The sequence below is a fragment of the Vibrio sonorensis genome (assembly GCF_001854765.1).
GTDB lineage: Bacteria > Pseudomonadota > Gammaproteobacteria > Enterobacterales > Vibrionaceae > Vibrio > Vibrio sonorensis.
On the sequence record NZ_LJJE01000119.1, the window covers coordinates 1 to 57671 of the forward strand.

The 57671-nt window shown below is 43.5% G+C and carries 47 protein-coding genes and 6 pseudogenes (1 of these 53 running past the window's edge); 25 read left to right on the forward strand and 28 right to left on the reverse strand.

Features of this window, described 5'->3' with window-relative positions:
- Positions 1-43: 43 nt before the first annotated feature.
- The 5 genes and pseudogenes from BLO31_RS21435 to BLO31_RS21455 all read right to left on the reverse strand — a co-directional run bounded on the left by BLO31_RS21435 (position 44) and on the right by BLO31_RS21455 (position 5030).
- Positions 44-619 (reverse strand): hypothetical protein, encoded by a 576-nt coding sequence (locus tag BLO31_RS21435; protein ID WP_070971739.1) that lies wholly within the window; start codon positions 617-619, stop codon positions 44-46.
- A gap of 136 nt (positions 620-755) precedes the next feature.
- On the reverse strand, positions 756-1070 hold the full coding sequence (locus BLO31_RS21440; protein WP_070971742.1) for a DUF4144 family protein: 315 nt from the start codon (positions 1068-1070) through the stop codon (positions 756-758).
- Between the two features lie 223 nt (positions 1071-1293).
- Positions 1294-2357 (reverse strand): annotated as a pseudogene (locus tag BLO31_RS21445) (glycerate kinase); the annotation flags it as partial.
- A gap of 34 nt (positions 2358-2391) precedes the next feature.
- Complete coding sequence (locus tag BLO31_RS21450) at positions 2392-3744, reverse strand: GntP family permease (protein WP_070971745.1); 1353 nt, start codon at positions 3742-3744, stop codon at positions 2392-2394.
- Positions 3745-3890: 146 nt separating this feature from the next.
- On the reverse strand, positions 3891-5030 hold the full coding sequence (locus tag BLO31_RS21455) for a sugar diacid recognition domain-containing protein (RefSeq protein WP_070971748.1): 1140 nt from the start codon (positions 5028-5030) through the stop codon (positions 3891-3893).
- 385 nt (positions 5031-5415) lie between these two features.
- On the opposite strand from BLO31_RS21455, the gene BLO31_RS21460 reads away from it, so the two are divergent.
- The 3 genes from BLO31_RS21460 to BLO31_RS21470 all read left to right on the forward strand — a co-directional run bounded on the left by BLO31_RS21460 (position 5416) and on the right by BLO31_RS21470 (position 8423).
- On the forward strand, positions 5416-5817 hold the full coding sequence (locus BLO31_RS21460) for an ACT domain-containing protein (RefSeq protein WP_070971752.1): 402 nt from the start codon (positions 5416-5418) through the stop codon (positions 5815-5817).
- A 249-nt stretch (positions 5818-6066) separates the two neighbouring features.
- A complete protein-coding gene (locus BLO31_RS21465) occupies positions 6067-6414 on the forward strand; it encodes a DUF3316 domain-containing protein (RefSeq protein ID WP_084659981.1) in 348 nt (115 codons plus the stop codon).
- Between the two features lie 452 nt (positions 6415-6866).
- Positions 6867-8423, forward strand: coding sequence for a methyl-accepting chemotaxis protein (locus BLO31_RS21470; RefSeq protein ID WP_070971758.1), 1557 nt, complete (start codon positions 6867-6869; stop codon positions 8421-8423).
- 78 nt (positions 8424-8501) lie between these two features.
- Here BLO31_RS21470 and lhgO read toward each other — a convergent pair.
- The 5 genes and pseudogenes from lhgO to BLO31_RS21495 all read right to left on the reverse strand — a co-directional run bounded on the left by lhgO (position 8502) and on the right by BLO31_RS21495 (position 15642).
- Positions 8502-9724: pseudogene (gene lhgO / locus BLO31_RS21475) on the reverse strand (L-2-hydroxyglutarate oxidase).
- 292 nt (positions 9725-10016) lie between these two features.
- Positions 10017-12713 (reverse strand): molybdopterin-dependent oxidoreductase, encoded by a 2697-nt coding sequence (locus BLO31_RS21480; RefSeq protein ID WP_070971761.1) that lies wholly within the window; start codon positions 12711-12713, stop codon positions 10017-10019.
- Between the two features lie 2 nt (positions 12714-12715).
- Complete coding sequence (locus BLO31_RS21485; protein WP_070971763.1) at positions 12716-13315, reverse strand: arsenate reductase (azurin) small subunit; 600 nt, start codon at positions 13313-13315, stop codon at positions 12716-12718.
- The gene (locus BLO31_RS21490; protein ID WP_084659982.1) at positions 13312-14547 is read right to left on the reverse strand and encodes a cytochrome-c peroxidase; all 1236 of its coding nucleotides are present in this window, start codon (positions 14545-14547) and stop codon (positions 13312-13314) included. The genes BLO31_RS21485 and BLO31_RS21490 overlap by 4 nt, the downstream gene beginning before the upstream one ends.
- 9 nt (positions 14548-14556) lie before the next feature.
- The gene (locus BLO31_RS21495; RefSeq protein WP_070971766.1) at positions 14557-15642 is read right to left on the reverse strand and encodes a cytochrome-c peroxidase; all 1086 of its coding nucleotides are present in this window, start codon (positions 15640-15642) and stop codon (positions 14557-14559) included.
- A gap of 357 nt (positions 15643-15999) precedes the next feature.
- Here BLO31_RS21495 and BLO31_RS21500 point away from each other — a divergent pair, with 357 nt between their 5' ends.
- From BLO31_RS21500 to BLO31_RS21515, 5 genes and pseudogenes are all read left to right on the forward strand, one after another.
- Positions 16000-18258: a HEAT repeat domain-containing protein gene (locus BLO31_RS21500; protein ID WP_070971769.1), complete on the forward strand. Its 2259-nt coding sequence runs from the start codon at positions 16000-16002 to the stop codon at positions 18256-18258.
- A 64-nt stretch (positions 18259-18322) separates the two neighbouring features.
- A complete protein-coding gene (locus BLO31_RS24705) occupies positions 18323-19693 on the forward strand; it encodes a PAS domain S-box protein (protein WP_245688544.1) in 1371 nt (456 codons plus the stop codon).
- A gap of 32 nt (positions 19694-19725) precedes the next feature.
- Positions 19726-20844, forward strand: a complete 1119-nt coding sequence (locus BLO31_RS24710; protein WP_245688545.1) for a two-component system sensor histidine kinase NtrB — start codon at positions 19726-19728, stop codon at positions 20842-20844.
- A complete protein-coding gene (locus tag BLO31_RS21510) occupies positions 20834-22174 on the forward strand; it encodes a sigma-54-dependent transcriptional regulator (RefSeq protein ID WP_070971771.1) in 1341 nt (446 codons plus the stop codon). The genes BLO31_RS24710 and BLO31_RS21510 overlap by 11 nt, the downstream gene beginning before the upstream one ends.
- A 266-nt stretch (positions 22175-22440) precedes the next feature.
- Positions 22441-22949 (forward strand): annotated as a pseudogene (locus BLO31_RS21515) (lipocalin family protein).
- Positions 22950-23040: 91 nt separating this feature from the next.
- Here BLO31_RS21515 and BLO31_RS21520 read toward each other — a convergent pair.
- The 6 genes from BLO31_RS21520 to rbsD all read right to left on the reverse strand — a co-directional run bounded on the left by BLO31_RS21520 (position 23041) and on the right by rbsD (position 29008).
- Positions 23041-24051 (reverse strand): substrate-binding domain-containing protein, encoded by a 1011-nt coding sequence (locus BLO31_RS21520; RefSeq protein ID WP_070971774.1) that lies wholly within the window; start codon positions 24049-24051, stop codon positions 23041-23043.
- 23 nt (positions 24052-24074) lie between these two features.
- Positions 24075-25010 carry a ribokinase gene (gene rbsK / locus BLO31_RS21525; protein WP_070971777.1) on the reverse strand — a complete coding sequence of 312 codons (936 nt, stop codon included), beginning with the start codon at positions 25008-25010 and terminating at the stop codon, positions 24075-24077.
- Between the two features lie 129 nt (positions 25011-25139).
- On the reverse strand, positions 25140-26018 hold the full coding sequence (rbsB, locus tag BLO31_RS21530; protein ID WP_070971780.1) for a ribose ABC transporter substrate-binding protein RbsB: 879 nt from the start codon (positions 26016-26018) through the stop codon (positions 25140-25142).
- Between the two features lie 59 nt (positions 26019-26077).
- Entirely contained in the window at positions 26078-27061 is a 984-nt protein-coding gene (gene rbsC / locus BLO31_RS21535) for a ribose ABC transporter permease (protein WP_070971783.1), read from the reverse strand.
- Positions 27058-28566, reverse strand: a complete 1509-nt coding sequence (rbsA, locus tag BLO31_RS21540; protein ID WP_070971786.1) for a ribose ABC transporter ATP-binding protein RbsA — start codon at positions 28564-28566, stop codon at positions 27058-27060. Before rbsA ends, rbsC begins: the two co-directional genes overlap by 4 nt.
- A gap of 22 nt (positions 28567-28588) precedes the next feature.
- The gene (gene rbsD / locus BLO31_RS21545; protein WP_070971789.1) at positions 28589-29008 is read right to left on the reverse strand and encodes a D-ribose pyranase; all 420 of its coding nucleotides are present in this window, start codon (positions 29006-29008) and stop codon (positions 28589-28591) included.
- A gap of 310 nt (positions 29009-29318) precedes the next feature.
- Between rbsD and BLO31_RS23335 the strand changes: the two genes are divergently transcribed.
- Positions 29319-29474, forward strand: a complete 156-nt coding sequence (locus BLO31_RS23335; protein WP_084659983.1) for a DUF3012 domain-containing protein — start codon at positions 29319-29321, stop codon at positions 29472-29474.
- A 79-nt stretch (positions 29475-29553) separates the two neighbouring features.
- Here BLO31_RS23335 and nagE read toward each other — a convergent pair whose 3' ends face one another.
- Positions 29554-31011 carry an N-acetylglucosamine-specific PTS transporter subunit IIBC gene (gene nagE / locus BLO31_RS21550; protein ID WP_070971792.1) on the reverse strand — a complete coding sequence of 486 codons (1458 nt, stop codon included), beginning with the start codon at positions 31009-31011 and terminating at the stop codon, positions 29554-29556.
- A gap of 139 nt (positions 31012-31150) precedes the next feature.
- Between nagE and BLO31_RS21555 the strand changes: the two genes are divergently transcribed.
- Positions 31151-32053 (forward strand): LysR substrate-binding domain-containing protein, encoded by a 903-nt coding sequence (locus tag BLO31_RS21555; RefSeq protein WP_070971795.1) that lies wholly within the window; start codon positions 31151-31153, stop codon positions 32051-32053.
- Positions 32054-32332: 279 nt separating this feature from the next.
- Here the strand turns inward: BLO31_RS21555 and BLO31_RS21560 are convergent, their stop codons facing one another.
- Both BLO31_RS21560 and BLO31_RS21565 read right to left on the reverse strand, forming a co-directional pair.
- Positions 32333-32761: a T6SS immunity protein Tdi1 domain-containing protein gene (locus tag BLO31_RS21560; RefSeq protein ID WP_070971797.1), complete on the reverse strand. Its 429-nt coding sequence runs from the start codon at positions 32759-32761 to the stop codon at positions 32333-32335.
- A gap of 136 nt (positions 32762-32897) precedes the next feature.
- Entirely contained in the window at positions 32898-33533 is a 636-nt protein-coding gene (locus BLO31_RS21565; RefSeq protein WP_070971800.1) for a hypothetical protein, read from the reverse strand.
- A gap of 1502 nt (positions 33534-35035) precedes the next feature.
- Here BLO31_RS21565 and uhpT point away from each other — a divergent pair.
- On the forward strand, positions 35036-36415 hold the full coding sequence (gene uhpT, locus BLO31_RS21570; RefSeq protein WP_070971803.1) for a hexose-6-phosphate:phosphate antiporter: 1380 nt from the start codon (positions 35036-35038) through the stop codon (positions 36413-36415).
- Between the two features lie 313 nt (positions 36416-36728).
- Here uhpT and BLO31_RS21575 read toward each other — a convergent pair whose 3' ends face one another.
- On the reverse strand, positions 36729-37007 hold the full coding sequence (locus tag BLO31_RS21575; protein WP_070971806.1) for a helix-turn-helix domain-containing protein: 279 nt from the start codon (positions 37005-37007) through the stop codon (positions 36729-36731).
- Entirely contained in the window at positions 37000-37290 is a 291-nt protein-coding gene (locus BLO31_RS21580; protein ID WP_070971809.1) for a type II toxin-antitoxin system RelE/ParE family toxin, read from the reverse strand. The genes BLO31_RS21575 and BLO31_RS21580 overlap by 8 nt, the downstream gene beginning before the upstream one ends.
- A 264-nt stretch (positions 37291-37554) precedes the next feature.
- Between BLO31_RS21580 and BLO31_RS21585 the strand changes: the two genes are divergently transcribed.
- Positions 37555-38472 carry a helix-turn-helix domain-containing protein gene (locus tag BLO31_RS21585; RefSeq protein WP_070971812.1) on the forward strand — a complete coding sequence of 306 codons (918 nt, stop codon included), beginning with the start codon at positions 37555-37557 and terminating at the stop codon, positions 38470-38472.
- Positions 38473-38520: 48 nt separating this feature from the next.
- Here the strand turns inward: BLO31_RS21585 and BLO31_RS21590 are convergent, their stop codons facing one another.
- The gene (locus BLO31_RS21590; RefSeq protein WP_070971815.1) at positions 38521-40572 is read right to left on the reverse strand and encodes a TonB-dependent receptor; all 2052 of its coding nucleotides are present in this window, start codon (positions 40570-40572) and stop codon (positions 38521-38523) included.
- 255 nt (positions 40573-40827) lie between these two features.
- Between BLO31_RS21590 and BLO31_RS21595 the strand changes: the two genes are divergently transcribed.
- The 5 genes from BLO31_RS21595 to BLO31_RS21615 all read left to right on the forward strand — a co-directional run bounded on the left by BLO31_RS21595 (position 40828) and on the right by BLO31_RS21615 (position 44938).
- The gene (locus BLO31_RS21595) at positions 40828-41409 is read left to right on the forward strand and encodes an MptD family putative ECF transporter S component (RefSeq protein ID WP_070971818.1); all 582 of its coding nucleotides are present in this window, start codon (positions 40828-40830) and stop codon (positions 41407-41409) included.
- A 31-nt stretch (positions 41410-41440) separates the two neighbouring features.
- A complete protein-coding gene (locus BLO31_RS21600) occupies positions 41441-42187 on the forward strand; it encodes an energy-coupling factor transporter transmembrane component T (RefSeq protein WP_175443269.1) in 747 nt (248 codons plus the stop codon).
- A 2-nt stretch (positions 42188-42189) separates the two neighbouring features.
- Positions 42190-42816: an ABC transporter ATP-binding protein gene (locus BLO31_RS21605; protein WP_070971825.1), complete on the forward strand. Its 627-nt coding sequence runs from the start codon at positions 42190-42192 to the stop codon at positions 42814-42816.
- Positions 42813-43610, forward strand: coding sequence for an ATP-binding cassette domain-containing protein (locus BLO31_RS21610; protein ID WP_070971828.1), 798 nt, complete (start codon positions 42813-42815; stop codon positions 43608-43610). The genes BLO31_RS21605 and BLO31_RS21610 overlap by 4 nt, the downstream gene beginning before the upstream one ends.
- A 779-nt stretch (positions 43611-44389) precedes the next feature.
- On the forward strand, positions 44390-44938 hold the full coding sequence (locus tag BLO31_RS21615) for an MSHA operon transcriptional regulator (protein WP_070971831.1): 549 nt from the start codon (positions 44390-44392) through the stop codon (positions 44936-44938).
- A gap of 40 nt (positions 44939-44978) precedes the next feature.
- Here BLO31_RS21615 and BLO31_RS21620 read toward each other — a convergent pair whose 3' ends face one another.
- Both BLO31_RS21620 and BLO31_RS21625 read right to left on the reverse strand, forming a co-directional pair.
- Positions 44979-45752 carry a substrate-binding periplasmic protein gene (locus BLO31_RS21620; RefSeq protein ID WP_070971834.1) on the reverse strand — a complete coding sequence of 258 codons (774 nt, stop codon included), beginning with the start codon at positions 45750-45752 and terminating at the stop codon, positions 44979-44981.
- A gap of 63 nt (positions 45753-45815) precedes the next feature.
- On the reverse strand, positions 45816-46724 hold the full coding sequence (locus BLO31_RS21625) for a DMT family transporter (RefSeq protein WP_070971837.1): 909 nt from the start codon (positions 46722-46724) through the stop codon (positions 45816-45818).
- Between the two features lie 82 nt (positions 46725-46806).
- Here BLO31_RS21625 and BLO31_RS25275 point away from each other — a divergent pair.
- The 5 genes and pseudogenes from BLO31_RS25275 to BLO31_RS21650 all read left to right on the forward strand — a co-directional run bounded on the left by BLO31_RS25275 (position 46807) and on the right by BLO31_RS21650 (position 50502).
- Positions 46807-48245: pseudogene (locus tag BLO31_RS25275) on the forward strand (aminotransferase-like domain-containing protein).
- 73 nt (positions 48246-48318) lie between these two features.
- Complete coding sequence (locus tag BLO31_RS21635; protein WP_070971840.1) at positions 48319-48855, forward strand: DUF924 family protein; 537 nt, start codon at positions 48319-48321, stop codon at positions 48853-48855.
- 102 nt (positions 48856-48957) lie between these two features.
- Positions 48958-49325, forward strand: a pseudogene (locus BLO31_RS21640) (VOC family protein).
- A 102-nt stretch (positions 49326-49427) separates the two neighbouring features.
- Entirely contained in the window at positions 49428-49682 is a 255-nt protein-coding gene (locus BLO31_RS21645; protein ID WP_070971843.1) for a Rho-binding antiterminator, read from the forward strand.
- Positions 49683-49749: 67 nt separating this feature from the next.
- Positions 49750-50502, forward strand: coding sequence for a substrate-binding periplasmic protein (locus tag BLO31_RS21650; RefSeq protein ID WP_070971846.1), 753 nt, complete (start codon positions 49750-49752; stop codon positions 50500-50502).
- A gap of 52 nt (positions 50503-50554) precedes the next feature.
- On the opposite strand, the gene BLO31_RS21655 is transcribed toward BLO31_RS21650, so the two are convergent.
- Positions 50555-51124 carry an aldolase/citrate lyase/malate synthase family protein gene (locus BLO31_RS21655; protein ID WP_070971849.1) on the reverse strand — a complete coding sequence of 190 codons (570 nt, stop codon included), beginning with the start codon at positions 51122-51124 and terminating at the stop codon, positions 50555-50557.
- Positions 51125-51283: 159 nt separating this feature from the next.
- Here BLO31_RS21655 and BLO31_RS21660 point away from each other — a divergent pair.
- A pseudogene (locus BLO31_RS21660) lies at positions 51284-52821 on the forward strand (DUF3612 domain-containing protein).
- Between the two features lie 277 nt (positions 52822-53098).
- Here BLO31_RS21660 and BLO31_RS21665 read toward each other — a convergent pair.
- Entirely contained in the window at positions 53099-53533 is a 435-nt protein-coding gene (locus BLO31_RS21665; RefSeq protein ID WP_070971855.1) for an Mpo1 family 2-hydroxy fatty acid dioxygenase, read from the reverse strand.
- A gap of 81 nt (positions 53534-53614) precedes the next feature.
- Positions 53615-54979: a diguanylate cyclase gene (locus BLO31_RS21670; protein WP_070971858.1), complete on the reverse strand. Its 1365-nt coding sequence runs from the start codon at positions 54977-54979 to the stop codon at positions 53615-53617.
- A 331-nt stretch (positions 54980-55310) separates the two neighbouring features.
- On the opposite strand from BLO31_RS21670, the gene BLO31_RS21675 reads away from it, so the two are divergent.
- Together BLO31_RS21675 and BLO31_RS21680 are read left to right on the forward strand one after the other, a co-directional pair.
- Positions 55311-55913 (forward strand): alpha-ketoglutarate-dependent dioxygenase AlkB family protein, encoded by a 603-nt coding sequence (locus BLO31_RS21675; RefSeq protein ID WP_070971860.1) that lies wholly within the window; start codon positions 55311-55313, stop codon positions 55911-55913.
- Positions 55914-56026: 113 nt separating this feature from the next.
- Positions 56027-57088: a DUF3541 domain-containing protein gene (locus BLO31_RS21680; protein ID WP_070971863.1), complete on the forward strand. Its 1062-nt coding sequence runs from the start codon at positions 56027-56029 to the stop codon at positions 57086-57088.
- A gap of 64 nt (positions 57089-57152) precedes the next feature.
- On the opposite strand, the gene BLO31_RS21685 is transcribed toward BLO31_RS21680, so the two are convergent.
- Positions 57153-57671 carry the 3' portion of a DMT family transporter gene (locus BLO31_RS21685; RefSeq protein WP_070971866.1) on the reverse strand. It continues 396 nt past the right edge of the window, so the window shows 519 of its 915 coding nt (coding positions 397-915); its start codon lies beyond the right edge, outside the window — the gene reads right to left on this strand; its stop codon occupies positions 57153-57155.

Consider the following 57671-nt stretch of genomic DNA (forward strand, 5'->3'; position numbering starts at 1 on the left):
AGATTTACTCATCATTCCCTTAGGCGAAAAACTCGTCTCGCATCTACTCATTGTTTTTGTTGAATGTGTTGTTGATAGAACGCTGCAATCCTTTTAACGCTTCATCATGCAGACCCGACAGTTTAGCCATTTCTTCTGATCGCATGCTTGCGATCGCACCACTTGCCAGTTTATCGAGGCTGCTAGGTAGCGAATAGACAAAATCTTTTCTGTTCGTGTGTATTGTCAGCTCATCAACACCGCGTAAATAGATTTCTTCTGCTTTTGTATCTATAGCAAGCTCTTTGGTCTGTCCTCTTGTGACTTCAATTGATTGTTCTAACCGTATACTCTGTCGGTGATTAGTGATTTTTGAGTGATAGGAAACGCTAGAGACTAATAACGGCATATGGCCCACATTTTCCATCAAGATAATAAACTCTGTTCCTGTTACTCGATAATCAAACCGCAACTTACCTTTTTTGAAGTTAGCAGTGCGCCTATAAACAAAAACTGCTACTAGTAAGCTTAGTGTTCCGACCAGTAAACCCAAAACTGCTACGAAAAGGCTGAGGTCTTCAGTTAGAGTGGCCAATAGACTATCGATAGCTGCCCCCCAATTAGAAAGAGTTTCTTCCATTATTTATTCCTTTAAAACAAACAGACACGACAGTGGCTTTAGATGATTATATGCTTACAAAACCATTGATTCATAACGAATACTACCAATATAAGGTGTCAAGATAAACTCGTGTTATGTTGAAAGCTAACCTACTTTATAAGGCGATGGCTTTTATTGCGTCTTCGATAGAAGAAAATTGAATTTTAGTAAGGCAAACCTCAGCTTTTGCAAACTCGTGCTCTTGAATTAACTCGGTCACTGATTGCAAAGATAAGTGATTACCCCTAGTTTCAAACCAAAAACCTTGAGAGCTAGAATGAACAACAAAACATTCACCATCGCAGTCAATAAGATAATCCTCTTCACCCCAAATTAGACCATCAAGCTCAGCGGCTAAACTTGCTTGAGTGTTTATATAGATGAGTTCCGGATCACCGTGTAGTTTAAGCATACAGGGCCATTTGATCATTGCTAACCTCGGTGTTATTAATCGGAAAACGGAGCTTCATGCTAGCATTGCTCTAGGAAAATAGGAAAGCCTCCGTGCGGAGGCTTTAAGAGTAGAAAAGAAACCCGATACTAAACCGAGTTTGGAGCACTTAATCTGGCTCGAACCAATAAAGTTATCGGCTGAGTTGCACAACTCTAGCGACATTTTCAGCCAGATCGGCAAGATTAAAATCTGACTCCTGCATGGCTTCTTCCAATGTCATTGCCCTCGGAACCGCTGCAAACACCGCATCAATACCAATGTCATACACCGATTGGTAATCTTGGCCTGTACAACCTGCAAGAGCGATAACTGGTAATCCAAACTGCTTGGCAACCTGAGCCACACCCATAGGGGTTTTGCCGTGAGCAGTTTGAAAATCAATACGCCCTTCTCCAGTGAAAACGATATCCGCGTCTTTTACACTTTCGCGCAGGTTCACCGTATCGAGCACTATTTCAATACCTGGCTTTAGCTGGGCACTGGTATAGCCGAGCAGTGCTGCGCCCATACCACCAGCCGCCCCCGAACCTGCCAAATGAACCACGTCAACACCAGTGGTTGCCTGAGTCAGTTCACCAAACTTGGCAAGGGCACGGTCCAGTAACTTCACGTCTTCCGCTGTTGCACCTTTTTGCGGACCAAAAACAACCGATGAGCCAAGCTCGCCACAAAGTGGGTTGTTCACATCGCTCGCTACCAATATTTCGCAAGACTTCAAACGCTTGTCTAAGCCGCTAATATCAATATGCGCAAGATGCTCTAATCCACCGCCATTTAGTGGTATAGGTTCACCATTTTGGTCTAAAAAACGTGCCCCTAGAGCCGCTAACATACCTACGCCAGCATCGTTAGTGGCACTACCACCTAAACCAATAATTAGACGTTCTATACCTTGATCAAGAGCGTGTCGGATCAGTTCTCCGGTGCCAACACTTGAGGTCAACTTAGGATCCCTTTGTGACGCGGGTACATGGTGTAAACCACTGGCCGCAGCCATTTCGATTACCGCAGTGTGGTTATCTCCCAAAATGCCATAGAACCTTCGACATACTTAAACAGTGGGCCTTTAACCGACACGTCTACTATGCGTCCACCCGTTGCATCGACCAGTGATTGAACGGTACCTTCACCGCCATCGGCAACGGGGACAGAGACAAACTCAGCCTCTTTCCACACTCGGCTTAAGCCGGCTTGGACAGCATCACAAACCTGTTTTGCCGTTAAGCTTTCTTTAAATGAATCTGGGGCGATAACCACTTTCATACCACGTTCCTTTTATATCATTCTTATCGATGGGTTACAGAAGAACCAGACTTAATAGATAAACCAGTGTCATGGCTGTCACGCCTTGAACTAGTGTCGCCATTGTCTGCGCTCGGTATGCCAAGCCAACCTTCATACGGCTGAACTGTGAAACTACCCAGAAGAAACTGTCATTTGCGTGAGAAACTGTCATCGCACCCGCACCGATAGCCATTACAGTTAACACTCTGCCCATTTCTGAATCAAGACCTAACTGGTCTAGCATAGGAGCAACAAGCGCCGACGTTGTTACTAGCGCCACCGTTGAAGAACCTTGTGCCGACTTTAAAGCAGCCGCAACGATAAATGGCATAAAGATACCTACACCAAGAGCGGACAAAGTCATACCTAAATATTCGCCAAGAGGTGTCGCTTTTAATACTGCGCCAAACGCACCACCAGCACCAGTGATAAGTAGTATAGGAGCAGCAGCGGTAATACCTTGGCTAATGCGCTCGCCAAACTCTTCAATCTTGTTGCTGCTCTTTAACAGGCGAACCGATAGGAATAAGCCGATAACTAGTGCAGTCAGTGGCTGACCAAGGAAAGTAAGAATATCAAACAATACACCTTCACCTAGCGGTAAGCTTGGGAACTTGGCGATAGAACCAAAACAGATCAGCAAAATAGGAACAAAGATAGGTGCAAACGCCTGACCTGCTGTTGGTAGTTCGCCGTAAGAAGCTTTTAGCGCCTTCCAATCTTGTTTCACTTCATCGGCGTGCTCTTCACCGTCCGGTTCAACATCAGAAAAGCGGTTAGCCCACAGCATACCCGCAATGGCTGCCACGGCAGCGATAAATACACCAACGCCAATAACTAAGCCAAGGTTTGATTCTAGACCAAGGTTACCCGCAGCGGCGATTGGGCCCGGTGTAGGGGGAACAAAGGTGTGAGTTGCGTACAAGCCCGTTGCTAGCGCAACACTCATTGCAACACTTGAGGTTTTTAACCGTTTTGCTAGAGACTCTTTAAGAGAGTTCAAGATAACAAAACCAGAATCACAGAAAACCGGCACAGAAACGATGTAACCGATAATACTCATAGTTAACGTTGGGAAGCGATCACCGAGTAACTTGATGACCGTATCGGCCATAGTGATGGCTGCACCACTTTTCTCTAAGATCACACCAATAATGGTACCCAGCACAATAACAAGGCCGATATAACCTAAAATGCCACCGAATCCAGAGGCAATAGTTTTCGCTATACTATCTGCGGGTAATCCGTAGGCAAATGCAGCCAAAAAGGCCGCCATAATAAGTGCCAAAAAGGGGTGTAGTTTAAATTTGGTAGTGGCGAGCACAATAAATGCTATCACCGCCAAAAGTATCAGGATTAGACTCATAAAAACTCCATTTATTAGTTGTCTGTTTTTGTTAATCAGACTTAGTAGGGTCGAGCCTATTATCTCTTTCGACTTTGTAATTTCCTTTGGGCAAGGTGACAAATTTCTCTAGCATTTGGTTTACACTTTTGTGCAAACGCACAATTCTAACGGACTTTTGAGATCTGACGCGCAATATAGAGTTCTGTGAGCCCTACAAAGTCTGACGTTGATATTCCCGTAATCTCTGAAATCTTATCCAGTCGATATCTAAGGGTATTTCTATGCACAAACAACAACTTAGAACACTCCGACACCGAACCGTTCGCCTTGAACAGCGCATCGAGAGTCTTAACGAGCTGCCCCGACTTATCTTTCCTCTCCAACTTATCCATCGCATTCATTAATTGTTCACCCTGCCAAAAATCAGCAAGAGGTGACAAAAGTACCGGAAGGCGTAACTCCTCAAACAAATGCTTGTTTCGCTTAGGTTGATGAGCACGCCCTGTTTGCAGCACTTGTTTTGCACTTTGATAAGAACGATGGATTTGCCAAGGAGACTCAAACAACTGCCCCAAAGCAATGTCAAAGCCATCGATTTGGTTCTCACCTAATCGGGCTAGAAGCTTGTCGATGCGCTGGCTCTCGATTTGACTGTCCCACTGCGCGACACTCTGACACGGCTTAAGCACAACTATTTCATTCATCGAGATAATGGCAACCAAGTTATCTCGTTGCGGGTATTCCAACAGATCGACCAGCTTGCGAATACTCTGCAAACTCTTAGGGGTTTCTTGATCTCTAAACTGAATGACGACTGCCACTCGTGGCTGCATAATATCGATAGACAACTTGCCAGCCCAGCTTTCCAACTCTTGGACCGATAGTTCATTGTTTACCCAAGCGGTAATAAATTCCTCTCGGTGTCTCCTATCCCACTGTAGTTTCTCGACCAAATCTGCTTGATCGATGATCATTTCAGCGGTCATTTTTACAAGGTTGGCAAACTCGCGAATATCGTTAGGCTCCCCTGTTATCCCCAATATGCCTACCACCTGTTCATTACTTTGCAACAGCATATTGATACCCGGTTTAACACCTTTAAGGGAACGGCAACTCTCTTCGGTTAGCTCTATCGAGTCTCCGTGTTTGAGAGCCAAAATAGCGCCGTCGTGCACTTGCCCTAAACGTTGGCTTTCACCACTGCCGATAATAATACCCGCATGGTTCATCACGTTGATGTTGTACCCTATGATCGACATGGTACGATCGACTATCTGCTGTGCCAGTTGGTGATCTAATATCACAGGCCTCTCTCCTCATTACGTCGAAAGACAAGCACTGAGTGTTGCCCTTTTTTCTCGGCATTTACCTTGGCTACGCCACAGGTATCTGGCTGACTAATTGACCAAATCAACAATTTAACACCTTGTTTCAAATGGCTTAGCTACAAGTATACATACCACTGATAGAAAAACTGCTCGCCGACTAACATTGTTTAGTAGAGACCGCCTAACAACCCATTGTTCGATTAAAAAACCTTCACACAAGAACGGCTACAGGGTTCTATAATAAAGCTAAGGTTTTCAATATGTCTCAAAGTATTAACTAGGCAGTCAATCACCAATGAATTCAGGTTTTACCTCACCGCTCATCAATAGCGACAGGTAAATTGTTAAATGAGGGATCATTATGGCAGGGCTTACTGAGTTATCAGAAATCATCAAATCTATGTCACCAGAGCTAATGGATGGAGAGTATGTCTTTTGTTCAGTGCAAGGAACCATCAGTCAGTATACGCACCTCAATCCTATAGCCACCTTTCGAGAATCAGAAGGTTTAACGCTTTTAGTTCGAAAACCCGCTGCAGAACACGCCCATTTGGAGTTTGAAAGCAGTTATCGTCAAATTACTCTCAATGTCCATTCTAGTTTGGACTCGGTAGGGCTCACTGCGGCGGTTGCTGGAGCATTAGCGGAAAAGGGCATCAGTGCCAACGTCATTGCAGCGTATTACCACGATCATATATTTGTGTCTTCCGACGACGCGCAAATCGCACTGGATACTCTTCACGCGCTCGCGCAGGGAAAATAGAAAGTCGACATATTTATCTATCTCGGTCGTCATGTAAAAAATTAACCACATAACAACCCAATAATAATGCAACGCAAACCGGGTGCTGACATAGCACCCAGTTTGTCGACTTTTCTGATATTTGTCCGCATTAGTATCAGACTAGTGTCTATTTCTCATCTAAACCCTAGGATTAATCTTACATAAGTCCAATGAAGCTTTACCAATAAGCCATTAAGTTAGAAATGTAAGTTAAACGCAAAGGAGCACATGATGAAAAAACTGACATTACTAATTGCATCAACGATTTTACTTTCGACAGCCGCAACCGCTTCTACTTTCTCAACGCATTCGGAGCGAACATTCGACACGGATAAATACGCCTCTCAATCACAGGCGATGGACGCTGCCAAAAATCTAATGACAGAATTAAGCCAAATGAACAACGCGCAACTCAAGCATCGACTCTCTATTTCAGATAACATCGACTACCCAAGTCTGAAAATTGATAACATGGATGTCGAGCTCCACAAATTTACCAACTTTGAAGGAAAAACAAGTTACAGCGCAACCGTAGGTGTGGCTTACCAATATACTCACCACGAGAGTAATAGCTAAATAACCTAAACTGATTCTCAACCAACAGATAAGATTTAAATAGACGACGGATGCAATGGCATTCGTTGTTTTCACGTCTGTAGAAACCACTCTTACCCACTTCGCAAAAAAAGAAAACTGCTCATCTAATTATTATTAGCGGCGTGAATACTCCACATAATTTGGTGCGAAATTTGATTCAATCCCGAGCGATTTTTCACAAAAAATTAGATGAAACACTCTAGTTAATTTATCGAACAACAAGACTATAAAATGCATTTCACCTCAACTAATCAATGTAACAACAATCATTTTGTGCCAAAAATGAACCTTCTGTAAGCAAATTGAAACAAGGATTGTATTAAAATAATTCAAAGTATATACAAAGACTTAAAACTATTACTTTAACAATAAAAGATAAACGTCTTACCTACGCTTTTACCCAGCTCAATAATTTCAACAATGAGGACGTTATGAGAGTTAACCAGCCCGTAACACAAAAAGAAGTGACTTATCCGCCGAAGTACAACTTGCTGTCGGTGACTAAACCAAGTAGTCACATAACTTATGCTAGTAAAGAGTTTTGTGAAGTTGCTGGATATACGCTAGAAGAGCTCGTCGATCAACCACACAATATCGTTCGCCATCCCGATATGCCGTCTGCGGCATTTGAAGATATGTGGAAACACTTAAGAGAAGGGAAATCTTGGATGGGAATGGTCAAAAACCGCTGTAAGAACGGTGATCATTACTGGGTCGATGCCTTTGCAACACCAATCCAAGAAGACGGTAAAGCGACAGAATATCAATCCGTTAGGCTATGTCCTAGCCGAGAACATGTCGAAAATGCCGAAGCGCTCTACACTCAGCTTCGCGAAGGAAAAACCCCACTGAAGCTCAAGCTGCCCCGTACTCGATTATGGCAACGACAATCTGCCCTTCTCATACTTAGCGGGTTGGTTTCTGGTTTGGCCGATTTCTTTTTATCCGGCTCCGGCGTTCCACTATTTGCACTACTGGCTATTTTTGCGACTTATTTTTCTACGCGACGCCTCGAAGCACTCTCTTCAGATGCTCGCGACGTATTTAACAATCCACTGGCTGAGTTGGTGTACAACAAAAACGTCGATGATATTTCCGAAATACAACTCGCACTTAAGATGCGACAATCCGAAATTAATGCGGTAGTCGGTCGTATTCAAGACTCGAATGAAAAAGTTGCTCACGCCGCTCAATCTTCATCGGATAACTGTGATACCACGGCGTCAAACCTTGTCAATCAAACCTCCGAAACAGAACAAGTCGCGGCAGCAGTCAATGAAATGCACTCAACGGCAAATGAAATTGCGCAAAATGCGCAAGGAGCATCTGAAGCCACAGACCACGCCAACCACGCCGCAGAGGAAGGAAAGCAATCGGTTGAAGACACGATCAACGCAATTAACATGTTGTCGGTTCAATTGAACGACGCTTATCAAATCGTTCAAGAGCTAGCGGAACACGGCAGTGCTATCAGCCAAGTGACGACGGTAATTCAAGGCGTCGCAGAGCAAACTAACCTGCTGGCACTTAATGCGGCAATCGAAGCAGCACGGGCGGGAGAACAAGGTCGTGGTTTTGCAGTTGTTGCCGACGAAGTTCGTCAATTAGCGCAACGAAGTCAAGAGTCGACTCAAGAAATTCAGACCATTATAAATTTGATTCAGACCAGCAGCGAAAAAGCCGTTACCGCCATGGATGACGGTACTCGACTATCGGGAGTTTGTGTTGAAAGTGCAACCAAATCCGGTGAGAAGCTCGACGTCCTACAAGGTGAAGTGACAGGTATTTCAGATAGAAACAACCAAATCGCTGCCGCAGTCGAAGAGATGGCTAGAGTAACCGAAGAGATGAACTCAAGCATACAGTCCATCAGTGAAGTGTGTGCCGCTACCAACATTCTCGCCAGTGACACTCGAGACGAATGCCAGACCTTAGTTAACAACCTCAATGCACAAGGTAAACTGGTTAGCCAGTTTAGACGCCTTTAACACAAAGCTAGGTTTGAAGCGGTAACATCGCAGATAACAAAAAACGTCTGGGACCTACTAGACGTTTTTTTATCTCAGTTAAAGGGACGAAACCTTGAGTTTGGCCACTTTATTGCAAATATACTCGCCTATAGGGATAGCAGAGGTTGCAGCGGGAGAAGGTGCATTGCAAACATGTAGAGTTCTCGCGCTTTCAGAAAACAAAAAGTCATGAACAAGCGTGCCATCGCGCATGACCGCTTGCGCTCGTATTCCGGCCGGATAGGCTTTTAAATCCGTACTGGAGATATCCGGGCAATACTTTTGAACTCGCTTCAAATACCCTTTTTTCCACCATGAGTCGCGCAACTCCTGAATACCCGTCATCAGATGTTTACTTGTCACTCGCCAGAAACCTGAAAAACTGAGCATTTGCAGTGAGTCTTTTATACTGAAATTAACTCTTGAGTACCCTTCCCTTTTCCAACCTTGCACCGCATTTGGGCCGACGGTTATCGATCCGTCTACCATTCTCGTTAAATGCACCCCAAGAAATGGTAACTCGGGATCAGGGATAGGATAAATCAGGTGAGAAACGTAGTCGTGAAAACGTTCATCGAGGCGATAATACTCACCGCGGTATGGCACTATTTGGAAATCGGTCGGGATCTTAAGCATCTTGGTCATGCGATCTGCCATTAGACCACAGCAAGTGATCACAAAATCACAGTTAAGCTGCATGGTTTGTCCGTCACTAACGCAAGTGAGTTGTACCTCTTCGGCGTGCTCTTCCATTGCGGTTACCCTTGTACGCAGGCTAATTTGACCACCATGACTAACAAACTCTTCCACCATTTTTAACGTCACTTTGCGATAGTCAACAATAGAGGTGGACTTAACATAGATCGCCCCAAGCCCAGTCACGTTAGGCTCGCGTTCCTTTAACTGTTCTTGAGTGAGAAGCTCGACTTCAATCTCATTATCTAGGCAGCGTTCGTATAAGTTCTCCATACGAGCCATTTCATCTAAGGAGGTTGCCACCAACAACTTGCCACAGTTTTCTACTTCAATACCGTGTTGCTCACAAAAGGTGACCGTTTGCTCGGCACCTCGTTTGCAGAAATCAGCTTTTAAACTGCCCGGCTGATAATATACACCCGCGTGAATCACACCGCTGTTGTGCCAGTTTGGTGATTGGCGAACTCGGCCTCTTTTTCAATAAGCAGGATCTGTTTGTCTGGATGGCGTTGCATTAGCTGCCATGCAGTGGATGCACCAACAATTCCACCACCAATGATCACAAAGTCATAATTGGCTTTCATACCGCTCCTTTCCCTGAGTAACGTCCCTGTTATCGATAGGATTGTAACCTAATCATTACATTAATTTTGCGTGCTTCACCACAGGGAAAACAGACCAGCAAACGGTATATTAAGTGCAATTTGCAGCAAAGATTTCAACCGCCCTGTTTTAAGATCTGCCGTTAATACTGAGATCACTATCAATTTTAAGACCATTGTGCTTTACCATTGCTAATACCTATTCAATTTCGTATCGATATCCTCCGAAAACCAATAAAAAAACGGTAGGCCAACCACCTACCGTTTCGGGAAACTAGACAATGTTTCTTGGGGCAAAAGAAAATGCCCTAAACTCTCGCTTGTATTTAGATTCGCCAATTTTCTTAATTTTGGCGACTCCCATCTTGAAGTTATAGTTACCTGATATTTGATCAACGACTCTAGTTGTCAAAGAGTTCGAAGGCTGACGCATATCGATCATATTGGCATACAAGCAACCCTTTTTAACCGCTGGTGTCACGATGGCAACGGCAGTAACTGCTGCTTTATCTAATTTGATATGGCCATTTTCCATCAACTCACTAAACTGAAAGTCATCGCTGTGGACACCAAGAATAGTATCCTTAAAGTTCGCCACTCGATCTGAATACATCATCACTTGGTCACCAGACTCAATTCCGCGCTCACTAGCATCATCAGGGTGAATTTCAACCCAGTTTTCCGGCCATCGCTGGATAACATAAGCACGCCTCTCTACATCGTCGAACCCTGATTGCCAAATTTCATTGATACGTCCATTTGAAAACCAAAGTTCCTCGTCTTTTGGTTGTAACCATTCATAGAAGTCACTAAACAGATCCCATGGATGTTTTTGCAGGTTAACTTTGCCAGTTTGGCTATTGAATGCAATCAACTGTTTTTTCAACACGTTACTACCTTGAGGCCCATGTTCAAGCCCTTTTTCCAACAAGGTTTCTTGTGACATCTCGGTGTCGTGCAAGCGCTTAGTTCCTACTAACTTTTTCGTATCGTAGTTATAAAACACGGGGCCCTGAATACCATCAGTTCCAAACTCTTTAAGCTTATCGTGAAGTGTTTTTCCTTCGGCATGCGCCGCTACTTTGATCATGTGGAAATCTTTTCGGCTACCACGGCTAAATCTGGACGCTTCTTCAGCAACGTCGTTTGACTCATCCCAATCAAACCCATCAAATCCAAATCGGCGAGCTAGCTGAGCGATGATCCACCAGTCTGGCTTTGCTTGACCCGGTGCGTCAGAAAACTTTTGGTATAATCTGAGGCGCCTTTCGCCATTCGCTCTCATAAAGTCAACTTCCCCCCATGTCGCGGCAGGAAAAACAATATCAGCAAACTTAGCACCTATGGGATCACGCAAGTAAATATCCTGATTTATAACCACCATACCTCCTGAGTCTGCACGAAGTTTGAGTGTATCGATAATTTCCTGCTTGTCATAAGAATAAACTTGATGAGGGTTAGCAGTCGTCAGTTCCCAAAACTTCTTTTGTAACCCTTGGCTACCACACATTGCTTGAATCCAAGTTGTGCCAATTACATGTGCCAGTCTTGTATGCCCAGAATAAAGATACCGGTCTGTATCAATTGAACGTCGTCGACGTCCTGGTACCTTTTCGGGTGACTTATTCCTTGGTAACTTCCCACCAGCCTGACCTCCTCGTTGGTGTCCACCAAATCGCCCAATGACTCTCCCTTCACGCCCTCCGGTACCAATCACAGTAGCGAGAGAAGATATGGCATTGGTATTACCTGTATTGTTTGACCAATAGAAGCCTTTTTCTATACCAATAGAGGATTTAGGTCGCTTACCATCTATAGGTTTCGCTAACATTTCTGCAGCTTGATATATCTTTTCCACCTCAATACCCGCTAATTTGGCAGCATATTTGGGGTCGTACTCCTTTTGAGCCATGTTCCAAGATTTATAATCTTCAAAACCTTTAGTCTGAAACTTACCCCACGTTGTACGCCACTGCCATGGAGTATTACGTGTACCCTGGCCAAATCCTGAGCTAGATTCCCACTGGTTGTTAACCCACTGATTGATCCACTCATCGTCTTGCCACTCGTTCTCCAGAATGACCCGAATAATAGCGCCAACCACTAAGTTGTCTGAGCCAGGATTAAGATCAATATGCAAACCACCGTGTTTCTTAAGCCAAGCGATTCCAGCAGTTTCACGAGGATTGAGGATTACAGTTTTCATTCCTCTTTGAACCGCGGGCATTATGTATTGGGTAAAAATGATGGTTTTGGTTTCGTATGGGTCGGTGCCACAAATCATTAGTGTGTCAGCCGCTCCCCAATCCTCGTAACTTGGCCCGAAATTATCAAACCCCGCATCTCTAAAACCCGGTGTCGATGTCACATCAGAGGGGGTGTCGTGAAAAGTGAAGTTTGCAGTATTGATATGTCGCAGAGCGTATTTGGTAATTGCATACGTATTTTCAATGTACTGATATGAATATGTTTTTACTCCATAGGCATTCGCGCCATGTTGGTCAATGATATGTTTACCAACTTCTGCCGCGATGTCTAAAGCAAACTCCCATGATACTGGTTGAAGAGTACCGCCAATTCTGACTAGAGGCTGAGTTAACCTATCTCTTGTTCCTGTGGCAGGGTTATAAAGCTTTTGAGCAAGCAAACCTCCTCTCACCGATGAGTCACCTGTTTTGTTAACAGCTTTAGTGTCTTTATCTGGTACCACAACAATATTGTGTGGCTTGCCATTGTGCATAATCACATTGTGTTGGGCAGGCGCTACCCATGATTGCATAGGCGCACTAGGAAAATTGATACCAAAAGCATTTTCGTCAGCCTTTAAACCACCGTTCGCCTGTTCTAGCGGCCATCTATATACTTTGTAACCGCAGGCCACGACACAATAGTCACACGCAGTGGTGATCACATCTGCACTTTTGGGAGGTAATGGCGCGTTGTCTTGTGGAATGTAAAAGTTACTAGTCATATTTAGGCCTCCTGGTTTGAAATCAAATTATCAGTTCGGCCAAATAACAGCCCCATTACACCTACTGCGTATATATCGTCACCTTCAACTTCCAACAGTATCTGCGGTAGACTTTCATAGGCTTGCCCAGAAACAATGATCCCGTGACGCCTTAGGTCAAATGTAGATAAGTGAAACGGACACTGACCCAAGACTCTATGTTCGTCGATAGCCTTGTATGCATTGTTCATCGGTCCGCCTTGATGTGTACACATCACGGAAAAACCCACCACATCTTGTTCTGAACCGACACCACCACCGGCGGGTACTCCCATCTTGATCAAAATAGCTTGAGTGTTTGCACCCTCATCGGGGTAAGTAAAATATTTGGGTTCGTTAGCAACCAGTTCACTGAGTTTTCCGATTAACTTACGGGGATAACCAACGATTCTTGCTTGAGTTTGTTTGGCTAGTGCAGTACCAGGAAAAAGAGTAAAAGTTGCGACACTGGCAGTGCCCGCCGCTGCACCGCTATACAGCAAAAAGTCACGTCGTGACATCATGCATTTACGATGTTCACCCTTGTCTTTTTTGTGATTACGACGACCTTTGGTAAGTTTCATTTTTTCACCTCCACCAGCTGTTTTTCTGTAAAGAGAGGCTGATACTCTGGTAACTTTGGATATTCCATAGTGATCCGCTTTCCTGAAAAGGCATCGATAAATGCCAATAAATCCTGCTTTTCTTGATTACTAAGACCCAAAGGCTGAATCAATGGACTTTTTGATTGGATAAAATCAGTTGTTCTTCCATCTTGAGTCACACCCCCTCGGTCATAGAAATCAACGACATCAGACAATGTGGCGACCGTTCCATTGTGCATATAAGGGGCGGTGTACTTGGTATAACGAATACTTGGCGTACGAAATTTACCAAGCATGTCTTTGCGTTTTCCTCGGAAATAGACTCCAGGATCCGCTTTTGTTTCTCGATACATCTTTTCGTTGGAACCCTTGGCATAAAGTTCATAACGAAACGTAATTTGAGCTAAAGGATCAGTTTCCCACCTTTTATTGGTTGGAACACCAATGTTGTAGTTCTTTTGATCTGATGCCAGTGGGCCATTGTGGCAAGCAATACAGCGCGCTTTTCCTTCAAAAAGCGTTTTTCCTCTAATTTGCGCTTTGCTTAGCGCTGTCTCATCTCCTTTTAGATAGTTATCTAATGGCGTATCTTTTTGCACCAAAGTACGCTCAAAAGCAGCGATTGCCTTCCAAGCGTTACTAACTTTCGGGAAGTTATCTCCGAAAACCTTGTTAAATTGATCGACGTACTCGGGAACCAAGGCTAATCTAGATTCCATTAAATCATCTTCTCCATTACCCGCGACTCCACCTTTGGCAGCACTTTTAGCTTGTGCTTCCAAGGAGTTAGATGAACCCGCCCAAAACAGCTTCTCATAATAGGCCGAGTTGATAATGGTTTGGCTGTTTCTCCAGTGAACCGTACCTGGGTACCCCAACGAAAGATCAGCCGGAAAGTCCCACCCCAGAGCAGGGTTGTGGCAGGCAGAGCAAGGAGTAGAAGTGTCACCCCCCAACCTTCCGTCAAAAAAGAGTAACTTTCCAAGCTCGACTTTTTCCGGTGTAGTGGGATTATCTGGAGGTGTCGGCACATCGCCTAAAGGAGCCAATGCAGGGTACTGCAATCCATCGAGCAGTATGGGCTTTAAATCAACTCCCACGTCTCTCCCCGCTATATGCTCCACACTCTGTGATTGATTGGCGTGGGTAGAAAAGCTCTGTAACATCGCCATAACTGCCAGCAGCGGCAAAGTGATGGTAAATCTGTTCATACTATCCTCCTAATTCTTCGAAGTACGCCAATCTTTAATTAACTGGTAGGTATACCCACCTTCTGTCCAGACATGCTTTTCAGTAGTAAGTGGTTCGCCAGAAAGGGAGTTGAGGAAAGCGACTAATTCCGCTTGCTCTTGAGTATTTAGATTAAGTGGCCTAATCCTCTCGTCTTTGTTGCTATCTGGCCACCCGCCTTGATTGTAGAACTCAACCACTTCTTCCAGTGTTTGCATCAACCCGTTGTGCATGTAAGGCGCGGTATACTTAAGCTCTCGCAATGTAGGAGTAAAAAACTTGCCAAGGTCTGAACCATCTGCTTTATGCGTCTGTACATGAGCACCAACATCTCGCTTTAAACCCATGTAGTTTTCATTTCCCATAAACATGTTGAAAGCAATAAACGTTTGGTGACGCAAGGGATCAAGGAAGATATCTACGTTCTCAGGAACACCAGTATTGTGTGATAAGCCATCGCTTAAAAGAGGGCCGTGATGACATTCTGAACAACCCGCTTTGCCAGTAAAAAGCGCTAAGCCTTTTTTGCCTTGTTGGCTGAGTTCACCTTTATCAAAGGGCGACGAAGAGGAGGTCAACGTTTTTAGGTATTCTGGAATAGCGTTGCGAACGCCACCATTGGAAGGTTCGCCATAACCCGCGGCTTTAAACATTTCGACATATACTGGGTCTTGTTTAAGACGCTCTTGCATTAACCGCATGTCCATGTTCATCAACCAATCTTCGGTTATATTTTCTCGCGTAACATCGTTGAGATTCGTTCCGATGCGACCATCGTGAAACCAAACCTTTTTATAGACTGTATTTATAAGCGTAGGGACATTGCGAAACCCTTTACTTCCGGTGTAAGCCGGCCCCATTGCCTCAGGGTTCGCGTACCCGTATTCTGGTTGATGGCATGATGCACACGAAAGTGTGCTATTACCTGACAATCGACTATCAAAAAACAACCGTTTTCCCAGTTCTGCTTTAGCGTTATCGACTTTGATATCTTGAAGCTGACCAAATAACTCCGTCTTGCTCCAGACACCAAAAGAAACCGCCATTCCAGCAGCAAGGACCAACATATTTTTCATTGTTATACTCCTTTGCTTCCAGCTTTAACCTATTGAAAAGCTGATTGCTTTTAACAGATTTTGTTATCGCTAGAAGGGTCAGAGCATAATTTGTTCCATACTTTCTTTTTTAAATTTTTCCTTTTCTTTCATTATGTTAAAAACAATCTAATAAACTACCAGCGCAATCAATTAAACGTATCGTTTAAACGTTTAACAACTAATTGAACGATACGTTTAATTGCTATCTCACCTTCATTTAAAACTGTACAAAAATACACGTAAGTTATTGTAAATATTAGGCCACAACTCAAAATTGGTTCGGGCATAGAAACTGCTTTCTATCTAATAGTTCACGTTAGTACAAGGTAAGTTCTTATGTCATTCGACCTCCAAACTTCGTCTACAGTAGACTCAAAACTCGCTCAGGCGAAACAGTTACTCATTAAGAATCTAGAAACGGGAAATGAGGCTCAGCAATGCGCAAGTGCAAGAGCTTTAGCGATCGGGAGCGTCACTGAAGGAATCAATGCTCTTAACCAAGGACTGCAGCATTCCGACCCCGATGTGATCGTTCACTGTGCAAATGCTTTGCACTGCTTGAAGTCGGGCGATATAGACGCATTGAGTTTAGTTGTAACCCAACACCCTGAAGGAGATTGTCGGCTGGCAGCGGCAAAAGCTTTACAAACTTATTCTGAACAAAATCAGGTGACTGCTCTGTATAGAAAACTTGCGACAAGAAATCTAGGCGACTGCGCACAAAACTTTCACACGGATTGGGATGACGGGTGGGATCTTCAGTTGCTGTCAGTAAAGACCTTAGTAGCGCGAAGAGACCATAAAAATGTTCATCTTTTCAAGCAATTGCTCTCCCAAGACCCCGAACCGGAATTGGAAACACTTCTCTATCTAGGCATAGTTCACTTTGATAGCCAATATCTGATTTCGAAACTTGATGGAAGCTCATTGTCGTCGACACGTCGTATACTAAATGCTTTGCCAAAAGCATCATCTAGAGACGCTCGAGTCACTTTGTTCAAACATCTCAGTCATTGTGATGCGAAATGCCGATCGCTCGCCATCGAAGGTTTATCAAAGCTATCCGCCAAAGAATACCTATGGGATGTTATTCACTGCTTAACCGACCCAGATACACTTGTCAGAAAGTCAGCCCAAACCGCCATTAAAAAACTTGACTACAAGGATAAGCTCGATGACAAAAGGTTGCTTTCATATATGGAGAAAGTCCCTTCCAAAGCTCAATGTCAATTGTTAAGTATGATTGATATATCGAACATCAGCGAACAGGATTTGCACTGTTTGATTGACCAATATGCGTACACAAACCCAGAGCTGCTCACTGCTTCACCTGCCCTATTGGCTAAACTGCAAAGTTCAAAAGCACTCAAAAAACGTTTAGTGCAATGCTACCAACACCACCTTTCACAAAAGCCCCTAGACAATATTCTTCATTCAAACCTCATCCGGTCTCTTAAGTATTTTGACAACCATACAATTTGGTCTTTTCCTTACTTAGAAAGTCGAATCAACGGCTATAAGCAAACTGAAAACACTTATGCGTTTTCATCACAGGTTAGGCAAGCCTGTTTTAGTGTTTTGTCTCTCTGCAAGGACACACGAGCATATCGGGTTGTCCGCACTTCTCTGCTTGGAATCAACACCTATGGCGAGATCATAACTTCGACTTCAGAGCAAACAGACCAAAAAATTATTGATGACCACCGCGTTCCTGAGGTCATCGTTTCCAGTCATTCTCAAGCCTCTACGCTAGATGCTATTCGGCAAACTAACCAACTAGACATAATTGTCAAACAGCACGAGCACTCTGACCAACGATATACAATTGAATCTATGGTAGATAAACTGGATCCGGGCTACAGCGAATACAGCCAGTTGGTCAAAGACAACTTTTTGGCCGCAGAAGGTTTGGAGTTAAATCGCAAAAAAATCGTTACTTTGCCACAAACCAAAAACCAAATATTAGCTATTCGGGCCCTCGCAGACGCAAATACAGATGATGTCATTGATTTGTTACTTGAAACAGCGTCGTTTTGCGATCGTGAAACCTTGTGCGAGATTCTAATAGTAAGCACACAACAGAGGGGGCACCACACCTCATTTCTTTCAGTCGTTGATCAATGTTTGAAAACCGAAGAACGAGAGCTTTGTATAGAAGCATTGCGTTATCTGACAAAGGTTCCCAGTAGCTTTGCCATTCCACGAATCACTAAGGCCATCCATCATCCCGAAGAATCAGTAAAACTCAGTGCTCTTTACTCTTTGACCTCACATCTAGATGGTATTAATCACAACAGCAAAATGATTGAAATAATCATTGAACTCATCCGTTCGGGTCAGGGAAGTGTCCGTAAACTGGCACTTCAGCTCACTTTTGAACTTGGAGTTTGGAGCCAGCACTTCGATCTAATCATAGAAGTTCTGTTATCAGATCCAGAGTGCCTGATTGTAGGTCAAAAGTATGCGGAAACTATGTACGAAAAAGCATTGCACCATATAACTGAGTACTTCGATCAATTGACGGAAGATAAGCAACTTAGAGCGGTAGCCTTACTTGGCGTTGTCATCGCTAGTAGAAAACAAAAAATAGTCTGACAGTTGATCCTATGAGAGCTAATCGCGATCCAATTAAACGTGGTCGCGTCGCAAAGGAAAGACAATGCTATACAGCAAAACAAACTGCACACCATGCAGAGAGGCCTATAAACCAAAGCAACTAATTGCTGAGTGGTTACTATGGGTGGTACCTGCCTATAGTGCAATGCTGATCATATTAAGTGGCCACTATTTGCTAAGTATGGACAACGAGAAGCAGTATGCGCTTCACAATGAAAGAGTTATCGTGACTCTAATTGAAGAGATTTTGGGAGACACGCTTGTTCAAATGTCTGCTGATTCCAAAAATCTCACCTATGTCGTTGCTACTTCTATCGCAAAAAACAGCCACCCGTTCCCAGAGTTAAAAGACTACTTTGTTCAACTGAGCACAAACAATCATAGCTACGACCAGATCCGATTTTTAGACAACAAAGGACAAGAGCAACTAAGGGTAAACAACCAAGAGGGACATGTCACTTCTGTACCTATGAGCGAACTGCAAAACAAAGCCCATCGGTACTATTGGAAACACACTATGAGCTTAAAGCAGGGAGAGGTCTATATTTCTCCGCTTGATTTCAATATTGAAAGAAAGGAAGTTCAACACCCACTTAACCCGACGATTCGGGTCGGAGCGCCTGTCTTTGGCATTGATGGCAAAAAGATTGGAGTCATAATCCTCAATTACAAAGGCAATTTACTGATTAATAAACTCATAACCATTGCCCCTAGTTTTAGTAATCACCTTTATTTATACAACCCTCAAGGTATTGCCGTAATACACCCCAACAAAGGTAAGGGGTCTCATTTTGCAGTGAAAGATAAACCATCACTTCCCAGTGAAGTTTTCAACTGGATTCAATCGCAAAAGCTAGGACAATATCAGCTTGGTAACAGCTACTATACCTTCTCAAAAGTTACCGCTCCCAATGAAGGAAATTGGACAATTGTCTCACAGTTTCCCACAGAGCGTTTTTCACTTTCGAGGCAAGCATTTTACCGTAACTATCTCGCCCTCTACTTAATTTTAATCATCGTAATCACTACCGCTTGCTTTATTTTTAGCCGCTTTCGGCTCCAAGCAAGGCAACTTAAAAGCCAGCAGAAGTATGAGCTACAGTTTCGTCAAACTTTAGAGAATGTCCAACTTGCTGCTGTTACCATTGATAATCAAGGAACAGTCACCTTTTGCAACGACTACTTCTTAAAAATGGTAGGTTTTAAAAATAGCGATGTTATAGGACATAGATGGGTAGAAAAGTTCATTCCCAGGGAACTGAAAGAACAAGCCACAAGGCTCTCAACCAAGCCTTATTACAACAAAATCATCAACCACATAGCGAAAGCGTCGTCCAAGCTAAGAATGGTGAAATCAGACTTGTATCTTGGACATCTACCTTCTCTCAAAACAACGATAATCAAGCACTGTTAACACTTTTGGGGGAAGATGTCACTGAACAAAAGATGGCTCAAGATAAACTTAAACGCTTAAGTCACGCCGTAGAGAGTAGTCAAAACTCCGTGATGATTACAGATTTGAAAGGCGATATTATTTACGTAAACCCTGTCTTTTGTGAGCTCAGTGGATACAGTGTTTCCGAAGTAGTTGGAAGAAACCCCAAATTTCTACAATCCGGACAGACCACACAAAATGCATACCATGGCCTTTGGACCACTCTAGTGTCTGGGCAAGAATGGCGAGGAGAGTTTCTCAACAAACGGAAGGACGGCTCACTGTTTTGGGAACGCGCACATATATCTCCTGTCAAAGATGTCAACGGTCAATCACTTTATTACGTCGCCGTTAAGCAAGATATTACTGAAGAAAAACGTCTCGCAAGTGAAGTAGAGCGACAAACACAGCAACGCTTGCTTCATGAAAAATTAGCAACGGTAGGAAAAGTGGTCAACATGATTGCTCACGATCTTCGCAATCCACTTAGCTCTATTAAGGTAGGACTCCAAATCCATGCAAGAAACACCAAAGATGAAATGTTTGATATCGCTTTGGAACAAGTCCGCTATATGGAAGCAATACTCGGCGATCTATCAGCATACTCAAAACCAGAAATATGCAAGCCTGAATGGTTAGATATTAAAAAGCTTTTTGAATCTGTTCTAGCAGGAACACAACGCATGGCCTCTGACCATCGAGTTCAATTGCAAACCAAAATCCAAGATAAACTGCCCACCCTCTATGTAGACCCAGTGAAGATAAGACAAGCGTTTCAAAACATAGTTGTCAACGCGATTCAAGCAACACAATCGGAAAATTGTTCGACAAGAGTCGTCAAAATTCAGTGTCAGAGTATCCGCTCAGACAATCAAGCTGAATTAAGGCTAACGGTAGAAAACAACGGCCAGCAATTGAAAGCAGATTTGACAGACAAAGCATTTGAGCCTTTCTTTACCACCAAAGCAAAGGGAACTGGCCTCGGTCTCGCGATCGTTAAGCAAGTGGTAGATAACCACAACGGTACTATTACTATCGCTCCGTCAAAACTAGGGACCCTAGTCACCATTTGCATACCCTTTACAAACAAAGTCCCTCAGTCAAAAAAGCGAGTAGCTTATGTCATCTAAGAAACTACTAATCGTTGATGATGACACTGCAATTTGCCGAACCTTGCAGATTCACTATCAATCAAACAACTTTACTGCTCAAGTTGCACATTGTGTCAAACACGGTGTTGAAATTGCTCGTAACTTTCAACCTGACATCGTCATTTTGGACATCCGAATGGAAGGAGTATCAGGTATTGATGGAATCAAAGAGTTTAAGCGAGAGTGTGAAAAGTGCAGAGTCATTATGATTACGGCCTTTCACGATATGGACAGTACCATTGCAGCAATGCAAGAAGGTGCCGATGAATATGTTCACAAACCCATTGATATTGATGAATTAGACCAAGCCGTTATCCGAGCGATAAACTACCAATCTTCAAGTTGCAAAGAAGCTCTCTCGATTCCCGACACCTACGGACACTCAATGGTCGGTTCCTCACATGCGATGAAAGAGATCTATAAAACCATTGGCCTTGTAGCGCGAACGAACGCTTCTGTCATGATTACGGGGGAATCAGGAACGGGCAAAGAAATGGTAGCGCGAGCAATACACAATGCAGGTCAAGCCAAGAAGGCGCCCTTTGTCGCCTTAAACTGTGCTGCATTGGTGGAAAACCTTTTGGAGTCCGAAATGTTTGGGCATAAAAAAGGCGCTTTTACCGGAGCTGTATTCGACCAGCAAGGGAAGTTCTCACTTGCTCAAGATGGCACCTTATTTCTCGACGAAGTCGGCGAACTGTCGCTGCAAATTCAAGCGAAATTATTGAGGGTGCTACAAGAAAAAGAATATGTTCCTTTAGGGGGAAAACAACCATTAAAAACCAATGCGCGAATCATATGCGCTACTAACATAGATTTTGAGCACGCAATTAAAACCAAGAGTTTCAGGGAAGACCTTTTCTACCGCCTCCAAGTGATCAGGATCCATATCCCTCCATTAAGAGAAAGGCCAGAAGATTTGCAAGACTTAATACCCGCATTACTGGCTAGGGCAAACAAAGAACTCGGAACTAAGGTCCGGCAGGTCTCGATAGAAGCCATGATGCTGCTCTGTAATCATCACTGGAAAGGTAACGTTAGAGAACTAGAAAACACACTAACCAAAGCTGTTGCACTTTCTCCAGGAGATATACTTACTGAAAACCTATTCTTGGAACTCAAAGCACCAACAACGTCTCATCACGCATTAAGTCCAAATCCTAAGTTATCCTTGAGGGAGATCGAGTATCAATATGTAGAAAGCGTGCTGCACAACGTAGGCGGACACAAAGGCAAAGCTTGTGAAATACTACAAATAAGCCGTCCTCGTTTGCAAAGGATCCTTGAACCCAAAGAAAACAGAGAATAATAGAGTCTCATAAACTAACACCAACCTATGGAACCAGACGCACAAAATCGGCGTGGTTGCACGTTACCCAGAACACCAAGCAATGATAGTCGTACTTAGTAATGAGTCAGGATTTGAGGCATGGACTCTTAAAGAGCGAATCGCTAGCATTGTGCTAAGTCCAAACGATTAAGCCTTTTTGCATTCGCAAGGGATCGTTTCCTCAATTTCTACGTATAACCTTCTGTTATTGTGGAATTATTTCTTAATCAATAAGGAGACAGACATTGAAAGCACTGGTTTTAACACTAACGGCAATGGTATTGAGTGGCTGTCTGGGTATGCCGGATAAGGTTTCTCCCGTCTCTTCATTTGATGGCGAAAAATACATGGGAAAATGGTACGAAGTGGCTCGTATTGACAACCGTTTTGAAGAAGGGTTATCTAAGGTCACTGCCGAGTATAGCCTTGATGATTCGGGGAAAGTCACGGTGATTAACCGCGGTTTTTCTGAAGCTGAAAACGAGTGGAGCCAAGCAGAAGGCAAAGCTACTTTGTCGAGTCTGACGATATTGCTTACTTGAAAGTATCGTTTTTCGGCCCGTTTTACGGCTCCTACGTAGTATTTGAACTAGAAGAGAACTATCAATACTCCTTTGTCTCCGGTGCAGATACGGATTACCTGTGGCTGCTCTCTAGAACTCCAAGTGTTTCCGAGCAAGTAAAACTGGATTTTCTGGCCAAATCTAAAGCTAAGGGATTTGACACCAGCCGAGTGATTTGGGTAAAGCAGTAGTCTAAAACTTCATCATTGCTGAATACATAAAAGGCGACTGATTATGTCGCCTTTTTATCTCGCTTTTCTTTTGATTCAGAAGAATATCGGGCTACCGCTCTGGATGTTCCGATACGCTTTTTCTCTCAACCAAGGTTGGCTCCAATTGAACCAGTACCGATTCGTTAGACTCTTTTTCAATTTTGCTTAATAAGGTTTTAACGGCTGCTTGACCCAAACGGTATTTGGGTTGGTGGATAGTCGTCAGCGCTGGCGTCATAAACTTAGAAATATGGATGTCATCGTACCCAATCACGGATAGCTCTGAAGGAATACTTACCCCTTTCTCGGTTGCAGCATTGATAACTCCCATTGCCATCATATCGTTACAAACGAATATGGCACTCGGAAGCGGTCCCTTAGCATACATAGTATTAAAAGCGTGATAACCGCCGTCCGCTTCGAAATCCGATTCAACAATCCAGTTGGCGTTAAAATCCAACTCAGATTCAATCATCGCTTTTTTAAACCCTTCGTATCGCATTTGCGCTTGATGGCGAATCAATGGACCTGTAATACAACCTATATCTCGGTGGCCTTGCTCAATCAGATAGTTAGTCGCCATATACCCCCCGCGAAGAGAGTTGTCTTGGATCTTATCACTGGTGAACAACATTGGTCCCCAGTCCATAACCACCACTGGAATATCTGGGTACTTATCAAAGATTTCTAGCTTTTCACCTTCGAGAGAAGAGCACATAAGAATCAAACCATCGACGCGCTTTTGAAGCAAGGTATCTATCGACGCTCGCATTCGGTCGTGATCACCTTCCGTATTACAAAGAATTAGGTTGTAGCCCTCTTGGTAACAGCTGCGCTCAACCCCTTTTACCACCTCACCAAAAAACGGGTTAGTCGACGTTGTTACTAACATCCCCAGAGTGCGTGTTCGATTCATCTTCAAGCTACGAGCAAGAGCGGAAGGCGTATAGTTTAGCTCTTGCGCTGCCTTGTTTACACGATCCGAAATTTCCTCGCTCACGTAGCGAGATTGGTTGATCACATGGCTAACCGTAGAAGTTGAGACTCCGGCAAGTTTTGCTATGTCTTTCATGGTCGCCATGTATTATCTCCCTTACTGGCTTTTTAAAGCGCTGTCTCTTTTTGCTGCTCGGCCAAAAAGGCATTCACTTCATCTCTCCTTGGAATGGAAGTTTGTGCCCCAAATCGCGTTACCGATAACGCTGCCGCTGCATGAGCAAAGCGAATCGCTGATTTTAAAGGTAAGTCTTCTAATAAGCCAGTCACTAGCGCGCCATTAAAGGTGTCGCCAGCCGCAGTCGTATCGGTCGCATCTACTTTAAATCCAGCCACCAGCTCTCCGCGCCCTTTTTCACTTAACCATACCCCTTTCGCACCAAGAGTAATCATGACAATGTTTACTCCCTTACCATGCAGGCGATCCGCTGCTTGTTGGGCGCTGATATCATCCGTCACTTCTATACCCGTCAGCACTTCGGCTTCTGTTTCATTAGGGGTTATCATTTCAAGGCCTTTGAGCAAATCATCAGACAATGGTTTTGCTGGTGCAGGGTTTAAAACGACTTTTGTATTGGCGGCTTTCGCTCTGGCCGCCGCCAGTTCAATTCCGTCCATTGGTGTTTCTAACTGCATCAGAAGATAATCCGCATTTTCGATACGCGTTAAATGTGATTCCACCACGGTAGCGGTTAGGTTGGCGTTGGCTTCTGCAGAAATACAAATGCTGTTCTCGCCACTTTCAGCCACTTGAATCATGGCGATACCCGTTGGGCAGTTTGGCTGCATCATCACTGCAGAAGTATCGATACCATCCAGTTTAAAGTTCTCGCGACTGTTAATTCCAAAAGCGTCGTCACCCACACATGCGATAAACCCTGTATCTGCTTGTAAACGCGCCGCAGCAACGGCTTGGTTGGCGCCTTTACCGCCAGAAATCACCTGATAATCGTGACCGTGAAGTGTTTCGCCCGGTCTTGGAAATGAGGGAACCTTAAGAACATGGTCTGCATTAACACTACCTAGCACCATTAACTTATTCATTGATATGTCCTCGCCTATCAAGGCTTATAGAAAGATGAACAGGAGTAAAACGTTTGAACACTCGGATGCGTTCACAGGTTTTACCCCTTCCTAGCCAAGGGATAAACTTCGCTAGGAAGGAGAAGACGATTATTTAGAGATAATCTTTAGTGGTACTGGAATGTAAGCATCAACTTGTTGCTCTTTAAGTACTTTGTCAGCCGTTTGGATGCCTAGTGCACCGATCATGTCTGGCTGTTGAGCCACGGTTGCCGCTAGTTTGCCACGGTTAACCGCTGCGATGCCGTCATCTGTGCCATCAAAGCCTACGATCATTACGTCTTTACCAGAGGCTTGAACCGCTCTTAGTGCACCGAGTGCCATTTCATCGTTTTGAGCAAATACTGCTTGAACGTCTGGGTTAGCCGCAAGTAGGTTTTCCATTACGTTTAGACCTTTTGTACGGTCAAAGTCTGCTGGTTGGCTTGCTAGCAACTCTAGCTTGCTGCCGTTTACGGCATTCATAAAACCTTCTCCGCGCTCACGAGCTGCCGACGTACCAGCGATACCTTCAAGTTGGATCACCTTAGCTTTCTCACCCACTTTTTCTACAATGAAATGTCCTGCCATTTCACCACCAACCACATTATCTGATGCGATGTGGCTAACCACCTCTCCGCGAGATGCGCCGCGGTCAAGAGTCAGCACTGGGATGTTTGAACGGTTGGCAATGCGAATCGCATTAGATACCGCATCTGAATCCGTTGGGTTAATTAGAATCGCTTTTACGCCGCGAATGGTTAGGTCTTCAACGTTTGATAGCTCTTTACTAGGATCGTTTTGTGAATCGAGCACGATTAGGTCATAACCCAGCTCTTTTGCTTTCGCTTCTGCACCATCTTTCATTGTCACAAAGAAAGGGTTGTTCAAGGTAGATAGTACGATTGCCATCGTATCCTGCGCCTGTGCTGAAACAGAAACAGTGGTAGATAAAACGGCAGCAGAAATAAGTGTTGCTAATTTTTTCATCATTATAGTCCTTTGTATGTAGGGTAGCCGGACACCCGCCCAGCTGGTGTTATTGGGGGTTATTTGTTTTTGTTGTCTACCATGACGGCCAGCAAAATTACTGTCGCTTTAGCAATCATTTGGTAGTAAGAGGAAACATCGAGTAAGTTGAGAGCATTGTTGAGGAAACCAATTATCAGCGCCCCGATCAAGGTGCCCATAATTCGGCCTTTGCCGCCCATTAGGCTAGTACCGCCGAGCACGACCGCTGCAATCGCATCTAGTTCGTATCCCATACCCGCTGTTGGCTGAGCCGATGACAGTCGTGAAGTAACAATCAAGCCAGCTAAAGCCGCGAGCAGACCACAAATGGCATAGACTCCAATTTTTACTTTGTCTACATCGATACCAGATAGCTTTGTTGCTGATTCGTTTCCGCCGAGCGCGTATATGTAACGGCCAAATCGAGTGTGGTTAAGCAGATACCAAGCGGCAGCAAATACCATGACCATCAGCCATACTGGAACGGGAATACCCAGCGCGTAGCCCGTGCCAAACCATGCAAACGCGTCTGCGGTGTCCGTAAAGCCGGTAGAAATAGGTCGGCCATCGGTATAGACCATAGTGACGCCGCGTAGCAAAGTCATGGTCACCAGAGTAGCTATAAATGCCTGCACCTTGCCTTTGGCAATTATGATTCCGCTGATAGCGCCTAGTGCTGCACCGGCAAATAGCGCTGTTGGTACGGCAATAAGAACAGGCACTTCTAGGGCGATCATGCTGGCTGCTATCGCACCACATAGTGCGAGTACGGAACCAACACTAAGATCAATGCCCGCCGTTAAGATGACCAAGGTCATACCGACTGCGATAATCGCGTTAACTGAGGTTTGGCGCAGAATGTTTAGAATGTTGTCGACAGTAAAAAAGTTCGGGTTTAAAAACGAAACAACAACAATCAAGAAGAGTAAGGCTATCAGCGACTTTTGCTCAATTAGCCACTCTTTGCTAAACCACTTCTTTTCGTTTGTTTGATTGGATTTTGTCATAGCATCGGTACTCATGCTGCTTCCTCATTGACATGTTTGCCTACTGCACACGCCAGTAGTTTTTCTTGATCGGCGTCTTTGGCGTCGAATTCGCCACTGATACGGCCTTCATGCATTACTAAAATTCGGTCACTCATTCCCAGTACTTCGGGCATTTCAGATGAGACCAAGATGATACTCATGCCTTCTGCTTTAAACTGGTTGATCAATTGATAAATTTCTTTCTTTGCCCCTACGTCCACACCGCGAGTCGGCTCGTCAAGGATCAAAACTTTTGGTTTAGTCATCAGGCCTTTGGCAATGGCAACTTTTTGCTGATTACCACCTGAAAGGTTGCCAATGATCTGCTCTCTCGTTGGAGTTTTTATATTGAAGAGTCGAATGAAGTCTTCCACCGCTGTCACTTCATCGCCGTGTTGAATCTGCACACCTTTACTCAACTGGTTAAGTGCGCTTAACGACATGTTCTCTTTAACTGATAGACCAAGCACCAGTCCATCGCCTTTTCGGTCTTCCGAAATATAAGCAATGCCGTTGGCTAAGCCGTCCTGTGGACTAGCCGGATTTATAGTTCTGTTGTCGAGATTAATCACGCCCTTTTCGCTAGGCAGCGCTCCGTAAATGATTTTCATCAACTCTGTACGACCTGCGCCCATCAAACCTGAAATGCCTAAGATCTCACCGCGCTTTAAGGTGAAGTTAACATCGTGCACGCCAGAGCCGGTAAGGCCAACAACCTCTAAACATGTGTCGCCGTGTTGAACATCGATCCTTGGATACTGTTCTTCTAGTTTACGGCCAACCATTTTTTCGATTAAGCCGTCTTCATCGATCTCTTCGACTTGGCATTCGCCTATAAATTTTCCATCGCGCAATACAGTGACATCATCACAAATTTCAAAAATCTCTTTGAGTCGGTGCGAGATATAAACAATGCCGCAACCCTGCTCTCTCAGCTCTCGAATTACATTAAACAGGGATTCGGTTTCCGTATCTGTAAGTGCATCCGTTGGCTCATCCATGATGATAACCTTGGATTCAAACGACAGCGCTTTTGCAATCTCGACCATCTGCTGTTCACCGAGACTTAACTCGCCAAGCAGTTTTTTAGAACTGTGCATTACATTAAGCCGTTTCAGAAGTGCATCCGCTTTTTGATACATCTCTTGCCAAAGAACGCGCCCAAACGCACCGGTAATTTCTCGGCCAAGAAAGATGTTTTCTGCAATCGTCAATTCAGGGATCAAGTTCAGCTCTTGGTGAATAATACTGATACCCGCTTGCTGCGACTCTCTTGGCCCACTGAAGTGCGCGGGATTCCCGTGGTAATGAATGGTTCCAGCGTCGGCAGTGTAAATGCCCGTCAATACCTTCATTAAGGTTGACTTACCAGCGCCATTTTCCCCCATCAAAGCCATAACTCGTCCGGGATAAACATTAAGCGACGCTTTATCCAAGGCTTTCACACCCGGAAAAGCCTTGTCTATTTCGCTAATGTTAAGTACAGCTTCTGTTGTCATACTAATCTCCCCACTAGATGGGTTAAAAAACCACGCCAGACAATAAAATTACGTTCGCGTAAGGTGTACATTCACCTGTTCTGATCACAGCCTTACTGCTTGCCGTTCTCTGTTTAAACGCTTCATGACTGATATAGGTGATTGGAATTTCTTTTCCAGTTTCTTCGCGTTCTTTTTCAAGGCGTGCAAGCAGTAACTGGTGCAGCTCTGGGCTAACTGATTGAAACTCTTCTGCCAAAACCACGCCTTCTATTTGCGCTTCCTTTAGCCACACATCCACCGTTTGTATAAAACTGGGTACACCGTGAGTAAGTGCAAGATCTATTCGATCAACACCAGTGGGCACAGGTAATCCAGAGTCACAAATCGTCACTTCATCGGTGTGACCTAACGTTGCAGCCAGATAAGACATTTCGGGTTGAAGTAAGGTACTTTTTTTCATTTTTAGAGCCTTCAGAAAATCACGTTAAGAATCCATGCGCGTTTGTAGTTGTACAAAAAACACTCATCGAAACGTTTCGATGAAATGATAAAACGAAAAATGAGTTTGGCGAGTAGGTAGGAAATAGACTGTGATTAAGATCGGTAAAGCCTGACAACCAGCATAGCAAATAAAGACTGCGATCACATTAATCCGAGAAATGATTGAGAAAGCTAATATTAAGCACTTCCACTCACTACAAAAATGTTAGCCTCAAGAATAACACGTCATTCCGTAACAGAATTTTGTTAGAACTCGATGGGATTTGAATATGAAAAAACTCGCGTTGTTATCGCTTATCAGCTTTGTGCTTATCGGTTGTACAGAAGTGGGCAGTGAGGCGTGGTGTGAAGACATGAAAGAGACGCCAAAAGGCGAATGGACGTTAGACGACACCAAGGGCTTTGCTAAGCACTGTATCTTGTAAAACAGAAGTGCAGAGATACTGACTAGGCATCACGCACTTCTAGGGGGATGGTGGCGCAGGTGAATACGCCACCAAAATTTTATCTCGCCATGGCCAACTTCATCTGTTCTGCCACTTTGTCTACGGTACCCAAACCGATAATAACCTGAATGCCTTGTTTTCCAACGGGTACTACTCCAACCGCGCCCAGTTGCATTATTCGACCTTCATCTACCTTTGAAGTATCTGCAACGGTGAGTCGCAATCTAGTAATACAGTTGTCTATTTCTAACAGGTTCTCCTTGCCACCCAGAGCTTTGATATAGTCGAGAGTGATTTCCCCAACATTTTCATTACTAATTTTAGTGTTTTGTGTTTCACCTCGACCTGGTGTTTTCAAGTTGAATTTTACAATCACAAATCGGAACACCGCATAGTAGATAACAAAGAAAACCAGCCCTTGTGCAATCAGCATATACCATTGTGTCGCCAGTGGGTTTTGGCTCGACAGCACCATGTCTACAAAGCCTGCGGAGAAACCGAACCCTGCCATCCACTCCATTGAAGCGGCGATGTAAAGTGAAATGCCCGTTAGTACAGCGTGTAGTAAGTACAGCAAGGGCGCTAAGAACATAAAGCTAAACTCTAACGGTTCGGTAATACCCGTGAAGAAAGAAGCCATCGCCGCCGCCAACATAATCGAGAAAACTTTGTCGCGGTTCGCTTTGTCTGCGCAGTGGTACATTGCAAGAGCAGCACCCGGAAGGCCGAACATCATAATTGGGAAGAAACCAGCTTGGTACATACCCGTTTTACCCGGAATACCCGTACCATTCGCGATAGACTGCGCACCACCTAAGAAGTTAGGAATATCATTAATGCCCACAACATCAAACCAAAATACCGGATATAAAGCATGGTGCATACCAATAGTAAGCGTTAACCGATTGAAAAATCCAAACAGACCAGCCCCCAACGCTCCCATCGACTCTAGCTTAGTACCAAAGATGATTAATGCATCGTAGATCATTGGCCATATGTAAAGCAGCACAAATGCCAACCCCATGCCTGCAATTGACGTTAAAATCGGAACAAGGCGTTTACCACTAAAGAATGCCAACGCTTTTGGCAACTCAACACTTGAATAGCGATTGTAGATTTCTGCCGAAATGATGCCGACAACGATACCTATAAATTGATTGCTTATCTTGCCAAATGCCGCTGGAACTTCGCCACTATCAACCCCTATTAGTTGCGCAACGCTAGCCGGAGAAAGCAAAGTTGTGATCACCATAAAACAGATAAAGCCCGCCAATGCTGCCGAACCATTTTTGTCTTTGCTCAACCCGAATGCGACACCAACGGCGAAAAGAATCGCCATATTATCGATAATTGCGCCGCCCGATTTTATTAAGAATGCGGCTAGCACACTTTCTGCGCCCCAGCCCACGGGATCCAACCAGTAGCCTATCCCCATTAAAATTGCTGCGGCGGGAAGTGTTGCCACTGGCACCATTAGCGCCTTGCCCACTTTCTGCATGTAACCCAATACGTTCATATATTCACCAATATGTTGTTTGCTTTTTTGTTCTCTGGAAATACAAGAGATTGGCTCAATTTGACTCCGTTATGGATGTGCAAACAAACGAATTAGCTGGTAGGATAAATTAAAATTTTTAATCCATAAGACCCAACACATGAATAAACAACAGCTACTAAGAAATCTGCATACCTTCAGTGTTGCGGCCAAATCACTCAGTTTTACCCATACCGCTAACAAGTTGCATCTAACCCAAGGCGCGGTCAGCCATCGCATTAAAGTCTTAGAACAAGAGTTAGGGTTCAACTTGTTTATTCGCGGAACTCGGCAGTTAACGCTAACCAAAGAAGGAGAGAAGTTTAAAAGCACCTTAGATGATTCTTTAAGCGCTATCTTTGGCCAAATTGAAGAAATAAAAACCGGAGAGCTTCACGGCGAGATCAGCATAGGAGCTTCAACTAGCTTTGCCAATGGCTGGTTGGTGCCAAAGCTTAAGGACTTTAAAGAGCAGTATCCAAACTTTAACCTCAATATTTTGGTTAAAGAAAATGAAACTGACTTTTACGGCCCTAATCGAACGCTGCTAAACAACCTAGACATAGTCATTTGCTACGGTGGCGAGCACTATCCCGATATGAAAGCCACTCCCCTTCTAAAACAACAATTTATTCCAGTCTGTTCCCCAGATTACGCCGAAAAATTCAGCCTATTCGAAGATGGATATGCAGCATTAAAGCAGGTTAATTTTCTTCATTCGTTGGAATCCAACGCGTGGCAACGCTGGATAAAATATATGGATCTTGATGTCGATCTGTTTAAACAGTTTTATTGCGTCGGGATCCGAGGTTTAGATGTCACGGCAGCGAAACACTCGTTGGGATTGGCATTAGGTCGCTCATACCTTGTAGAACCACTTCTAGAAAGCGGAGAGCTAGTTTCTCCCTTCCCTTCTATGCCAAGTAGCAAGTTGCACTCCATAGTTGTACCTCTCGGCACTGAGAAAAGAGCAAAGATACAGATATTTACTAACTGGTTATTAGGGCAAATGAAAGATGGTTAAAAGTGGTGGCGTTAGTGCATGAATTACATTAAATAGCGGCCTTCCACAAAGTCTACCACATTGGATCACCTTCTCTTATCTCAGTTCCTACTGACACCAAACCCCTAAGGTTTTGTTTTTATTAGCAGTAACTTTAGAAGTAACTGTCCTTTCTATCGTTTTTTATCTATATGGAATTTCTTGTTTCTGTTGGCAAGAGAGAATTCTGTCGACCGATGAGCTGGTTCTAGGAAGAGGGACGTAAATCGGATGAGTAACTATTAAGGGTGTTAACAATTTTTAAGTCAACTGTAACTCACCGATGATAGACAAAAATGTTACTAAATCACCTTTTGAGTAATTTTCAACTTCATAATTACCGCCTAAAAAAGGATACGGTTGAGGTATATATACCTGTCCTTCCGCAAGCTCTCCAATAGAGTCTCGTAAAACATCAACTTTACTCTCACGTAATACATCTTCTCTGATTATTTCATGTGTTAGACAATCACTCTTAAATGAATTTATTCCAAAAAACTGCATTTCACTTAACTCAGGAGGCATAACATAAAGTATAGCCAACTGTTTATTTACACTATTCATCAAAAACAGGTCTCCAAAGAAGCTATACCCTAATACCAGATCATAGGCTCCTGATTGACTTGCCCATATACCCAGCTCTGACACTGGCTCTGGTACGCTAAACACAACATAGTATTTATGTTTCATAATCTCAGTACTCTACCAAAGATGAAATATTTCGATTCGAACTAGTACTTATTTTCCGTAATAGAAGGAGTTGAAAGGACAGATGCTCCTTAGTTACAGATGAGTGGCGTTTTATAAAAATATTAGTTTCTAGATTTTATAGCTTAATCACGATACTCTCGGTACCTTCATACGGCCCCGACAGTTTAGGATATGATTTAATCTTTTTAATCGAATCCAAGTCACCAACGCCTCTCAATGCGCAAAAACCTGTGCACCTAGGGTTTTCTTCCTCTCCATATAGAGAAAGGAACCTATAAACAAAAGTACGTAAAACTTCTTTATCTTCGTTATCAATCTCCATTAAAGGGGGGAATGATAACAGTCGATTTACTGCGCTAACTAGCTTTAAAGATAACAAATAACTGATCTCTGGCTTATTGATTAGATTGCCAAACAACTCAATTATTCCTTTAATGGTTTCTTTATTTTTTATGACTCCTAGCAAGGCAAGGACAAATTCTGACGTAGAAAGGTATTCACCTGTTTCTGAACAAACATACCTTTTAAGCCCATCGTATCCTTCCTCCAAGTACGCCACAACTACAGTGGCCCAGGTAGCTAGAGGCACTTTGTTTGAGGTTTTAGCCGCAACAACATCGTCCCATTGATAATCATCAATGGCTTGTTTTAAAAAAGGAATTGCATCTGTATTCTTAGCAACCGCTAAGTCCACTAAATCTTCAACCTCAAGTAAATGGTTTTCAGCTTTTAGTTTTAATTCATCAAACACGGTTATTCTCGCCTATCAAGTTCTGATTTCGAAGTCACGAACTATTGTACACTTAGTATCGCGATATTTAATAAAACTACCACCTCTTTCTTTAGTGCGCTCTTACTTAATCTTTTAAAGTTGTTTTTCTTATAAAACTAGCTGTTTCAAATTCCTAGGCGTGCCCTTCATTTTTCTTCCTTAACAATTATACGGAGCTTGATATTGATCTGTTTAAACAGTTTTATTGCGTCGGGATCCGAGGTTTAGATGTCACGGCAGCAAAACACTCGTTAGGATTGGCATTAGGTCGCTCATACCTTGTAGAACCACTTCTAGAAAGCGGAGAGCTAGTTTCTCCCTTCCCTTCTATGCCGAGTAGCAAGTTGCACTCCATAGTTGTACCTGTCGGCACTGAGAAAAGAGCAAAGATACAGATATTTACTAACTGGTTATTAGGGCAAATGAAAGATGGTTAGATTTACAATAAGCTGTTTAACTCGCACTAAGGAAATAACTATCTAAAAGGCATATTTTATTATCCACAATTTAACTTGATAAGTTTAATTTAATAACTTACAACAAATCAAATACTTTAAATCAATTACCAACTTAGCATTGTTAACTCGTAAAACTGCAACTCTGCTTACTCATCAATACCTATGAAAGTCTTACTAATTTGATAAAAATTATTTATTCACAACATTAATAAAAAGCACTACTAGTTAACATTAACACAACCATTCAACAAATCACTGCCAAGTCTATCATCACCACTAAAAACCAGTAAATGCGTAATGAACTGTCATATGAACCTTAGTTGTTAAATATTAGACTATTTCTTATGTAATTTAAGATTACTTCGTATAGATATCTGAAAAAAGCTTTCCAATAATTTATTCAGACCGTTGCTATTTTAGGAAAGTATCATGTTAAAGATGCTCAAACAGATACGTCAGCCTTCATCATGTTTACATATTGAACAACCGAAGAAGGTGAAGTTCAAGTTACCCGTACAAAGCTATCTATTTGTATTAAATAACTATTTCACCATGTACTTCGTTATTAGACACTTAAACGTCGCCCAAACAATATGGTTCCGACATTTGGACGTTTCAAGACAGCGTTACGGATGATTGGCATTGGCTTATCTATCCATTATACCACCAATAAAAATTATTATCTTGATGGGTTGTACATAAATAGCTTGCTGCTCATCACCATTGTCATTTCGGAAATTACATGGTTTTTGGGTTTAAACATAGACAAATAATAAATTGTTCAATTAATAATTCATAACCATTAGCTATAAATTCAATAAGATTAAAAATAGCCAAACAATCTTTAAGTAGGAAATACTCTTATATCAGTGTAAGAAAACTCTGAAAATAGGAATTAGACATTAAGATAACGATCACATTAAGATGAAATAATATTAATAAAAGTAAATATTATTTACTTGTTATTACAACGTAAGTGTTAGCCTCTGAATTAACACGTCATTACTCTTTTGAGGAAATATCATGTTAAAAATGCTCAAACAGGTGCGTCGCCCTACGATAGATGTACCCGTTGAAGAAAGAAAAAAAATGTGGTTTAAGCCTTTTATGCAATCTTATTTGGTTGTATTTATCGGCTATTTAACCATGTACTTAATCCGTAAAAACTTCAATGTCGCTCAGAACGATATGGTTTCGACATATGGTCTGTCTATGACAGAGTTGGGGATGATTGGCCTTGGCTTCTCTATTACTTATGGCATAGGTAAAACCCTAGTTTCCTATTATGCCGATGGTAAAAACACTAAGCAGTTTCTGCCGTTTATGCTTATTTTATCGGCCATTTGTATGATTGGCTTTGGTGTCAGTATGGGCGCATCAAGCACTAGCTTATTTTTGATGATTGCCTTTTATGGCCTGAGTGGCTTTTTTCAAAGTACTGGCGGGCCTTCAAGCTATTCCACGATAACAAAATGGACACCGCGTAATAAACGGGGTTCTTATTTAGGTATGTGGAATATGTCACACAACGTTGGCGGTGCCGCTGCCGCTGGTGTGGCTTTGTTTGGGGCCAATGTCTTTTTTGACGGGCACGTACTCGGTATGTTTATTTTCCCATCAATTGTCGCTTTGATCGTCGGTTTTATAGGCCTTCGCTATGGCAACGACTCACCAGAAGCTTATGGTCTTGGTACTGCGGAAGAACTGTTTGGGGAGGAAACAAGCGAAGAAGACATGATTGCAGAAGAAGCGCAGATGACAAAGCGTGAAATCTTTATGGAATACATACTGAAAAACAAAGTCATCTGGCTGTTGTGCTTTGCCAACATCTTTCTCTACATAGTGCGAATCGGCATTGATCAATGGTCTACCGTATATGCCTATCAAGAATTGGGATTCTCAAAAGAAGCGGCGATTTCTGGCTTCACTCTATTTGAAGTCGGTGCCCTCGTCGGCACCTTGATGTGGGGGTATCTGTCAGATTTAGCTAACGGTCGACGCGCCCTCGTGGCTTGCGTTTCTCTATTACTTATCGTTTTTGCTTTAGAGTTTTATCAGCACGCGACTAGCGAGTTTATGTACCTTGGCTCTTTGTTTGTCTTAGGCTTCTTAGTGTTCGGTCCTCAATTGCTGATTGGTGTTGCCGCTGTTGGATTTGTTCCTAAAAAAGCCATCAGCGTGGCGGATGGTATTAAAGGCACCTTTGCCTATTTGATAGGTGATAGTTTCGCCAAACTCGGCCTTGGCATGATCGCGGATGGTACACCAATATTTGGGTTAACAGGCTGGAAAGGAACCTTTGTCGCTCTCGACACTGCGGCTGTTGTTTGCATGGGATTGTTGGTATTTGTTGCAATCGCAGAAGAGAAAAAAATACGGCGAGACGCCAAAGACGTATCCTAGTTGATTAACTGAGAATAGTCGGTGAGCTTTTCTCGTCGGCGATAGTTTTTCATTGACCGTTAAGCACACCAATTCGAAAAAGAATCTCTGCTAAATCAATACTAATCACGTTCTAATTTTTATGGTCACTCCGTTAGATTGTTAGCTATAACTTCAATCCTCGCACATCGCGAAAGACGAGCGGGGTGATCATCACTTCATCTATTTCAAACGGCTCTACCCCTAAGGGATCAATAGGTGCAATAGGTGTGTGTCCTTTCAACATCCTATTGAAGCGTCTGCCCTTTCAGTTTTTTTACTTCTTTGATAAAACTTAAGCGTGTCGAAAACTAAGATCGAGCTGACAACCACAGGCCTTAGCGTACTTCATCAGAGTTTTGACTGTCGGATTCCCAGTGCCTTTCTCTAATCTGGAAATGTTGGCCTCTTTTGTCCCCATTCGTTCTGCGACCTGTTGCTGAGTCAGTCCCGCCGATTCGCGCATAGAGAGCAATATGTGGATGAAGTTAAACTCTTCCTCTAGTGCGTCGTATTCTGCTTTAACTTCAGGGTTAGTAAGTGCTTTTTGTTTTAGAGACTTCAAGTTATTCATTTTTAACCTCTTTCATTCTATCTTTGGCAATTTTCAAGTCTTTCTTAGGTGTCTTTTGACTCTTTTTAATGAAGACATGAAGTACCTTAATCTGTTTGCCGTCTAGGTAACAGAACAGTCCACGGCCAATTCCTTCTCTCGCTTTAGCTCGGATTTCGAACAGCCCATCACCCATTGATTTAGTGTGTGGTTCGCCGAGATTTGCTCCGTGTAGTTCCATCAGTTCAAGCATCTTTAACACTCTGGCTTGGGCTTTAGGTAGTGAGTCTAAAACAGCGTCAATGGAGCCATCGTAATTTCAAAGTTCAACTCACCTTTGTGTACTTGTACTCAAAGAAACTTTCTGTGGTTATTCTTACGTATAAAACCTTTATTTTTCAATGGCTAATCTAAAAAAAACCACTGCGGCACCACATAAATGATAACTATTATCATTTACAGCAATTATTGAGCAGGTTAATATTACGCCGTTTTTTTGTGGTTGCTTGTGCGAAGTTACAGCGATTTAATTTTTGATTTTGCCCAACTGGGGAAAGGAATAGTCGAAATGAAGGTTGATCAAAAGGAAGAAAGTTCTGTTCACAATCAAAGTGAGATGAGCAACTTTGTCGAGCTTCAATCGGGCATGACTGTCGGTCTGTTTTCCCGCGCAGACATGGAGCAAATGGATATACAATCTCCATTGCCCAGTAACAAAGATTACATTCACCTAAACCACTTTATCAAAGGGCATTTTAATGCTGTCGTGAAGGACAAAAACCTCAACTGCGACAGCGGTTATATTAATATGGGTTTTTCCGACGGCGAGCTATTCCACGTTCAAGACAACGACGACTTTTGTAATCTGGAAATTATGGTGCGCCCAGAGGTTCTACAATCCTTAGCTGGAGAAGAATTAACTGGCATTGATTTCGATAAAGAGATGGCATTTTTTATCCGCCAAGGACGCGCTAACCAACAAGCTAACTCTGCAGTAAGCCGCGTCATTTCTTTGATGAATCAGCGGGACAAACACCCGTTATTACTGCATTCGGCCGTTCTCGATTACTTGTACTGGCATTTGCAAGCGCTAAAGCCTGCTCAGTCCAAAGCTTTTCTTTCTACCCGAGAAAAACGTCAATTAGCGATAGCTAAAGACTGCCTGTTATCCGACCTGAGTTCTGCTCCTACCATCGCCGAACTCGCGCAGTTGGTCGGGGTCAATCAATGCAAACTCAAGAAAGGGTTCAAAGAGTTATTTGGTACGAGTGTTTATGCCTGTTTTCAGGAAGAACGCATGAAAAAAGCCATGCACCTGTTAAAGAAAAACAACGTCACGGAAACTGCTGTCGCTTTGGGATATAGCAATATCAGTCATTTTAGTAATGCATTCCGTAAACAGTATGGATTACTCCCAAACGATGCCCGTCGCGAACTAATGTACGACCACAAACTTAACCAGCACGAACTGGGCATCTATTCTTAGTTACATAATGAAAAAGCGCCGATGAGTCTTCACTCACCGGCGTAAGATTTAGAAGTTGAGTTTCGCTTTCACTCCAACAAATCTCGGCTCTCCCGCAGCTTTCGCTGAGTTGAACATCGCTGTTGAATACTCTTCATCCGTCAAGTTTCGACCATATAAGTAAACCGTCCAATCATAGGTTCGGTAACCTATCTGCGCGTTTACAATTGCATAGCCATCTTCTTTATATGTGTTCGCTTCATTCATGTATTGCGCACCAAAGAATGATACATCTGCGCCAACAAACACGCCTTCCTCCAGTCCATAACTGGTGCCTAGTGATACGGTGTAATCGTTTGTTGTCGGCAGCTTGTTTCCTGTGTAATCGCCACTTGCGCCGTTGGCGAAGTTGTCAAACTCATATTCAAACAGGTAGGCTGCATTCATAAACACTGACACCCCGCGAGCAGGACTCGCCAATAGCTCTAGTTCAACACCACTCGTATGCGCTTCTGCGGCGTTTTGCTTTAGATAAAAACCCTGAAAATCCGGATGTGGTACGTCAACTTGTATATCGGTCCAGTCTATATAGTAGAGTGCGGTATTTAGCTCTACACTATTGGTAACGCGTTGCTTGTGGCCAACCTCGTAGGTGATGCTGTACTCTGGGTCGACAGCATTGCTTACCAACTCTGCATCGACCATTACGTTGTTGTAATCTCCCGCTTTGTAACCGCGAGATACAGACAAATAACTATGACGGCTATCGGTAGGCTTCCAGCTTAGAGAAGCAGAGGGAAGTACTGCAAACCAATCATCATCAAAGCTCTTGTCGCTTGTTGGCATCCCCATATTGTTGCTGTTTTTCCAATCTAGGGATTTTTTGTCATAGTCCAGTCGCAATCTACCAGTTAGTTCAAAATTACCTACCGGATAGATAACCTGACCAAACAACGCCGCATTAAAGGTGTCTATGGTGCTGTTTTGGGACATTTTAACCCCGACTGGCATCATCCACATTCCGGCATCGTTTCCACCGTGCACACGAGTGGCGGTGTCTAACTCCTCTTTCATAAGAAAAGCACCTACCAACCAATCCATACCGCTGTTTGCAACGCCGTGCAGACGTAACTCTTCGGAGAAGGATTTTGTCTTTTCATCGAAATACGCGTGCTGAATATCCGCTTGGCTAAAATCCCAATCGTGTAAAAAGTCATAGCTGGAGTCGCTATAACTGCTGATCGACTTCACCGTTGAGCCAGAACTGAGTTCTTTTTCAACCGTGAAAATTCCTGTAACAAGGTCTCCTGTGTTGTAACCCGGTTTGTTGTTCTTGGTGTTTAAGCCGCCATCGACGGTAAAGTTATCAAAACCGCTATCAAAGGAATCTGCGATAAGGTCAAAAGCGATTTTTAGTTCATCGGTATTGTGAATATCAAACTTAGCGTGCAGAGAGTACTCTTCGTTGTCGTTGGTATCGTCTCGATTGAGCGTCGTGTTGTCAAAATACCCATCACTAGAACGGTACTGAGCAGCGATTCGCGCAGCACTGTTTTCCCCAAGTTCTCCGCCAACGGCGGCTTCGATTTCATAACTATTAAAACTGCCATAATCGGCTTGAACATAGTTGTCATAGCCATCCATAGGACGACGCGTATCGACTTTGATCAAACCTGCAAGGGTGTTTCGTCCATATAAAGCACCTTGTCCACCCTTAATTACTTCTATTTGTGCGGTGTCTAACAATATATTTGGGTCAACATAAGGAATAGTTACCCCATCAATATTAATATTGTAAATCTTGTTCATCGTGGTATTTCCCCCAATACCTCGATAGACAAAATATGCCGTATGGTTATCTGCTCTCAAATAGTTCATTCCGGGGGTAAGCTGCGCAATATCTGTCGTTTTTTTAATATTGAGCTTCTCTAAATCGTCTTCTGTATAAATACTTAGCGACGCGGGAATGTCTTGCTTATCCTGTTCAATCTTTTGAGCAGAAACGACAACAACCTTCAACACGTTATCTGTCGCTTCTGTTGACGCCACTGCATAAGGCGTTGTTAGTAATAAACTAAATGGAATCGCGTGCGCTAGTCCTATCTTGCGTATGTCGGTCACTTTTTAATCCTTTTAAACAGTACCATTGGTCCTGTATCACTACTTTCTAAACGAAAAATCTTCGCTCACAAATTTTCCAACACACAAATAGATGGCGACTACCCCAAAAAGGATGCCATTACCCCTTTCGGTACTATTATTTACAGATTTAACAAATAGGCTTCTATTTAAACATGGAAATAAATACACTTCAGAACCAGAAAAATAATGATTTAAGTCGACAAGAGTTCGTCATTAATAAATCAAGGACTACATATGAACTTCAATTTAAGAGCCAAAGATCTTAGTACTGTTGCTATCTATTCAGTGTTGTTTTTTGTACTGATGATCGTCATTGGCTTTTTGGGATTTATTCCAATATTTATTCCTCTTCTTGCAGCGCTTGCTCCCCTCTTTGGTGGATTGATTTTTATGCTGTTTCTCACCCGTGTTAACCAGTTTGGTATGGTTTCGTTACTAGGCTTGGTCAATGGATTACTGATGTTCGTAGCCGGAATGGGTTATTGGGTGGTTTTGACCGGTGCTTTTTTCGGTTTACTGGCCGATCTCTTATTAAAAGGTAGTAACTATCAAAACCTGAAAGCAGGCGTGATTGGCCATGCGTTGTTTAGTTTGTGGGTGGTGGGAAACTTTTTGCCTTTTTACCTTTCCAGACAAAGCTACTTCGCCATGATTTCAGAGGGTTACGGCCAAGAATACGCCAATGCATTGGCGAAAATTATGCCTTACTGGTTGCTTCCTATCTTAGCCCTAGCCTCCATTGTTTGTGGTTACATCGGTGCCAAAATCGGAGCTACCTTACTCAACAAACAGTTAGCCCGTGCTGGCATTGTATAGGCTATCGATTGAGCAGAGGTTAAAGCAAAAAGTGCAACATACTCAAACAAGCGAGTTAGCGAGAACACCTAAATATAGAAAAAGTCACGTTGACCCAAGAAGCAAACTGCTACTTTTACTTAGCGTGAGTATTATTTTAGTCGGTGGTATGAGTGGTAGTAGGCTAGCCAATCACGCATATTTACTACTCGCTTCGCTCCCCTTAGCCGTACTAATTGTCGAAGGCTATTGGAAAAGCGGATTGATAATGGCCTCTCTTTTTGCATTTTTCGTTTGGGTCGCTATTAGTGTGGTTCCATCTCTGGAGGGAAACCACCAGATCGCCGTAATGGGTATGGTCGCATTTTGCACCCGTATATTGCCCGCCGCCGCTAGCTTTAGCCTGCTGATGACCATACCAGTTTCTGAACTCGTTTCCGCCCTTTACCGACTGCGACTACCTCCCGCGCTAATTACCGTATTCGTCATCGTTTTTCGCTTTTTCCCTACCGTAATAAACGAAATGGTCGCCATCGAACAGAGCGTTAGGATGAGAGGACTCACCTTGGGAAACGGCAGTATTAAAACGGCCATTTTATCAAGATTATTACCTTTTCTTAGTAACACGTTACGCATTGGAGACGAACTATCGGCCGCTGCAATCAGCAGAGGTTTGGGGGCTAAACAATATCGAACCCACTATTATCAAACCCATTTTTCATGGCTAGATTTCCCTATTTTACTCGTGATTAGCATTAATGTTCTGTTGGCGTTAGTTTCAGTGGGGGAGGTGCAGTAAGCATGATCAGATTTGAAGATTTTTCTTTTCGTTATTCCGAGCACCTTGAAGGTCACGCGACCTTACTTAACGTTAACCTAACCATTGATAAAGGCCAATGTGTGCTCCTAACTGGTGGGTCAGGTTCAGGAAAAAGCACCTTGATACGCGCGATAAACGGTCTCGTTCCTAACTATTATGAAGGTGAAGTGAGTGGAAAGATCTATATCGATGGCAATAACATTTCTACCATTGAAGAAAAAACACTATATAGAAAAGTTGCTACCGTCTATCAAAATCCACGCAGCCAATTTTTTACCGACAAGGTTGGCAGTGAACTGGTATTCAGCGCCGAAAACTTTGCACTTGACGTTAACGTGATAGGGACACTTCTCGACCGCACCTTGGTTCACTTTAACTTGGTTCAGCGTGAAAATGAAAAACTAGAACACCTATCAAGCGGTGAAAAGCAGCGCGTTGCTTGTGCTTCGGCAAGTTTGATTCAGCCAGAGCTTATATTGCTCGATGAGCCTAGTGCCAATCTAGATGCCAAAACCGCACGCATCCTTGCCCAAGCCATTGCATTGTGGAAACAGCAAGGTATGACGATTGTGATTGCAGAACACCGCAACACTTACCTTGAAGCTTGATAGATAAGCGCCTTCACCTTGACAATGGACATGTGGTAGAACAGAACACCGGAGATCTTGTTTCCAATCACTCTGTGGTATTGAACGCTGCGCGAAACAAAGCCCAGCAGACTTCAGACCAACAATGGATTATCAACGCCCAGACACCTCCGTTTTTTAAGCGCTCCAACAGCAACAATGACTATCGCATTGCCAAAAACGCCATTGTCGCGGTTGTCGGTGAAAATGGCGCGGGTAAAAGTAGCTTTTTCCGCCAACTATGCGGCTTAGGTAAAGGGCAACGCCAATTGGCCGACAACCAAGGGAAGCTAAGTCGAAGAGCACTTCGTCGCCGCTGTTTTTATGTCGATCAAGACGTCAACCGCCAACTTCTATGTGACTCCGTACTAGAAGAAGTCATGCTCAATATGCCAAGCTCTGACAAATCCCGCGCCATATCGATTTTAAACGAGCTAGATTTGGCACATCTTATTCAGGCGCATCCCCTTTCTATTTCTGGGGGCCAAAAACAGCGACTGGCCTTAGCCACTGCTGTCGCAGCAAATAGAGAATTTACGGTTTTAGACGAGCCCACCAGCGGATTAGACAACAACAACGTCCTTAGAGTCATTGAGCAAATAACTCATCTTAAAAAGCGCGGAAGCACGGTTGTGATTATTAGCCATGACCCTCAATTCCTACTCGCTTGTTGCGATCTGGTTGTTCATATCCAAAAACGCAGCATTGAAGAGATGTATCAACTAGACGATGCTGGCAAACAAAGATTGCGTAGATTTATGCAACTTGGCGACTAGTAGGATGAAATTCCACGCTTTTGACGGGGCGCTAGCAGCGGTTAACAAAAGCTTGTCTGGTTATTCATACGCCATAAATAGAGAAATTCTTTAGTTAAATACTCGATAGGGTCATTCTGGTTAGGTGTTTTCCTCTATAGCTTGCAATTTAGTGCGCGCATAAACAGTGTGACTTTGATATCGATTTTTAGCGTTCACCATCCATTTTTTAGCCAAAAGAATGTGACAAAAATCTAATTGATAGGCCTAAATAACTTTCAATGGGTCCATTTTCCCTACGAATTACCGTTATATTCAGCAAAGTTAATATTAATTATCATTTCCAGACAGTAACAAAGTGTGAATATTATTAATAAACATCTTTTCAATGAAACAAAATATAATTTTGCTAAATATCCTCAAGGAAAAAGATCCTATTTTTGTGACATTGCTGGATAAAAACAGCGATAAAACCTGACATAGCCTTGGCTAAGACATTGGTAAGAAGATTTTGTATTTTATTTAAATTCAATGAGTTAAACAAAAATCAAGTCTTCAAAACTCGCTTATTGCGATTTTTACCGTACTTTGACTAAATTAAACTGGCGGGAGAGAAACTAATTCACTACAATTAGCTCGTACAAACTTCCTATTTCAAGCATCTGGCCAACATTTATAAACTTTTGTTGGAGATAAGTGTGTAAATGAATATTCTTGTACCTATTTCATTTAAATTCGGAATTTGTGGATAATTATCCTTTTTCCTTAATTAATCTACCCAATTTAATTAGTGTAAGTCGATGGACCAAGACAAGTTTACCAACGTTTATCGTTTGCCTACGGCAATCCAAATCCGTATTGGAAAATGGCAGCAGACATTTAGAGGAACCTCAGATCTCGTGCTCCATGAAGCATTGACTGTTCGCAACAAACGTTTTAAGCGAGCAGATTTTTTTCCTACGGGCTGGACAGTCAAACTATTTGACAACGAAGACATCTCAATCACGCATCACGGCAAGTATATTCAAACTGCCCTTCGTACCATGATAGACCGCAAGGTGTCTTACAAGCGCGTCTACTTATCTCGCCTGCCTTTAGAGCAAGCAGAACCCAGTTTAGAAAAATTTAAGCAAGAGTGGATTCAAAAACACAACCGAGTTGCTAGAAAGTACAATCAAATTAAGAAAAAGCAGCTCATGCGTTTTGCCAATGAAGAGTTGGAAACCATCTACCCTTCTATTCCAAAGTGCGAGTTCGATGTGCAGTTGTGGAATAAACTGGTGGTGTCAGAGCTTGGCTCACCAAAAAAATTCGACAACCCGTATTTCGTCAAGAAAGCAGTGTTCTAAACAACGTGAAACGGTTGCTTAATGCAGCCGTTTTTATCACTTAGCGATACTTGTTCATAATGGATTGATAGACGGTTTCCCCGCTGTCTAGACGCTCTGATTTAATCAAATCAATTCCGTGCTGAAGTTTGTCCAACAGCGATTGGGGAACGTTTAGGTTAAAAGCAAAATAGACGTGTCCTTCAGTCAGTACATACACTGGCTCAAAGGTATCGCCTTCAACCGCCACTTGGCTCGCCCACCAATACGCTGCATTCTCATCATAAGCCAACAGATCAATACGCTTTTTCTTTAGCTGCTCTGCCAACGTCGTGACGTACGAAGCTTCCTGCATCGCATTTCTGGGGATCCCTAACTCAAGTAATGACTGTTCTCCAATGTCATCGCGAATAACACCGATAATATAATTCGCCATATCTAATGGGTCATTAATTACAATGTTGTCTTCTTTGCGCGCCAATACGACCACCTTAATATCACTAATTGGCCCCACCCAATTAAACAGTTTTTCTCGGTGATCTGTCCGAGTGGTAGCAAATAGCACCCCTTGGTCGTCGGTGAGTGTAGAGCGATATCCCCTCGCCCAAGGTCCCAGTTTTATCTTGGTTACCTCCACTGGTTCTCCAACTCGTCTTGACGCTTCTTGAAGTATGTCCACGGCATAACCGACCAACTCCCCTCGCTGAATAAAGTTAGATGGCGGGTATTCCTCGGTGTAATAGTTCAACTCACTTAATTGAGTCGGCTCTGCCCTAGAAGTGACCGAGACAAAAAGTAATATTGCCAGCACTACACAACGACCTATCGCCTTCATAAACTGCCCCTATCAACAAGGTTATTATTTAAATTTAGCTTAAATAGGACGAGTTGGAAGAAATCAAGAAAGTGTTTTAACCCTTGAGTTAGATTTAGAAAAAGCCGACCACTTGGGTGCTTTTACGACCAGATAAACTGAGTATGCCGCCAACAAGAACCCGACAAATGCCAGCAGATCTATAGTTTCGTCAAAGACCAGCCAAGCTTGAATCGCTGTTGTCGGCGGCACTAAGTAAAAAACCGAAGCCACTTTTGACGATGCACCTTTTTCAACCATGTACAAAAGCAATAAGATCGCAAAGCAGGATAAGACCACAACCAGCCATCCAAGAACCGCTAAAAACTCCCAAGTCCAGATAACTTGCATTGTCTCTGTCGCGAAAGCGATTGGCGCAAGCATTACCCCAGCAGCGAAGTACTGAACTAGAGCACTAGAGAGTAAATCTGCCCCTTGGCAATAACGCTTTTGATAGAGCGTGCCTACAGTAATACCCAGTAAAGAAGCGATACACAAGCTAATGGCCGCCCATTTAAACTCTTCCGTCTGCCACTGAGTCTTGCCCATTAGGACAAGTGCAATAGCAGCAAATCCCAATACGAGCCCAATCCATTGAGACAAGCTAAAACGCTCTTTGGCAACACCTATTAAGACAAGGGCGGTTAAAATGGGCTGAAATCCTACGATCAGCGAACTCAAGCCCGCTGGCATACCAAATCGAATTGCGGTAAAGACTCCACCCAGATAGAAACCGTGGATCAGTAATCCAACGACGAAGGCGTGGACAAAAGACATTCCGGTGGGAACTTTGCGTTTAAAGGCCAGCACCAAAAAGTAAAAAAGAATCACGTTGCACACCATGCGGATACTCAGCAAGGTTGCGGGTTCTGCGTATTGCAAGCCAATTTTGGCACCTACAAATCCCGAAGCCCACAAAAGCACAAATACAAAGGGGATCAACTTAAGAAGCATGATTATTCCTTGTTATCACTGAGAGTCGTGTTACTTTAAGAGGGCACACTTAGGATAAAAAGGCACAAAATCATTATTTTTAATGGGTACAGAAATGCAAACCGAAAGCAAATATCTGCAAGTCGAAGGGCACATAAAAGGAGCGATAAGCGACGGTATTTATCAAACTGACGATAAAATCCCCTCGATTCGTCAGCTCTGTGCTGAGCTTGGCGTGGCCAAAAACACTGTAATTCGCGCTTATCAGGAGCTTGAGGCTCAAGGTTTTCTCTACTCTGTTAAAAAGTCTGGCTACAGGGTTAGCCCGGTACCAGCTCCAGAAGAGACACCCCAAAAACCTCAAGCGGTGGATATGTTGTCAGTGGCAAAAGAGATTCTTACTCATGACGAAACAAAAGAGTGGCTGCCAGTTGGCTCTGCTCACCCCTTTACCGACGTCCCTGCCATACGCTCCCTATATGCTGAGATAGGTCGACAAGCCAGAAAGCAAACTTACCTACCAAGCCAGTATGAACTCCCCCCGGCAACGGAGCCCTGATAAAACACATCGTCAGAATAGGACAGGAAGACGGTATTCAGGCCAAATCGTCCGATATTGCAATTACGCAAGGGGCACAGCAAGGGATCAGCTTGGCACTAAGAGCTCTCACCGTTGCGGGTCAAGTTGTCGCCGTAGAATCACCCTGTTACTTTAGCACCTTGTTGCTGATTGAGTCTCTTGGGTTAAAGGTCATAGAAGTGCCAAGTTGTGTTCGAAACGGTATCGACCCAGAAGCACTCAAAACCATTCTCGATACATGGTCTGTCTCCGCCATTGTTGTTACGCCTAACTTTACCAACCCAACCGGCTCTAGAATGCCCCTTAAAAGGCGAAAGCGCTTGCTAGAGGTTTCCGGTGATACACCGATTATCGAGGACGACGTTTTTCACGAATTTAGTTATGAAGAGAAAATCCCCAGCTTAAAAGCGCTCGATGATAGCGATCGGGTTATCTACGTAAACTCTTTTTCAAAGTCTTTAGATTCTCGCTTAAGACTTGGCTGGATCTTATCGGGGCGTTACCAGCCGGAAATAGAAAAAGCGCTCATTTGCGACAACATGGGTAGCCCAGGGTTAATTCAATCGGCATTAACAGAGTTTCTTTCCACGGGGAAATATCGCCAGCACATCGGAAAAATGTCTCGATATTATCAAACCGCGACTCGCAAATTTTGTCATCGTCTTACACTTGTTCTCGATCAACACTCAAGCTTAAGGGGGCGTTATCACCTTTCTCAACCCTTGGGCTCCTTTCTTGTTTGGTTAACCTTACCCAGGGGTTTCGATAGCCTCGCTCTATATCGGGCCTGTAAAGAAGAGAAAATTGGCCTGCTTCCCGGGACGCTGTTTGGAACTAAAAATCAATTTAAACACTGCGTCAGATTCAGTTGCTCACGATTCAACGACGACGAGCAAGCTCTACTGGCAATGAAAACCCTTGGCCAGTTGATTGATCAGCAAACCCGAACCATAAACACATAGGTGTACCAATAAAATATGGCTGGATTTTGCATTTACCCCTACTATGTCTAAAAAAAACAACAAGGTGCTCAACATGCAACAAGACGTTATCGACTTCTGGTTTTCAACCTTAACCCCTAAAGATTGGTTCACGGTTAACCCTGAGCTAGATAAAACCATTACTGCAAAGTTCGGCTCACTACTCAAACAAGCGGCTCAATGCGAACTCTTTGCATGGCGTGGGACGCCAGAAGGTAGACTGGCGGAAATCATTGTTCTCGACCAGTTTTCGCGCAACATTCACCGAAATACACCTTTAGCTTTTGCTCAAGATCCTTTAGCTCTAGCGCTTGCCCAACAAGCAATTGATGCTGGAGATGATATGAGATTGCCAGCAGAAAAAAGAGCGTTTGCGTATTTGCCGTTTATGCACAGTGAATCCAAGCTCATTCACGAGCAAGCGGTTACTTTATTCAGCCAACAAGGCATGGAAAACAACTTGGAGTTTGAACACAAGCACAAGGTAATTATCGATAGGTTTGCCCGTTATCCACACCGAAATGCAGTTTTAAACAGGCAAAGCACAGAAGAAGAGTTGGCATTTTTGCAGCAACCCAATTCGAGCTTCTAAACACCGTCTATACTGATATTTCTGCCTTTAAACTAGGAGTGTGGTTTGATTGAGATTGCAGGTATTGATCATATCGTTCTAAGAACCGATAAGCTGGAAGCGATGCAACGCTTTTACTGTGACATTTTAGGTTGTCAGATAGAGCGCGATCAGATGGATAAATACGGTCTACTCCAGCTTAGGGCAGGAAGTGCACTAATTGATTTAGTGACCTAGAAGGGACGTTAGGAAAAAGAGCGGGCGGTGTGCCAGATGGAAAGCACATTAATCTAGAGCACTTTTGCCTGCAAATTGAACCTGTTAGTGAGTCTTCACTATTGGCTTATTTAGTAGAGCAACACATCCCGCACGAGGCATTTGCTCTTAGATATGGAGCACAGGGATACAGTCGGTCGGTGTATATTGAGGACCCACAAGGGAACATAGTTGAGCTCAAGCCACGCAAGCACGAAGAAGACCCATCAATTTGATGCGAACCTGTTGTAACCCGTACCCGATGGACACATAATGATGGCGATAAAACTCAAGACAAAAGCGCTTTGAATAGCGTTTATTTGTTCCGGAGACCATATATGATCAGTTGTAGCCAATATGATTACATCGAACTGGCCTGCGTTTTTCACATTCAAGTGCGCATCACCACAGAGAATGGGAGCGTGTTCGAAGGTATCGCGTTAGATACCGGATACAACAAGCAAAAGAAAGAGTGTTTGATTTTGCAAACGAATGGCCAAGAAGCTTGGTTCGAAACTGACACCTTAACTGAAATGCAAGCCCTAACCCCTAACCCACATTTTACTCTTGTCAGCTTTCAACAAATCACATGAGTTCAGCGTTACGTTATTGTTTTATCGCACTATACTTGGAGAGTGTATATTCAGTCTGGAGAAGCCAATGAAACATTTGATTGGTGCCGCACTGTTATTGTCATCGACAACCGCTGCTGTGGCCGATGAAAAGATTGAGGTTTGCGGTGACGCTATTGATTGGCCTCCATACACCTATCTGACCCGCGACGGTGTGAGAGGAGTCGATGCAGATATCCTCGATCACATTCTTGGCAAAAATGATATCTCCTACAAGTTGTCGGTGACAGCTTGGAGCCGGTGCCTTAGAGATGCAGCTATAGGGAACACTTATCAAATGGCCGTCAGTGCCACTCATAGTGCTCACCGAGCCAGTCAGTTTATCTACACCGATTGGTACTACGAAGTAACACCTTTTTATCTCTACTCAAAAAAGACGTTTCCCGGCGGTTTGAACATCAAATCTATTGACGATCTGAAAGGCTACAAGGTCTGCGGCATCCACGGCTATAACTACTCTGACTTCGGTTTGGAAAACATCGACCAAAACAGTGTTGAAGTTTCCGAAGCACTCAATGAAGTGAGACTAAATCGATGCGATGTCTTCTTAAGCTGGAAAGAGATATTGCTCGGCTTAGGTCTGGTTACCGAAAATGATTTTCACCGTTATGCCGTCATTGCTGCCCCGGTCCCTAATATGGATAGACACAAGTTCTACTTTTTGATTTCTCGCGCTTATCCTCAGGCCCAAGCCCTCAAAACGCTGATTGACCGAGAAATTCAGCAGTTAAAAGAGAGTGGCAAGCTTCAACGCATTATCAATAAATACTTAAAGCGATAAAAAAATCCCGGCATCATTGCCGGGAAAATTCAGTTCAGAGTTTGTTTTCTGCTTAGCAGGTGTAGCAAGGTTCCAAGGTGTAATCTTCACCGTTTTTGGCCGTATACTCTTTTGATTCGCTACAAGCTTGCGGCTTACCGTTTTGATCACCTTTAACCAAGCTAATCCAGTGGCGCATAGCAGAGTTATCCGTTTCGGTCATAGGGAACTTTGTACAGGTTTCTAGCTGTATGTCTTTAATTTCCACCAGCTCAATGCTGCCTGTTCCCTTGTGTTCACCAAAGCTGATTTCTACGTGGCTCCCCGTACCATCTCTCAATAGAAGAGACTCTGGATCTTCTTTTTCACCCGCATAGGCAACGAAGTGTTTTGGATGCTCAAGCCCGCTGTGCCCCCCGTCTTTGAAATACGCCATGATATGGCGGTAATCAACCACATAAGCGGTCACATCCTGATGAGAGCCATGCTCTAGTGGAAACAGTCTATCGAGCAGTTGTTTTGCTCTCATCTGTTTTTCAGTCTGTTGATGGCAGCTAATCGTTTCGACAGCGAAAACTGCTTCAGCGATAACAGATTTATCTTTTTGTTTAATATCAGTTTTATCGAATGTTAGCATATTCATAGTCGTTCCCTCATCAATCACACATACACTTCGAACTGAAGCAAAGTTTCAAAATTGCGTACTGTTACGTTAAAAATTTGTGACTTTGCTTACTTGGAAGATTAGCGAATTATTGACTACAATTTCACAACAAAAATTTTACAATGTGAATTTTACAAAATGTCGCTGTCGAAAAGTTTAATCCGCCAATCCCATTTTTTGGTACAAAGATAAGAAACCTGAGAAAACGCAACCATTTAACGATGGAAGATCTCTCAGCTCGGTGTATTCGTGTCAATCCCGAATACGCTCCGTCAGTTTCCTACCTTTCCATGATTGAACGTGGAAAGCGTGTACCCAGTATTGATATGCTGGAAGTCATTGCCGAAGTTTTCCAAAAAGATCCCCACTGGTTTCTAGACGATGAACCAGAAAAGGCAGACATCACCCCAGATAAAGGCAATCGCGGTGGCATTAAAGGAATGGCGCTAGAGCCAAGTTTTTTATTTTCCAACGATATTTTGCAAATCGCCATCCCCGAAATGCTATCGCAAACAGGGATCACTGGACGACAGTTCGCTCACTTATTGATACGCGCCCACCAAGAGAGTCATCAAAATCATTTTCCCGACCTTGAAAGAGCCGCAGAAGAAGTGGGGTTAAAACGCCTTAACCTTTCCGTTGAAGACTTAATGGACATTGCGCGCAGTATGGGCTTGACCATTCGATGGGTAAAACGTTCACCGCAAGAAGTCGTCGACGAGCTTGGTATAAGCGCCAAACAAGTAGTGACATCCTTCTTTGAGCCTCCGGGAAGCATCTATCTCAATGAAGTACTTAAAAAGTACCCTACCCGCCTTAAATACGATTTGGCGGTTTACATCGGCCATTGTGTTCTACACAGCAAAGAAGGATTGCAAAGTGTTTTGTCCATCGGGCATACCAACAGTTGGGAGAGCGATAGCAACCCCTCGTCCGAACTGAATTCGCGAGACATTTTGCAAGCGTGGAGAGATTTTGAATCCAGTTTCTTTGCCGGCGCTTTATTGTGTCCTAAAGTTCCTTTCAGGCAGCTACTCGATAGAAGCGGTTATGAAATAGACGTCCATCTTAAAGCAGGGGTTTCACCTTCAGTCGCTATGCGCCGTATGACAGTCGTTTCGCCCTATCCCCATTGGCACTACTTCGATGCATATGGACAAAACAAATTAAAAGCCGTCTATCGCGGAAACGGTATCCCACTCCCGTGGGGGAACATGAGACAAGTCAACGACCCCTGTCAGCATTGGGCGGTATTCAGACGCCTTTCTGAACCTCAAGCAGACAGTAGCGCTCAGATTTCAATCCTTAACGTCGGTGACGAGCCACGTATCTATTGCTGCGAATCAATGAACATTACTGACCCTGCCGGTAACAATCGCGTACTATGCGCAGGGATAGATCTCAACCCAGCCATCGACGCACAAGGCGGAGATGCCATTCAAATCGCAACAGAGCTGCAAAGCCTGTGTGTAAACAGAGGTGGTTCAGCGGCCATTCCTCATCATATTCAAAAAGAATTTACCACTATCGCTCGTATTCTGAATATTAACTGGATAGAAAGGGGACTCATGTCTGAAGCGCGAGTCATTTGCTCCAGAGGTGCAAACTGCCCTCGTCAGCCAAGTTGCTACCAAAACTGCGAAGACGCCCCACAAGCACTTTCATTGACAAAATAGCCTAGAGTAGAAAGAAAAAAAGCCAATCACAATTGGGTGATTGGCTATATATAAGTGTGAACAAATTAGGTTCACTAACAACGTCAGTTGGCTAGGTGACCCTCGGCTTAATAAGGGTCAATTATATTAATGCAGTTAGCGTGCCAACTTTGAATCTATCTAAAAAAGGGCCAAATTGCTTATTTTATGTCCTGTTTCATGAAAACACCGTGCATAACCAAAATGCAAAACGCAAAACGAAAGCAAATTGCGAATATTAGAATTGCAGTTTGCAAATTTACTTTTCTCTAAATACCCAAATTGGCCCAATCAGAAGAAAGGCGAGATCTTCCAACAAGGATGGGTGGCGACCTTCGATTTTGTGTCCAATAAACTGTAACCACCACAAAACTGCAAACGTGGAAAGCGAAATAAGGAACACGGGAAGTTGCAAAAGAGACAGAGACCAAACAAGTGAAATAGACGCTAAGGTAAAACCTAGCATCATCAAAAACACCATTACCGAGAGCTTAAAGTAGAACACTAGAACCGGAACACTGATTATCCATACCCAATTAATATGAAGTCCCAGCAACGACAACTGAGGAATCGACCATATCAGGCCAACCGCAGCAACAAAAATGCCCGGCACCGCGACGCGGTGGATTTTCTTGTTAGTGGGATTCTGATGGCTTTCACCATATGCTGATAACCATTGAGATAGCGTTTTCATAAGCGCGCCCCCTGCAAATACCCTTCTATTTCTATAGCAGTTTTTTTAAAGGTCTGCCGCTTTGAAAACAAGTAGAGTACGCTAACAGCTTAGCTGACGCCTTTTTTCTTGATACATACGAGCATCCGCCACTTTTAACATGTCTTCCGCTGTCGCAAACTGCTGTTTGTACATGGCATAGCCGACGCTAACTTTAATATGAATCAGGTGTTGGTCATAGATAACAGGTGTATGGCATAGTGCCTTTTGTATCTCAATATTGATCAGATCGACATCGTCCACATGACTGATTCGAGGGAGTAATACTAGAAACTCATCACCGCCAATACGCGAGACCACATCAGATGTTCTAAGCACACCTTTAATGCGCTCTGCACAAGCAATTAAGACCTTATCTCCCGCAGCATGCCCATATTGGTCATTGATCTGCTTGAACTTATCGAGGTCGATATTGAGTATGGCAAAGCTTTCATCTCGCTCTTGTTTCGCCACCGATTCAAACTGATGCTCAAGGGTATACATAAAGTAACGGCGATTAGGGATCCCGGTGAGTTCATCGTGAAGAGAACGTTCGTTGGCACGTGAATAGAGCCTAAAGATGGTAGTAAAGGCCAGCACTAGTAAAAGAACAGTTGGATAACCGATCAACCGTGCGATTTCGCTGCGATACCAAGGCACATAATCGAGTAGATCAGATTTGGTTGACGCCGCCAAACTCCAACTACCATAAGGGAAGTGTACCGATTGAGTCGAAAAGGCATTCTCAAACACCTTGGCTTCACCATAAAAAATAGCGCCCGAAGAGCCAGTACTATCAACACCTCGTATAGCTAGGTTGTATTTGTACGCAAAGGACTCAACCCCTGCATTGACAAACAGGTTGTCCAGATCCAGCACCACACTACACACCCCCCAGTACCTTTGATTAAGTGGAGGGTCAGAGAAGATCGGCATTCTGGCAATTAATGCCCTACCACCCTGAACAAGGTTAACAGGGCCTGCGATAAATATTTCCTGAAGTTCTTGGGCTTTTTTAATCGACTTCCACTGCGCGGGAATGGTGCGATAGTCCAATCCTAGGGCTCTTTCATTGCCTTCTAATGGATAGATATACTGGATCACGTCATCAGGGGCCAGACCTATGATTTTTATGTGCTTACTCTTTCTCTTTACCCCAGAAGCTAACTTGTCCCAGTTGTTAAACTTGAGGTCGGGATTAGCAGAGATAAGGGTTGAAAGGCTATGAGCCACATAAATATCCGATACGATGGCAGCCTCTAGTTGAGCACGCACGATCGATAGTTCTTCTTTCGCACGAGTTTGAAGATTGTCTCTAATAAACGACTTTTGGTTTCGATCCAACAGTTCAATCAAACCGATTGAAACGGTTATGGTCAACAGCAGAAAAAGGTTAACAGACCACTGCTTACCAGCACTAATCCCCATCGTTCCCCCTTCCCAGAAACACTGCAATTGGCAGCAAAAACAAATTAGTGGTGCTTTAGTGTTATTTTTATGTAACTAGCTATAAGTATACCCAATCCGTCGTCGCTTGTTGCTCACCATAACGAATTAATTAATAACTATATCACTTAAATCACAATGACTAGTTTTCTAACTGCAATTATCATTCCAAGTAATTAAAATATATCACTTTATCCATTTTACTTATCACAAGAGAATTTCTCTCACTGGTTGAGTCACTCCCTCAACTGACGCTTGAGTCACAAAACGCGAAGGCTTATCCTCAACAATACGCTCGATAGAAGGACTTGTTATGAACGGCGATCTGTTTTCCAATTCACTTAAACCAGACTGGATTGAACTACCAGACGCTAAGCTATTGCTCATCCCCGACTTTTTGCCATCCACAAAAGCCGACCAATGCTTTTCCGACCTTCTAGAACATGTGCCTTGGAAGCAAGAAGCCATATCTTTATTTGGGAAGTCGGTGTTACAACCACGAGTACAAGCGTGGTATGGCGATAAATCTTACACATATTCGGGATTATCAATGCAGCCGTTGCCTTGGTTGCCCATTTTGCTACGGCTAAAACAGCAATGTGAATCTGCATCAGGGCACAAGTACAACTCTCTACTCGCCAACTTATATCGGGATGGAAAAGACTCTATGGGTTGGCATCAGGACAATGAGCCAGAGCTCGGCAGAAATCCGACCATCGCGTCTCTGAGCTTGGGAGGCACGCGACGCTTCTCTCTAAAACATAAGTTTAACGATCACAAGTACCAGATAGACCTCCAACACGGTACTCTTCTTGTCATGTCCGGAAGCACTCAACACTTCTGGATGCATCAAGTCGCTAAGACGACCAAAGCCGTCAGTCCAAGGATCAATCTCACATTTCGTCGAATCATCTAACCAGCTTTGATGGGGAAAATTGAAAACTTACAATCCAATTACATTCAACAGACAAATGCATGGTAAATTTTCCTACGGGACTCAATAGTCAAACAACGTGGTCGGTGACAACAATGAAGCGTGGACTCCTTCTTAGTATTAGCTTGGTATTGTGCAGCAATGTACTTGCAAGCCCTAATCAGTTCGAGCAAACAGCTCAAGTGATTCGGGATACCTACGAAAGCCAACTGTATACGTTATCAGCCTTTAAAGAAGGGCACTACGGGCTTCGGATGTATCGCCAGACATTAGACGAGAAGTATAACGCGGCAATATGGTCTGATATGGCTAGAGTCGCCAGTCGACTAAATCGATTTGCGGCTGAAGTCCATACACCCGAACAGATCTACCTGTATTCGCAAAAGCGCTTAGCAAATTATCAAGATGATGACGATGAGCGCAGCACTAGGCGTTACACCGTCACACAGCATAGACCAGAATACCTCTACTTAGGTGTTGCCCTGTTGGGCTCCATGGCAAGAGCCAATGAATATGGTTTGAAGCATCGAGAAGACGAAAAACTTCGACAGGTATTACGCCGCTACGACTTCGCCCATTACGCCACCGATCAAGAAATGATCAAAGCGTGGGCTGCTCAGCTTGCCAATCAAGTGTATTGGTTGAGACAACTCGGCGAACAAGACGTTGTAGAAGCCTTCACTCAAGCTTTCAAAAAAGCTTACCCCGACAACAAAGATTCCGCGTTATCAAAACAGCAGTACGGCAACAAAATCTATGGGTTAACTCATATTATCTTCGCCGATTCTCAATACTATCAACGACAAGTTGATGAGAAAGAACACCAATGGATTTACGACTATTTTCGAGCCCATATCGACACTATTTTGCTGCGTGCGAAAGAAGACATCATCGCTGAAGTTGGAATCGCATTTCTGTTAGCTGGTTTAGAAGATGACCCTGTTGTGGAAAAAACCCGAGTGGCTATTGCTAAGTCCGTAGACAAAGACAGAGGGATGATCCCATCAGTGAGTGGAGACTTCGATTTAAGTCACGGAGAGCACAGAAACGTCTTGGCAGCCATGCTTTTAGACTGGAAGTCAGTGAACAAAGCACCAACGGTGACCGGCAACCCAACTGTTTTTCGTGGCCTGCCTTTTGGGTTAGAGCCAAAATAAACCAAGGTAAGGCATATTTGATGCAGTGAGTGATATATCAAGGTATATCACTCCCCCTTCACACTTAAGGTTTCACTCTATTCAGCCATACCGTATTCTTGAGCCACTTTGGCAAGAAAACCGCTATCCCGTTTGCAAAGACGATCATGCTCATACCTGCAACCTGAAATACAGAAAAAACCGTATCGTAAAAGCTGAACTGCAACACCGCCGTAAATAGTAAGTTGGTAAAGATAAGTGGCGCTAGCTGAGAGCCAGAGTCTGCTAATGCATAAGCCTTTGAGCGAAAGATCTGAGTATTAATAATAAGCCCTGCCATAATTAATAAGCCGGCTAAGAGCACTATTGGCGAAGAGTGTTGATTGACCTCAAGGAAGGATGGCGAGCTAAGAATCAATAGTGGTGAGACGGCTATCGTAGCGTACAAGAACGTCCAAAAATTAATTTGAGCAGCATTAGAATCACCTTGGCTTGCGCGATAGAGTGTCACTTGAGAACCGCCATTAAAAACTCCCGCTGCCAGTCCTACTAATAACTCTGGTCTAAATTCAATTCCGCTAACGTTACCCGCGAGTAAAATCAC

Excerpts from the sequence above, each read along its gene's own strand:
- BLO31_RS21615 (WP_070971831.1), top strand. The coding sequence starts at position 44,390 with ATGGACCAAGACAAGTTTACCAACGTTTATCGTTTGCCTACGGCAATC.
- BLO31_RS21440 (WP_070971742.1), bottom strand. The coding sequence starts at position 1,070 with ATGATCAAATGGCCCTGTATGCTTAAACTACACGGTGATCCGGAACTC.
- rbsD (WP_070971789.1), bottom strand. The coding sequence starts at position 29,008 with ATGAAAAAAAGTACCTTACTTCAACCCGAAATGTCTTATCTGGCTGCA.
- BLO31_RS21460 (WP_070971752.1), top strand. The coding sequence starts at position 5,416 with ATGGCAGGGCTTACTGAGTTATCAGAAATCATCAAATCTATGTCACCA.
- BLO31_RS24705 (WP_245688544.1), top strand. The coding sequence starts at position 18,323 with ATGCTATACAGCAAAACAAACTGCACACCATGCAGAGAGGCCTATAAA.
- BLO31_RS21620 (WP_070971834.1), bottom strand. The coding sequence starts at position 45,752 with ATGAAGGCGATAGGTCGTTGTGTAGTGCTGGCAATATTACTTTTTGTC.
- BLO31_RS21500 (WP_070971769.1), top strand. The coding sequence starts at position 16,000 with ATGTCATTCGACCTCCAAACTTCGTCTACAGTAGACTCAAAACTCGCT.
- BLO31_RS21665 (WP_070971855.1), bottom strand. The coding sequence starts at position 53,533 with ATGAAAACGCTATCTCAATGGTTATCAGCATATGGTGAAAGCCATCAG.
- rbsB (WP_070971780.1), bottom strand. The coding sequence starts at position 26,018 with ATGAAAAAATTAGCAACACTTATTTCTGCTGCCGTTTTATCTACCACT.
- BLO31_RS21450 (WP_070971745.1), bottom strand. The coding sequence starts at position 3,744 with ATGAGTCTAATCCTGATACTTTTGGCGGTGATAGCATTTATTGTGCTC.
- BLO31_RS21645 (WP_070971843.1), top strand. The coding sequence starts at position 49,428 with ATGATCAGTTGTAGCCAATATGATTACATCGAACTGGCCTGCGTTTTT.
- rbsC (WP_070971783.1), bottom strand. The coding sequence starts at position 27,061 with ATGAGTACCGATGCTATGACAAAATCCAATCAAACAAACGAAAAGAAG.
- BLO31_RS21520 (WP_070971774.1), bottom strand. The coding sequence starts at position 24,051 with ATGGCGACCATGAAAGACATAGCAAAACTTGCCGGAGTCTCAACTTCT.
- BLO31_RS21675 (WP_070971860.1), top strand. The coding sequence starts at position 55,311 with ATGAACGGCGATCTGTTTTCCAATTCACTTAAACCAGACTGGATTGAA.
- BLO31_RS21595 (WP_070971818.1), top strand. The coding sequence starts at position 40,828 with ATGAACTTCAATTTAAGAGCCAAAGATCTTAGTACTGTTGCTATCTAT.
- BLO31_RS24710 (WP_245688545.1), top strand. The coding sequence starts at position 19,726 with ATGGCTCAAGATAAACTTAAACGCTTAAGTCACGCCGTAGAGAGTAGT.
- BLO31_RS21490 (WP_084659982.1), bottom strand. The coding sequence starts at position 14,547 with ATGAACAGATTTACCATCACTTTGCCGCTGCTGGCAGTTATGGCGATG.
- BLO31_RS21560 (WP_070971797.1), bottom strand. The coding sequence starts at position 32,761 with ATGAAACATAAATACTATGTTGTGTTTAGCGTACCAGAGCCAGTGTCA.
- BLO31_RS21585 (WP_070971812.1), top strand. The coding sequence starts at position 37,555 with ATGAAGGTTGATCAAAAGGAAGAAAGTTCTGTTCACAATCAAAGTGAG.
- BLO31_RS21510 (WP_070971771.1), top strand. The coding sequence starts at position 20,834 with ATGTCATCTAAGAAACTACTAATCGTTGATGATGACACTGCAATTTGC.
- rbsA (WP_070971786.1), bottom strand. The coding sequence starts at position 28,566 with ATGACAACAGAAGCTGTACTTAACATTAGCGAAATAGACAAGGCTTTT.
- BLO31_RS21495 (WP_070971766.1), bottom strand. The coding sequence starts at position 15,642 with ATGAAAAATATGTTGGTCCTTGCTGCTGGAATGGCGGTTTCTTTTGGT.
- BLO31_RS21470 (WP_070971758.1), top strand. The coding sequence starts at position 6,867 with ATGAGAGTTAACCAGCCCGTAACACAAAAAGAAGTGACTTATCCGCCG.
- BLO31_RS21555 (WP_070971795.1), top strand. The coding sequence starts at position 31,151 with ATGAATAAACAACAGCTACTAAGAAATCTGCATACCTTCAGTGTTGCG.
- uhpT (WP_070971803.1), top strand. The coding sequence starts at position 35,036 with ATGTTAAAAATGCTCAAACAGGTGCGTCGCCCTACGATAGATGTACCC.
- BLO31_RS23335 (WP_084659983.1), top strand. The coding sequence starts at position 29,319 with ATGAAAAAACTCGCGTTGTTATCGCTTATCAGCTTTGTGCTTATCGGT.
- BLO31_RS21605 (WP_070971825.1), top strand. The coding sequence starts at position 42,190 with ATGATCAGATTTGAAGATTTTTCTTTTCGTTATTCCGAGCACCTTGAA.
- BLO31_RS21435 (WP_070971739.1), bottom strand. The coding sequence starts at position 619 with ATGGAAGAAACTCTTTCTAATTGGGGGGCAGCTATCGATAGTCTATTG.
- BLO31_RS21485 (WP_070971763.1), bottom strand. The coding sequence starts at position 13,315 with ATGAAACTTACCAAAGGTCGTCGTAATCACAAAAAAGACAAGGGTGAA.
- BLO31_RS21575 (WP_070971806.1), bottom strand. The coding sequence starts at position 37,007 with ATGAATAACTTGAAGTCTCTAAAACAAAAAGCACTTACTAACCCTGAA.
- BLO31_RS21650 (WP_070971846.1), top strand. The coding sequence starts at position 49,750 with ATGAAACATTTGATTGGTGCCGCACTGTTATTGTCATCGACAACCGCT.
- BLO31_RS21670 (WP_070971858.1), bottom strand. The coding sequence starts at position 54,979 with ATGGGGATTAGTGCTGGTAAGCAGTGGTCTGTTAACCTTTTTCTGCTG.
- BLO31_RS21635 (WP_070971840.1), top strand. The coding sequence starts at position 48,319 with ATGCAACAAGACGTTATCGACTTCTGGTTTTCAACCTTAACCCCTAAA.
- BLO31_RS21480 (WP_070971761.1), bottom strand. The coding sequence starts at position 12,713 with ATGACTAGTAACTTTTACATTCCACAAGACAACGCGCCATTACCTCCC.
- BLO31_RS21625 (WP_070971837.1), bottom strand. The coding sequence starts at position 46,724 with ATGCTTCTTAAGTTGATCCCCTTTGTATTTGTGCTTTTGTGGGCTTCG.
- BLO31_RS21655 (WP_070971849.1), bottom strand. The coding sequence starts at position 51,124 with ATGAATATGCTAACATTCGATAAAACTGATATTAAACAAAAAGATAAA.
- nagE (WP_070971792.1), bottom strand. The coding sequence starts at position 31,011 with ATGAACGTATTGGGTTACATGCAGAAAGTGGGCAAGGCGCTAATGGTG.
- BLO31_RS21465 (WP_084659981.1), top strand. The coding sequence starts at position 6,067 with ATGATGAAAAAACTGACATTACTAATTGCATCAACGATTTTACTTTCG.
- rbsK (WP_070971777.1), bottom strand. The coding sequence starts at position 25,010 with ATGAATAAGTTAATGGTGCTAGGTAGTGTTAATGCAGACCATGTTCTT.
- BLO31_RS21680 (WP_070971863.1), top strand. The coding sequence starts at position 56,027 with ATGAAGCGTGGACTCCTTCTTAGTATTAGCTTGGTATTGTGCAGCAAT.